We start from the raw sequence: 57,051 nt of genomic DNA, 5'->3' as shown, positions 1-57,051 counted from the left end.
GCTCTTAAATCAACATGGAATCGCAACAAAATTAATTGACTATAGTCCGAATCGGACGAGTTTAGTTGCAGAAATTGGCGACGGTCATGGTCCGGTGGTCGGTTTTGATGGTCACGAAGATACAGTTGCCTTGGGGGATGCCTCGAAGTGGGCCGGGAGTCCTTTGTCGGCGGTTGTTAAAGATAATAAATTGTTCGGCCGGGGCGTAACGGATATGAAAGCCGGTCTCATGGCAGGCGTCTTAACCATGATTAATTTAAAAGAAGCCAATGTGCCATTACATGGGACTTTGCGGCTAATGGCCACAGTGGGTGAAGAGAATGGTCATTTAGGCGCTGAACAATTAGTTGAACAAGGGTATGCGGATGACTTGCAGACGTTGATTGTGGGCGAACCGAGCGGTGCTGATAAACGGTTGTTAAGTCAAAAACCGATTCAAGCCATGCTTGGCGTTAATGCGGCGGCCGCAGCGAAAATGGCGGCGGCTAATCCGACCACGGAACAACATTTTATTGAATTAGCCCATAAAGGATCACTCACTTATACGGTGCATGCTAAAGGGGTAGCTGCCCATAGTTCAATGCCAACGATTGGTAAGAATGCGATTGAGATGTTAATGGCTTTCTATCAAGAACAACAGGCGTATTTTGATAGCTTCCAGACGGTGGTTAATCCGGTATTAGGGGCGACGATTCCAGTAGTGACCTTAATTAAAGGTGGCGAGCAGATCAATACGGTGCCCGCTAGTGCCGAGTTATCAATGAAAGTACGGACAATTCCAGAGTTGCGTAACGATAAGATTATTGCGAAGTTGGAACAAATTATTGCTGATTGTAATCAACACGGGGCGGCGTTAACCCTAGAGATTCAAAGTAGCTTCTATCCCGTGCACACGCCAGAAAATGCGACCTTAGTTCAGGTTGCTAAACAAATTGGTGAAGCGGTATTGACCCAAGCGTTACCTTACTTTGGTGCGCCCGGTGGTACGGATGCTTCATCATATATTGTTAAAAACCCGGCGATGGAAATCATCGTCTTTGGGCCTGGCAACATTACTGCGCATCAAGTGAATGAATACGTTGATTTAGATATGTATCAACGGTTCATTAAGTTATATGAACAATTAATCACGAAACTATTACAGTAATGAGAGGTAGAATCAGCGATGGCAGATAAAGAATTAAAACATGCACCCCATACCGAAGCCGAGTTTGAAGAAGAACTCGAAGCTGTTGAAGAAAAAGCCAACAATGAGCTACAGCTCTATGCATTATGGGGTGTCATAACGGTTGTCTTTAACGTGGTCTTGTTCTACGTGTTATATCATATATTTGGGATTGAATACCAAGTTGCAAACTTAATTGATTGGTTCTTGAGTGTGCTCTTTTCGTTTGTGGTTAACAAAATGTATGTGTTCCAGCATAAAACGGTTAGTTTAACTAAGGAAGTGGCGACCTTTTATGGGACTCGGGTGGCAACTTATTTCATTGAAGCCCTAATCTTGTGGATTGGGATTTCGTTGATGGGTGTCAACGGGACCATGACTAAAATCATCGGTCACGGGATTGCGTTAGTGGCAAATTATTTCTTGTCTAAATGGTTAGTCTTCAAGAAAGATTAATTCAAGCAGACGTAAAAGGCTAGGATCAGTGGCGATAAGCCATGGTCCTAGCTTTTTTTGTCGTGTAAGCGCATGAGCAAATCAATTGAAATAAAAAATGCTTATAGTTATCATAATATTATTCAGAAAGCATTAGCTTTCTAAAAAGAAAGGGTGATTAAGATGTTTGGTTGGTTATGGTCATTAATTGTTGGTGGTGTCATTGGGGCGTTAGCGGGTGCGATCACGAGTCGTGATGTTCCGGCAGGGATTATTGGGAATATTGTGGCTGGATTAGTCGGTGCTTGGATTGGCCAAGCATTGTTAGGGACCTGGGGGCCATCGTTAGCTGGGATGGCGTTAGTGCCATCAATCCTAGGGGCTGTTATCTTAGTCTTGATTGTTTCAGCGGTGTTCGGGATGCGTAAAAAGCGTTAGGGATGGTGACTGGCGATGAGTCGAATAACCAAAGCATTAGTGTTCTTAGTCGGATTGATTCTCTTACTCATGGCACTGTTTGAAATTAGTCACATCTATCCAATTCCAGTCATTACCGAGTGGTTTTCACTCATGACCCTCGATTATCCAGTGATATTTGGGCTAATTACGGTAATTGCTGCGGCAATTGTGGGGTTAGTCGGTGGTGGGATGGTGCTAGTTAGTATTTTTAGGGCAACCCGCCAAAATGGCATCACGTTTACCAATCAGGTGGGAAAATTACTCGTCCCACGGCGTGCCTTAGAACGAGATCTTCAGTATCAATTAGTTGAACAGTTAAATTTAATCGAACCCCAAGTCGTGATTAAGTTGCGCTCGCGTGGCAAGACCCGCGCACGGGTTATGGCAACGGTTAATGAAACAAAGCGGTTAGATCTAATAGCTCAGCAGGTTAGTGCGTTAACGGTGCGTTATTTAGAACAAGGCTTAGGATTAAAACAAGTTAAACCAATTGTTCAGTTGACCCCGACAACGCAACAAAAGAAATTGCGGGTTGTTTAGGAGGATAGGCGATGAATAATGGTAAATATGGCCTTTTAATTGGCTTAGTGCTAGGCATTGTATGGGTGTTTAGCAGTTTTATGGCCATGCTCTTAGTAGCTGTGCTAGGACTATTCGGCTGGAGCATTGGTCGGTTTATACACCTTGATTTGGCGGCGCTTGGTAAGAAAATCGAACTATTACTGTCAAGATAATGGGGAGGATGACCAGATGGATAATGTGGCTGAAATAAAAACTAAATTGACCTTTGATGACGCGGTGATTAAGAAAATAGCTGGTATGGCTTCACGTAATATCGATGGCGTTTTATCATTAGAAGGTGGTATGTTAAGCAATCTGACGAATCGTTTTCGTAACGAGGCTGACCCGACCCAAGGGGTTGACGCGCAGGTTGGAGAAAAGCAGGTCGCTTTAGATATGACGGTAACCATTGAATATGGTAAGGATATGCGACAGATTTTTGATCAGATTTGTAAACGGGTTCAACAAGATATTGAACATTACACTGGTCTAAAAGTCATCAAGATTGACGTGCACGTTAATGATGTCATGAGTAAATCAGATTGGCAAGCCCAGACTGCAGGTAAGCCCAATGCCAAGCCAGATGCGAATATGGACCATGTTGAATAGGCGATTGAACGAATTAATGAGGAGGAAGCCACATGGAAACTAAGCAACCAGTATCGATTAAGACTGATCAAAAGATTGTCTTTGAAAGCAATGTATTAGAAAAAATAGCTGGCAAGACTGCCGCTGAGGTTGATGGCGTTTTGAGTCTGAAAGGAAATGTTATTGAAGATTTATCGAATCGCTTAACTGATGGTGAACATCCGAAAACCGGAGTTTCGGTTGACTTGGATGATGATCAGCATACCGTTGATATTGAACTCTCAGCCTTGTTGGCTTATGGCAAGGATGCAACCGAAATATTAGCTAAAGTAGCGACTAAAATTGCGGCGGCCATTAAGATGATGACTGGTTATCAGGTAAAAAACATCAAATTAATCGTCAAAGATATGCTGACACCGGAAGAATGGCAGCAGCGGCATGAGAATGATGCGCCAGCTAAAACTAGTCAGTCCTAGGTGAAAAGGAAGTCTTAGCAATATGATGTGGTCCAACTTAAAAAAGTGCTGACTGAGCCTGATTTTTAGGTCTTAGTCAGCACTTTAATTTTTACTAATCAGTTATTCTTGATGACCGAACCGGTTGAGATAGGTTTCAAAAGTCTCGTGGTCAGTGGTTACCCCTGCTTCTTTTTCTTCATACCAATTAATCTTGTCATTTAGAATCTGTAGGTGATGTTGGACTTCATTAAACTGAACTAGAAAGTCATTTTTTACTTTTTGCAGTAATGCGCGTCGTTGCGGAATCGTCGCATCGCCCTGTGCCCGCCAAATCACGTATTGTTTTAGTTCACTAATGCTCATACCGGTTCCCTTTAGATGCAGTAAAAATTTGACCCAGTTAATATCCGCTGGCTCATAATAACGACGCCCGTTGGCTAAACGGTGGGGTTCAATGAGCCCCTCATTTTCATAATACCGTAAGGTCGGTGCCGTTAAGCCGACTTGCTTAGCAAAATCACCAATTGAATAGTGTTCTAGTAGTTCAGTTGCCATAATTTAGCCTACTTTCTTCAAGTTACTTTAAGAATGATATTACCACGAAAAATTAATTTAACAAGTTTAAGATTTGTTGTTGACTTAAAGTACACTTTAAGTTCTATACTAATGACATTGTTAAAGTTAAGCAACTATTTAGGAGGAAAATAAAAATGACAACAACAGATAAGAGCGGTGTATTTGGATTAGGTGAAAAGAACGACGCCTATCAACAATATTTTATTGGTCAAAGTTATTTACAAGGGTTAGCAGCCGCGGATGATAACGTGGATGTGATGGTTGCGAATGTGACTTTTGAACCAGGGTGTCGAAATGACTGGCATATTCATCATGATGGGTTCCAGATTTTGCTGGTGACTAGTGGCGAAGGCTGGTATCAAGAAGCTGGTAAGCCAGCTCAACTATTACATGCTGGTGATGCCGTTACCATTCATGAAGGTGTTAAGCATTGGCATGGTGCCACCAAAGACAGCTGGTTTGCCCATGTTGCAATCACAAAAGGGACTAGCGAATGGTTAGAAAAAGTTGACGATGCGACATATAACCAATTAGGTTAAGGAGGAAATAACGATGGCAAAAAAACAAACAGCTGGTCGCGATAACTTAGGGGATTTTGCACCTAAATTCGCTGCGTTAAATGATGATGTTTTATTTGGTGAAGTTTGGTCTCGGGAATCCGAATTAAGTTTACACGATCGGAGTATGATTACGATTGCGAGTCTAATGACTAGTGGGAGTTTTCCACAATTAAAAGCCCATTTACAGATGGGTAAGCAAAATGGTTTGACGAAGGATGAAGTCGTTGAAGAAATCACCCATTTGGCTTTTTATGCCGGTTGGGCTAAAGCTTGGTCAGCGATGGGATTAGCACAAGAAGTTTTTGGTGAAGAATAAGGAGGTCATCTAATGGCAATTAAGGATAAAGTAGTCGTAATTACAGGTGCGTCGTCTGGTATTGGTGAAGCAACTGCTAAGTTATTAGCGCAACATGGGGCTAAAGTTGTCTTGGGCGCGCGGCGTGAAGCGCGGTTGCAAGCCATTGTTCAAGCGATTGAAGCCGCGGGAGGTCAAGCTGCATATCAGGTAACGGATGTGACTGATAAAGCGGCAGTTCAAGCGCTAGTTGACTTAGCGCAAACTAAGTTCGGCGGTCTTGATGTGATTTTTAATAATGCTGGTATTATGCCTTCATCCCCAATCAGTGCGTTGCACACGGATGAATGGGATGCCATGATTGACATTAATATTAAAGGTGTGTTGAATGGGGTGGCAGCCGTAATGCCAATTTTCACGGCCCAAAAACATGGTCAAATTATTACGACTTCATCAGTTGCAGGGATTAAAAACTTTGCGGGCGCTGGGGTCTACGGGGCTACTAAGTATGCCGTACGCAACTTAATGGAAGTTATTCGCATGGAAAGTGCGCAAGAAGGCACCAATATTCGAACGGCAACCTTGTATCCAGCAGCGATTAATACGGAATTATTGGACACGATTACGGATGCCGAAACGAAGCAAGGGATGACGGCCTTTTACCAACAGGTTGGGATTAGTCCACAAGCCATTGCCAACGTGGTCAACTTTGCGGTTGATCAACCTGCTGAAGTGAATGTCAGTGAATTTACGATTTATCCAACGAAACAAGCCTAATTAATAGCTAAAACCGAGTCTGGAAATTTTCCAGGCTCGGTTTTTTGTCGATTTATTTTAAATGTAAGCCACGTTTTAGATTGCCCCAAAAACCAAGTTCATCTGTCTGGAGCATTAAGCCACCGTAGACCTTACCGATATACCACATACTGCCAACCACCGTTAACAGTAGCAGGATTAAGGACAGACTAGCGGCTGGTAACGTGGCCGTCGCATTAATGAGACGCAACGGCATGAGGTAGGATGAGAAAAAGGGGACGTATGAAAAGATGGTGACAAACGGATTGGTCGGATTATTTTGAAAGGCCATCGCTGTGAAAAAAGTGAGTAGATTTAGGTAAATCACTGGTTGCGAGGCTTTACCGGCATCTTCAACGCGGGTCACTAAAGCGCCACAAAAAGCTGAAACCACGGTATATAATAGGACGGCAGCAAGTGCAAAAATCAGGTTGATGGAAAGCAGATTATGCAGGACTTTCGTGATGATTGGTGCGTATTGGGCCCACCAAGTGGCAAGCAGGGGACTATGGGGAACGAGTTGTAGGATGACGACCCCGCCAAGGAGATAGACCAGTAGTTGGGTCAAAATCATCAATAAAACACCATAGACTTTGCCATTAAAATAGCGCCGCGGCGTGGTACTTGAAAAAATGACTTCCATAATTTTAGTGCCCTTTTCAGCAGCAATTTCTTGCGCCGTAATCGAGGAGTAGGTAGTCAAAATTAAGTAAACAAAGAAGACTAAAAGATAAAATGAAATTGTTTTGGCGGTCTTGTCTGCGGCCGTCTTTTTTTGTAGGCGCTGTTTCAATTGTGGTTGCAGTGCTAAAGCGCGAACTTGTTGGATCGTTAAGTGCGCCTGTTGTTGATTTAAATGGGCTTGTTGCCTGCTTAACCAGCGTTGCAGTTGTGCTTGATTGGTACTGGCTAAAGCACTTGGACCGTGAAAAGTGGCAACTAATTGGTGTTGTGCAGTCTGCTTTAATACGAGATAGCCGCTGATGTCATTTTTATAAGTCGCAGTTTTGGCGGCTTTAATGGTGGCGTAATTTGACGTCGTCGTGACTTGATTGGTTTTTAAAAGGGACTTGCGAAGTGTTGAATTTGAACTGATGACGGCGATTTCGTTACTACCACGGTTAGGCGCCGAAACGTAGGTAATCCCAAGGGTTAAGCCCATAAATAAGAAAGGCATCAAAATTAACATTAAAAAACTCCACGATTTGGTCTGGCGGAGAAAAGTTTCACTGGTGACAATCCAAGTTTTATTCATGAGCGACCTCGCCTGCTTCTGTTCGGAAAATTTCATCTAGGGTTGGCGGCTGCTGGCTGAATTCTGGGATATAATGGCCGGCAGTCAGTGTGTCAAAAATAGCCGGGCCAGCGTCAGCGGTTGCTAATTGTAGCCGGTAACGCCCGGGTGTTAAGGCGGTGACGGTATCAACTCCAGCTAGCGTTGCTAATCGGGGTGCGGACCAATCCGTTGTGACAAATAGCCGGGTCCGACCGAATTGATTGCGAATGGCATCAACCGTGCCTTTTAAAACGATGTGCCCGTTACGCAACATGACCAAGGTGTCGCAGATTTCTTCGACGTTGGTCATGTCATGGCTGGAGAAGATAATGGTGGCGCCGTTTTTTTTAGCTGCAATGATGGCTTGTTTTAATAAGTCAGCATTAACTGGATCTAAGCCACTAAAGGGTTCATCGAGAATAATTAACTGGGGCTCATGAATCAAGGTACTGATTAATTGGACTTTTTGTTGATTACCCTTGGACAGCCGACTAATTTTATCAGTCGGCTGTCCTTTAACGGCGAACCGGGTCATCCAGGGTGCAATGCGGGCTTGGGTCACTTTAGCAGGTTGACTTTTTAAGCGTGCTAAATAAACCAGTTGCTGAGTAATTGTTAGCTTGGGCATCAGGCTCCGTTCTTCTGGTAAATAACCAATATGATCATAGTCACTGGTATTTAATGGCCGACCGTTCCAAGTAATCTGACCGTCAAATTTGAGAAAGTTTAAGATACTATGAAAAGTAGTCGATTTACCAGCACCATTTTGTCCAATTAAGCCCATGATTTCCCCGTCATGGACCGTAAACGAAACGTCGGTTAAGGCCTTAACGGTACCGAACTGCTTACTAATATGTGCGACCGATAGCATTGCTGCTGCCCCCAATAAGTTAGAATACGTTAATCATGGCATAGTTTTTAATGGGTTGCAATTAGAATCAAGACTGTCTTTTTTCTAAAGCTAACAAGGCGTGTTTCATGGGTAAGCCACCACGGTAACCACCGAGTTGGCCATCTTGGCGAATGACCCGGTGACAAGGAATGAGAATCAGCAATGGGTTACGGCCAACCGCTGAGGCAATGGCACGGACGGCGGTTGGACGATTTAAGTCGTGTGCAAGTTGGGTGTAGCTCCAAGTTTGACCATAAGGAATAGTACGAAGGGTTTGCCAGACTTGCTGTTGAAAAGGGGTGCCGTGGCTAAAATCTAAGGGGCAATTAAAGGTGGTCAGTTTACCAGTTAAGTAAGCAGTTAGGACCCGAATCGCTGCTTGATTGGCGGTTGGCACGACTTGTGCTGTGGCAGCTGGCAAGAAATCCTGCCATTCATTGTCAGGCCCGTCGGCTCGACCAATGAAGGCGACGCCGATGGGGGTACTGCCGATTAAGTAATGGTGTGACATAATGGTTGCTACGGTTAAGGTCAATTGCATGGTAATACCTCCTGGATTTGATTTAGTAGCGTCAGTATAGCAGAAGTCACTCGAAAAAGGGTTCATTAGCTGGCTTTTTAATCGGTCTAACGTGATTATTTAGGCTGATAACCGGTATAATTAAGGCCTAAGGGCGCTGATAAAAATGTTATGGTTAAAAAAGTTTTTCAGCAAGCCCCCCGCCAATTTCGGTTGCAAGCAAAAACAGGTCCGCAACCGAAGTTGTGAACCTGTTACTTTAATGATTAAATTAAATTTTGGTTTAGTAGTAACCGTTAGATAACCAGAAAGTCTTAGCAGCACTCCATGAACCATAACGTGAGCTAACGTAAGCATTAGCAACAGATTCTTGGTTAGAAGCAGATAAGTCACCATTCAATAATGACTTGCTTAATTGATACTTACCATAGTAGTTACCGTTAGAAGCGGTGTATGAACCACCAGATTCTTTGTTGGCAATCCATGCTTTAGCAGCTGATTCAGAAGTTGATGCAGTTGACGTTGTGGTGCTAACGTTAGTCGTTGAAGCAGAAGTTGCTGTCGCCGTGGTGCTAGTTGTCGTGCTTTGACTAGCAGCTGAGCTAGCAGTAGTTCTTAAAGTCGTTGAAGCTTGGCTAGCACTGCTTTGAGCCGCACTTGAAGTTGACACTGAACTGGCGCTAGTGGCCGTTGAAGATGAGGCTGAGCTGGCACTAGTTGCGCTACTTTGACTAGCTTGGCTTGAACTAGCACTACTGCTAGTACTTGAAACAACCGTAGCTTGGCTTGAGCTAGTTGAAGTGCTTTGACTAGCCGCACTAGTGGCTGTTGAAGTTGATACTGAACTAGCACTAGTTGCGCTACTTTGGCTAGCTGAGCTAGCAGTGCTAGTACTTTGACTAGCAGCAGCACTGGTTGCGGGAACCGTGGCGTGCACTGTCGTTGCCGTGCCGTTGACTTCTAATTTATCACCAATAAAAATTAAATTAACATTCTTTAAATCGTTAGCTTTTTTAATCGCTGCGATGGTCGTTTTGTGTGAAGCAGCAATGGCGCTGACCGTGTCACCAGATTTAACTGTGACAGTATCGGCGTTAGCGATGGTCGTTCCAATGGCAAACAAACCAGTGGCAGCAACGGATGATAATAATAGACTTTTGATTTTCATTAAATTAATTCACTCCTGTATTTGGTTGATTGGATAACTAATCATTCTCGATAGATAACTGAGCTTTGTGAAGCGCTCGTTAATTAACAACAGTGCCTAGTATAGCCGGTGAGTGTTGCAGCATAATAAATGGCAAGTTACAGTTTGGCCGGTTTTTGTAATAAAGGCCGCTAATTGTAACGTATTGTAATATCTTAACAATTTCGTCAAACTTTGATAACATTTTCGTCTAGAATGATTATCAACTGCTGGTTAAAAGGCTTAACTTAGTTAATAACCAGTTATGAAAGCTAGAAAAAGGTTAAATCAGTTCGTTAGCGCCTTAAAAACGAGCGAAGTTTGCTATAATCGACAACGCTAACGATTATGTTTCAATGAGGGAGCGAGCATATGTATTATTTTGTGAATACCAGTATTAATCCTAAAAAATCCGGCATTGAACATGCTGAAATGAAGCGGCTAGCGCTATTTAATCAACACCAGGTTCCGGCTCAACTGGTCACGCGATTTTTTGCCTTAAATTTACATCAGACGTTAAAAAACGCTGGCATTGCGGAAAAAAACCAAGTCAATTTGTTTGATTTTATCCAAAAGTCAACGACGTTTAAACCAGTTAAATTAACGATTGATGACTTACATCTGGCCGCTACCTTGCGGGTCCAACCAGATGGACACCATTATCAAGTCTATCAACAGAACCAACTATTAATGCGCATCCATACTTTTGCTCCAGATTATCAACAAGTTAATAATGTGCAATTTTTTGATGTCAATGGAAAGTTAGTGAAAACTGATTGGTATGACACGCGGGGCTTTAAGGGGCTAGAACAGTTCTATACTTTTGATGGTCAAGTGGCGAGTGAACAAGTTTTTGATCCGGCTGGAAAGGTGGTTTACCAGACATTCCATTTACCCAACCGGCAAAATGAAACGCAGAATTCGTTGTATCGCTTCATTAACTATCATGGTCAAGATTGGTCTTTCACCGGTGAGCAAGCGATGACCCGTTTCTTTTTAGATGAACTTAATCGTCAAAACCCTAAGTCTGTTTTTATTATTGATCGAACGTATGAGCTGGCCTATTCGGCTTTGCGGATGCGGACTAAAGCATTTAAAGTCATGCACTTACACAGCAATCATTTGAATGATCCAGCCCATCCCAAGACAGCGACCTTGAATTATAACTATGCCTATGCCTTGAATAATTTGCCGGCTTGGAATGGCGTGATTGCAGCGACCCCACAGCAAACCCATGATTTTACGGTTCGATATGGCACTCAGCCGCCAGTCTATACGATTCCAGTTGGGATTGTGTCACCGACAACTTTAGCCGCACCCAAGCCAAAGTGGGCCAGTCGGATTCCTGGTAAAGTTATTTTTGTGGCGCGGTTATCCGAAGAAAAACAACAGCGCCATGTTATTGAAGCATTTAAAAAAGTGCATGCTGCGCTACCCGAAGCAACCCTTGATTTTTGGGGCTATGCCAACGGCGATACCGGGAAGCAACTCCGGCAATTGGTAGCGAAGTTAAAGCTGACAGCGGTCGTTAAGTTTAATGATTACACGACGAATTTAGCGGCGGTGTACGATCAAGCACAATTGGCGATGTTAACCTCACGGGCAGAGGGGTTCGCCTTAGCTTTATTGGAAGGGCAATCCCACGGTTTACCGCAGATTGCGTATGACGTGAAGTATGGTCCCCGCGATATTATTCGTGATGGGTATGATGGTCAGTTAGTGCCGGTTAATGATATCGAGGCTTTGGGGACGGCGATGATTAAGCTCTTGCAGGATCCCGCTAAAATGCAGGCATTTAGTCGGCAGGCGTATGTCGATGCTAAGCGTTATAGTCCGGATGTGGTTTGGCAACAATGGCAACCACTGATGCAAGCAGCGCAGGCTTTTTATCAACCGAATCAGGAGGCGTCAAAATGATCTTTTTTGTCAATCAATATTTGATGGCGTTAAATTCGGGGGTTGAACATGCCGAATTTAAACGATTGCAATTATTCAAACAACATCAGATGCCAGCTAAATTAGTGACCCGCCAATTTGATGGGTTATTACATCAAAATATGCGGCGCTTTAAGCTTGCTGATGACCAAATGGTTAACTTATTTGATTTCTTTCGACAAACGGTCACTTATCCAGCTCAAGTGCTTAAGCTGGAAGATTTAGATTTCCCGCGGGATTATAATGTCCAACCGAGTCCGAATGTTAGTCAGGTCGTTGATGGTGACCGCTTAGTTGCAAAAGTTCATTTTGTACCGGGCACGGTTGGTCATGTTTATTTTGTCGAGCTCTTTGATACTTTTGGTAATTTGGCGCAGCGGACCGATTATGATGAACGGGGATTTAAAGCGCGGGACACCTTCTTTGCGCCGAATCAAGAACCCGTGACGGATATTTTTTATCGGCCTGATCAAAGCCGCTTTGCGGAACAATATTATGCGCATAATGCGGCTGGCGTGAATGAGGTTTCGATGTGTAAGCTGATTGACTATCAAGGTCAAGATTATTATTTTAATGGTGAGCAGGCCTGGTATCGGTTCTTTTTGGATGAACTTAACCGACAAAATGGGACCAATAATAGTTTTATTGCCGATCGACCACTAGCAGCCCAATGGCCGGTGATTAATATGGAAACCCCGGCGCGTAAGTATTTATGGCTACCGACGCCCCATACTGTTGATCCTAAAGATCAAGTTTTTGCCAACTTAAATAACGCCTATGTTTACGGGATTCATGAGCATTTGACGGCGTTAGATGGCTTGATTACAAGTACTGCACAGCAACAGGCAGACTTAACGCGGTGGTTAGGCGGACAACCTAGTCGGCCGATTTATACGATTTCGGCAGCGGTGGTTCCCGAAGAACAGGCGACCCGTCCAGCCATTATGATGGCCGAACGCCAAGCCCATCAGCTGGTTTATACGGGACGATTAGACCCAGAACGTCAAGTTGATCAGTTAATAACGGCGTTTGCTCGGGTTCATCAAGTGCTGGCGGATGCGACCTTGGTTATTCATGGTTACGGCAGTGCCTTGGAAGACTTGAAAGCGCAAGTCAAACAACAACAGCTGGACCAGGCCGTGACTTTTGCGGGTTATCAGCCGGACCTAACGGCGGTGTATGATCAGGCGGGGGCTGCTGTGTACACGGGGGCTAGTGATGCGCAACCGTTATCAATAGTTGAGGCATTGAGCCATGGATTGCCGGTGGTTGCCTATGATATTAACTATGGTCCGCGAGATGTTATCAAAGCGGGTAAAAATGGTTATTTAGTTAAAGACGGCGATGTTGCGCAATTAGCGTCAGCACTTATAAAAACTTTGGAGAACCCCAAGCGTCAACAACGCTTGAGTAAGGGCGCTTACCATAGTAGCCGGCAGTATAGTGATGCAATGGTTTGGGGGCAGTGGCAAGCTTTACTCAAATAAGGCAATGTTTTAGTCAGCTCAAAAGTGAGTTTGTTTCGCAAAAATCGAAAACGGCAGTCATTCTAAATTTGAGAATGACTGCCGTTTTCAGGTTAAGACCACTGCTGCAAGCAAGTCGTAATGACTGACTGGGCGGGCTTTAATTGGGGCCGGATGGCAGCCGGGGTTAAGAGATAGAACTGTCGCTGATAGTTCTGGCTTAACGGGCGTAAAGGGACGTTAGCTGCGAGTACTCGTTGCGAAATAATGGATTGGCCGATACCTTGCGCAAGCAAATCAGCGATTAACTGGTTACTATGAATAATCATTGTTTGAGCTGGTTGGATATTCTGCGCTTTTAAAAAGGCGTTCGTGTAATGGCGGACACCAGAATTAGGCTCACGTAGTAGCCATAGCGGACTGCTAAAGTTACCCGCATGGACGAGTTTATCTTGACCAAAGGCCAGTCGATTGAGTTGATCGGTGACCAGTGGTTTTTCAACGAGGCCAAAATCCAATTGATGTTGGGACATTTGCGTTAGAATTTCAGCTGAGTTGGCTAAGGTGACTTCAAAATCAAATTGGGCACTTAGTGGTGCTAGCGCTTGGAGTAAGGTAGGGACAACTAAGCTGGCCGTGGTATGAGAAGCCCCAATCCGAGCCGTGATTTTGGTTAGTGTCCCGGTGGCTTGAATGGCAGTTTTAGTAGCTGACCAAGTCTCCAATAATTTTTGGGCTTGGCGATAAAGTAAGTTCCCACTAGCGGTTGGACTGATTTCTTGGCGACCGTTGCGCGTGAATAGAATGGTGTCTAGTTCAGTTTCCAACTGTTTGATTTGTATTGAGACGGTGGGTTGTGAAATAAACAATTGGGCAGCTGCTTGAGAAAAATTCCGGGTTTCAAAAACGGTTTTGAAGGTCTGCAGTTGTTTTAACATTGTCAGGCTCCTTATTATTGATAATCTTAATAGTAACTATCATAATAATTTATTTCTCAAATGTAAATCAATTCCGTATACTTAGACTTATTAAAAGAGACAGGGGTTGAAAGGATTGAGAATTAAAGCTATTTTGCCGGGACTGGTGACCAGTTTAGGAATTGCCATTATTAGTCAGTTATTGGCACAAGTCGTACCAGCATTAGGGGCAGCAACGATTGCGATTTTATTAGGCATTGTTGGTGGGAATACCTTTTTACGGCAGCCACAATTAGCGGCCGGGACTAAGTTTTCAGAAAGCAAGTTATTGGAATATTCAGTGATGCTGTTGGGCGCAACAATGACCGTGCAAACCATTGGGCAAGTTGGCGGTTGGGGTGTCGGCTTCATTGTGTTACAAATGACGATTACGATTATCGGGGCGTTATGGTTGGGCCAAAAATTAGGGTTTAATCAATCCATTCGGCTGTTGATGGCCGGTGGGAACGCCGTTTGTGGGTCATCAGCGATTGCGTCAATTGCCCCAGTCATTGAGGCGGATGATGAGGCAAAAGGGACTGTAATCACGTTAGTTAACTTGATGGGAACGGTCCTGATGTTGACGTTGCCATGGTTGGGACTGAGTGTTTTTGGTAGCCAAGTGATTCTAAAAGGGGCGCTTATCGGTGGGACTTTACAATCGGTAGGACAAGTCGTGGCTTCAGCTAGTATGATTAATCAAGCGACGGTCCAATTCGCAACGATTTTTAAAATTATGCGGATTATGATGCTGGTTGTGGTCGTCTTGATTTTTGGCCGGCTACATCAACGTTCGTTAGCCAAGACTGTTGCGACGGATGCAGTGGTGAGTGGGAATGGTAATGGACATTGGCTGCCATGGTATGTTGCTGGTTTCTTGATTCTGTGTGGCATTAACAGTTTGATAACGTTACCCACTGTTATTGCAGTAACGGCGCATACGATTAGTAGTTGGTTTGAAATCATTGCGCTAGCTGCGATTGGCTTACGCTTGAACTTGATGAATTTCTTGAAGGCGGGTAAGCGATTAGCACTTTATGGACTCGGGGTTGGCACACTACAGGTTGTAAGTGCCTTGATTTTAATTACTTTATTATTGCGACACTAGGGCTTATTCTTAGATGAAATCGACAAATACAACAAATAAAAAAAGCCGCCCTGTTCAACTTTGGAAGGTTGCAGGACGACAATAAGTTAGTTTTTGTAAATAGGCTACCGCCTTTGAAGCGGCTGGCATCGGACTAGTGTTATAGCACTAGTCTTTTTTATTTGGTGTTAGTCAGGGTAAATGAGTGCCAGTTGGTCGGCAAGTTAAACGTATACTGTTTGCTGGCTAATGGCTGTTTTGATTTACCAAGTTCAAATAAATGACGTGTCCAGGTATTACGATACTGCCAACGAGTCGTGGCAATTTGAACATGCGGCGTGGCCCCAGTTGTTAACGTGGTCGTCGCATTAGTGGTGGTTGTTTGAACTTGGCTAGGTTTCAACGTGGTCCGATAAACTAGGATGCGTTCGGACCCATGACCGAGTTGCCGAATACCAATTGCTTGGTGTCTTGAACGGAGTGGTTTTAAAGTAACCGTCTGAGTTGTTTTGACTTTAACCATGCCCCAGTGGTAATTATCATTTAAGATTAAGGCAATCAAACTACCAGCAATAATCAGAAAGCTCAGCGTAATCCCAATTGTACGACTTAAACTATTGGATTTAAAAATCATCAAGCCGGAAAAGATAAAGACAAACAAAATTAAGCCAATGATAATCATGCCGCTTGATCCTCCTTTTTAACTGATACGGAATGATGGCCGGACTTTAAGAAGAAGGTGAGGCCAAAGCCAAAGGCACAAAAAATTAATGAAACAACGAAAGCCATATGATAGCCGGATAAGGTGGCAGTAACGGCCGCTGATTTGTATTTTAAAGGTGCCGTTGAGAGTAGGTGTTGGCTTGGCATCTGCCACTTGGCTACACTTGAATAGACACTAATTAAAACGGCGGTCCCCATCGAAGCAGCGACTTGTCGTAACGTATTGTTGGCAGCTGTTCCATGGGCAATTAAGTTAAATGGTAAGGAGTTAATCCCAGTCGTAGTGACGGGCATCGTGACCATCGTCAAGCCAAACATCCGGATGGCGTAGACCACAATAATCCAGAGAATGGGCGTCGTTGCACTAATCGATAAGAAAAAGGCAGTCCCGATTGTTAACAGTAACATCCCGGTCATTGCAAGGCGACGAGCACCAATGTGATCAAAAATCCGACCAGTGATGGGACTCATAATACCCATCATAATGGCGCCTGGCAGCAAAATCAGTCCAGAATCCATTGGCGAACGGCCTAAAACGGTTTGAATATACAATGGTAAAATCATTTCAACCCCCATCATTGCCATGTAAGACAAGGCCGTTAAAACGGCAGAAAGGGTAAAGGCGGGAATCTTGAACACGCGCAGTTCCAATAATGGCTGATCCATATGTAATTGGCGCCAAACAAATAAAATGATAAAAATAATACCGATAACCAAGGTTGCTAAGACGACTGGGTCTCCCCAGCCACTTTCGCCAACTGAAGAAAAGCCATATAGCATACTCCCAAAACCGATGGTAGAAATCAAAACGGACCACCAATCAATGGGCTGCTTAGATGTCGGTAAAACTTTGCGTAAAGTAAACAACGAAATAATAATGACGGCTATGTTGATGGGCATGATAAACAAAAACAAGGCGCGCCAAGAATGGTTATCAATAATCCAGCCGGATAAGGTGGGGCCGATGGCGGGCGCTAGCCCAATAACAATTCCAGCAGTCCCCATGGCAGCCCCGCGTTTTTCGGGCGGGTAGACGGATGACATAATTGTTTGGAAAACGGGGGCTGAAATCCCGACGCCCATCGCTTGAATCATGCGGGCGACGAGTAACATCTGAAAGTTAACCGAAAAATAAGCGAGCAATGTACCTAAACCAAAGATAATCATGGCTGCTAAGTAGAGAATTTTCGAATTAATTCGAGTTAACATCCAGGCACTGACGGGAATCATGATTCCCATAATTAACATGAAACCAGTGGTTAACCATTGAACGGCGTTGGCTGAAATATGAAAATAATTCATTAAAGTTGGAAAGGCCGTTGTAAGTAAGGTTTGGGTAATAAAAGTACTAAAGGTGCCGACGAGCAAAGTTAATACGAGCCAAGTACGGTGATAGGGGCGACCGTTGGCATCTAACGGCAAGTCTGAATTGGCGGTTGACATGGGTTAAAAACAGTCCTTTCAAAATAATATATTTAATAACACACATAACTAACAAGTATAGCACTTTAAGTGAAGTGCTATACTTGTTGGGTTTGGTCGGCGGCTTGTAACAGATTTTGAGGATGTGAAGGCGCGTGGCACAAAAAACTCGCCGTAAGCAGTTAAACACTTACAGCGAGTTTTGGTCGACGCAGAAGTTAGAGTTGAACTAGACTGAATACCAGCGGAATGCTGACGACACTTAATAAAGTTGAGAGACTCATTAACGTGACGGCTGGACCTGGTTGACCATGGACTTTTAAGGTAAATAAGACCACGATCCCGGCAACTGGACAAGCGGCCATTAAGACGGTCGTATAGAGTGGAACGCCGGTAATACCCATGAGTTCCAAAACGACCATTGTGAGATAGGGAAAGATAAAGTTGCGTAACAATAAAACCCAACCTAAGCGTTTATCAAGTGTTTGCCGATTGAAACGGACAGCCGCAAGACTATTACCAATCACAATCATGGACAGCGGGGTATTAACCGAACTGACGGTGGTAATCGTCCGGTTAATCAAACTCGGTAAAGGAATCGCAGTCACGAATAAAATCAAGCCGAGCATAATGGCGATAATATTTGGATTCAAAATAATTTGTTTAAAGTTGTCGCGTCGGTTACCCTGTTTACCGGTGAATAAGGTTATCCCGTGAGTCCAACTAAAGATATTAAAAGCGGCTAATGAAGCGACGGCAAAAAAGACGCCAGTACTCCCAAAAAGGGCGCTGGTTAAGGGGATTCCCATAAAGCCAGCGTTTGAATAAACGGCGCCGTAACGCATGGTACGCTGTAAATTGAGGTCCTTAACAGGTTTAAAAACCAGTTGCGTAATCAGAATCATTAACCCGTAAATCAAGATAATTCCCACAATTACGCGACCTAACGTTTGTAGCCGGTTCACCGAAAAAGGCTGTTCAAAGGCCTTGATAATCAGACAAGGTGAAACGATGTACAGTAAGATGTTGGTTAAGTCGGTCGATGTTTGGCCGTGCATAAAGCCTAGCTTGTTAGCCATTAAGCCAATCAACATCAAAATAAACATTAATCCGATTTGACTCGTTAGTTGTGTAAGATTCATATAATTGCCATCCAATAAGTAAGAATAGATCCATTATCCCGGTTAACGCCTAATTTTGTCAATGTTAGGCGGGGTGATGGGGTGTTGCAGTGGGAACGTCCACATGGTGTTTGAGGCTTGGAAAGACGTGCGTATCAGACCAGCCCATGATAGCGCCTTGTGCGGTTAGCGCAAAGAGCGTCCCAATCCCGATTGCGCGTAATTGACCAGTGGCTAAAAAGGCCACCACCGTAATCGTCAACGGCGGCAAATAACTGGTCCATTGTGCAATAATTGCGGAGCCATGTAAGAAGCGAAAACGTAAAATATAAGAAAGATCATCATTGGGATGTTGGATGAGGTTGCAACGTTGATAGATGGAGACGGCCATGGCAACGCCTAATAAACCACAGAGATTAAGGACTAGTCGCAGCGGCCAAGCGAAACTTGGCACCCCTAACCAACGCCAAAAGTAACCGATGAATTCAACTAGATAACTAAACGGTAGAATATAAAGTAGATTAGAAATAAACCGGCGCTGATCAAAGTGACCGAGCATGATTTGGTTTAAAAGGGTGACGGCGAGCCCATATAAGAGCAAGGTAGTGCCTAACGAGATGTGAATCCAGTCAGATAAATTTACGCTTGATCCGGTCCAAACTGCACTGCCTAGGTTAGTCGCAATGGTTAGGGCATTAGCGGCAGAGTTTAATAAAATAGAAAAAACGAGAAAAATAAACCGTTGTCGAAAATCAACAATGTGTAACAAATAATCATCCCTTTTGCCGATGTATAGTCTGATAGCAATATTATAGCGTTTTTTTGAAATTAGGATAAAATGTTTAGTATCGTGGTTGCCGAAAGGGCGTTAACATGAAGTAGATTTGTTTGAAAGTTAAGTTGACCATCTAAATCAACTAATTAGGAAATGGTCGCAACGATGTTCATGAAAATATGCTATACTTAGTTTCATTGAATAGTTACATTCGGTTGAAGAACACTTCAAGAATTCGAACTGCTTTTGGGTTGGGCAGTTATTTCTTGGTGTGTTCTTTTTTTTAGGAGGCACTATGGGCTATATTGGAACGTTAAGTTTAATTTTAATTGTGACTGCGATTGCCGGTCATTTGAGTGTGCGGATGGGATTACCCGCCGTTATTGGACAACTATTAAGTGGTATCGTGTTAGGGCCAGCACTACTTGGCTGGGTCTCAGCAACGAGCTTTATTACGGACTTCGCCGAGCTTGGTGTCATTATTTTGATGTTTATGGCTGGACTAGAAAGTGATCTTAGCTTACTGAAAAAATACTGGAAACCCAGTTTGTTAGTAGCCCTGTTAGGTGTCATTCTACCAGTCGGGGTGATTGATTGGTGTAGTCAACTCTTCCATCTTGGAAATGTCGAAAGCTTATTCTTAGGGGTTACTTTTGCAGCGACTTCGGTATCAATTTCGGTTGCAGTCTTAAAGGAATTGAATGCCTTAGATGGCAAGGAGGGGACGACAATCCTAGGGGCGGCCGTGGTTGATGATGTTTTGGCCGTCTTAATTTTAAGTCTAATGGTGAGTCTATTCGGTAGTGAAGTCGGCTCTAGCAGTAGTAGTTCGACTAACCTAGGGCTGTCGTTAGGCATTCAAGCCGCCTTCTTTGTCGGGCTATATGTGGTGGTGAAGTGGATTGTACCACGGCTGATGAAGATTGGCGATGCATTATTAGTGCCGACTTCGGTTACTTTGATGTCATTAGTGATCTGTTTTGGGTTGGCTTATTTTGCCGATTTTATTGGTTTAAGTGCTGTTATCGGGGCTTTCTTTGCTGGTATTGCAGTAGGACAGACCGATTATCATGCAGTGATTGATGAACATATTCAGCCCATTGGGAATGCCGTATTTATTCCAGTATTCTTTGTTAGTATCGGGTTGAACATGTCCTTTAAGGGGTTCATGAATGATTTTTGGTTTATTGTCGTGATTACGGTCGCCGCAGTTGTTACGAAGTTACTTGGTGCTGGTATCGGCGCTAAGTTAGCGGGGTTCAGTTGGACCAGTGGCTATGAGATTGGTGCCGGGATGGTTTCGCGTGGTGAAATGGCGCTAATTATTGCCCAGATTGGTTACCAAGGTAAATTATTGTCGGCCGATCGTTATTCAGCGGTGATTACGGCTATTATTTTAACGACACTGATTGCACCGTTATTATTGCGACAATCAATTCATCACCAAGCTCAATTAGATAAAGTATAGGGTCAAAAAAAATTGCGACAAGAATTTATAAAATTCTTGTCGCAATTTTTTTGCGTCTTAAGGTAAGCGGCGATAATGCACCTCTGCTAATTGACCATATTGATTAGTCGCAACGAGCTCAAATCGTTGGTGATAGTCGCTAGTTGGTGTGAATAGTGCAATTCCCGTTCCTAGTAAAACGGGTGCAATTTGGATGAACAAATCATCAACTAAATTGGCGGTCAATAAAGGCATCAAGACGCCCGCACCACCAACAATCCAAATATTGGCGCCATCGACTTGTCGTAATTGTTCGACTAAAGTCGTGACATCGGTATTGGTGAACGTGGTCCGGTCATCGCCTGGATGTGGGTTTGACGTCATGACAATGTTTTGAGTTAGCGGATTGTAAGGATTAATGAGCTGATCGGTGGTCTGTTCCATCGTATAATCATAAGTATGCCGCCCCATGATAGCGGTATCGACTTGTTGCATGAACTCAGCGGTGGGCGCGTCCTCGGCGCCAGTAGTCTTGAACAACCAATCGAGCCGGTTGTCTTTGGTGGCCAGATAACCATCCATCGAAACGGCGCCATAAAATTGAACTTTGCGCATAAATTGGACACCTACTTTTAGTTTTGTAACCATATTGTAACATGTTTTATCTGCTAACTAAGCAACAAATCCGGAAAAACGTGAGGTGATGATGGTAGAACAGTTAGATGGCTGAGAAAAAGCGTTAATTAGTTAACCATGGATGCTGGAATGGCGACCTAATTAACGCTTTTTTACCAAAATAATCTCAAAAGCCCCAATTAAACTTAAAGATTGACTTGAATTGACGGTTCAGCGGTTCAAGTTAATTAGTTAAGTTTAAAATGGCTTAATTTTTGAAATTTCAGTAACTGGTGGCGAAATTAAGGCCAATGTCGGTGATAGTCGTGAAAAGTGATTCTTTTTTCGGTCCGTATCCCGTATACTTAGAAGTGCATTTATGCAATCAGTGGTACCTAGCATGGCGACTACTGGCCTGGTTCGTAAACTTCCCAGGATAAAAAACCAAGAACTTCACGTTAATCGGAGGTAGGAAAATGGATGCAATAAAATCAGTAATCATCGACTGTGATCCTGGCATTGATGATAGTTTGGCCTTATTATTGGCGTTAAAATCGCCGGAATTAAAGGTGGTTGGGATTACCACTGTTTGTGGGAATGTGCCCGCTGAGTTGGGTGCACAAAATGTATTAAAAGTCCTAGCGTTAGCGGGACGGTTGGATATTCCCGTCCATGTTGGCGCTAAAACCCCATTACGGGTGCCTTACACGAGTGCCCAGGATACGCATGGGGATGATGGATTAGGTAACAGTCAATTGCCAGCGATTACAACGGTGACAGTTGGTTCTGATGCGGTCGCGTTTATCATTGCAACGTTAACGGCGGCACCAACGACGGCAATCTTGGCATTAGGGCCGTTGACCAATATTGCGCAAGCTTTACAACAGCAACCAGCAGTTTTTAAGCAGGTTGCCCAGTTTACGTTAATGGGTGGTAGTTACCGCAGTCATGGGAATTGTTCACCGGTGGCCGAGTATAATTTTTGGTGTGATCCGGATGCAGCACAACTGGTTTTTGACCAGTTACCAGTCCCAATTCAGATGGTCGGTTTAGATGTGACCCGCCAGATTGTTTTGACGCCGAGCTTGCTAGAATATATGCAAGCGATTAATCCAGTTATGGGACGATTTATTAAAAAAATTACGCGTTTTTATTTTGATTTTCATTGGCAACAAGAACGGGTCATCGGGTGTGTCATTAATGATCCGCTAGCGGTGGCCGTAATGCTTGAACCGACAATCTTAACTGGCTTTTCAGCGTATACTGCGGTGGTTGCCACCGATGACGTGGCCCGAGGACAATCAATTGTCGATGACCACGAATTTTGGCAACGGCCACACAATAGCTTGGTTGAGACACGCGTCGATGTCGCAGCATTTTGGCGCTTGTTCTTAACACGAGTTGCTGGTGCGGCGGAACCTGAGTTATCAGCGACACTGCACCAATTAAAGGTGGTGGGCGCATGAAAAGGTTAAAGCCCAAGACTATAGCCTTATTGGCGTTACTAATTGCTTTAAATATTGTTGGCAGTAACCTGGCACTAATGCTGAAATTACCGATTTATTTAGATTCGATTGGAACCGTCTTAGCCGCAGCTGTTTTTGGCCCACTCGGTGGGATGCTAGTGGGGGGCGCAACTGGTGTGATTGTTGGTACCACGACGGATTTATACGCATTGTTCTTTCTACCAGTACAATTGTTAACGGGATTAGTTGCGGGTGTCCTTTATCGGCGGATTAAACCCAATCGTTTTCGGCATAATTGGTGGCTAGCGTTAGCAATTTCATTGCCAGGGACGTTACTCAGTACTGGTATCACGGTGTTCTTATTTCATGGGATTACATCATCTGGTTCGAGTTTATTGGTACAACTGTTGTTAGGGACCGGATTAAGTAAACCATTGGCGGTCTTTTTAATTCAAATTAGTACTGATTATTTAGATCGTTTTTTAACGGTTTACGTCGTCGCGCTCGTCTATCAAGCACTACATTATCGCTTGCCACAAGCAAATTAAGTTGTTCATTTCAGTCATTTGATAGCTGATACAAAAACGGTCACTGCAAGAATTAACACTTCTTGCGGTGACCGTTTTTAGTTATTGACGCGTCATCAAACCATCTTCAATTTTATAGACGACGTCGCAATCCTTAATCAGGCGTTGGTCGTGGGTCACCATCACAATGGCTTTTTGATGGTGGTGAGCTTCCTTTGCTAGTCGTTGGACCACATCAATTGACCGTGGTGTATCTAAGCTGGCCGTGGGTTCATCGGCTAAGATGACGCTGGGATCATTATAGAGGGCTCGGACAATGGCGACACGTTGCCGTTCACCACCGGATAAGTCACTAGGGTAGGCATTGGCGACTGCACTTAGCGCTAATTCTGCTAACAAGTCTGTGGCCCGTTTTTTTTGAAACGGTCGCTTAGCCATTTTGTCGACGAGTTTTAGTTGGTCAGTGACAGTTAAGAAAGGAATCAAATTGGAACTTTGCAAAATGAAACCAATCTCGTCAAAACGATAAGCTAACCGTTGTTTTTCAGATTGTGTCGCAAGCTCGGTGCCGTTTAAGATGACCTGGCCGTTAGTCGGGGTTTGGAGTCCGGCGGCAATGGTTAAAAAAGTGCTTTTGCCAGAACCAGATGGCCCAATAATAGCGACAAATTGACCGGCATTAACTTCAAAATTAGCGTCTTTGAGCGCTGTAATGGCCGTATGACCGTGACCAAATTGTTTAGTGATTTGCTTTAATTGTAAAATGGGTTGTGACATGGTTAGTTCCTCCTATCCAATCGCGACGGCGGGATCAATTTTAGCAACGGTTCGCCATGATAGTAGCGCACCGATGATGGCGGCAGCGAGTAAGGCTAAGCTATAACCACCGAATTGTAACCAGTTAATCACAAAGGGCAATCCGGCCGGCATAATTTGAGCCAGCCCAACGGTAATTCCCAGGCCAACGACAATGCCGATTAGTGCCATGACGATGCTTTGTGTTAATAAGGTCGCTAAAATATGTTTGGATCCGATGCCTTGAATCTTTAAAACCCCAAAGAGGGCTTGTTTTTGTAAGGTTAGGACAAACATAAAGATGCCGATAATCGCTAAGGCAATCACAAATAAGAAGTAAATCATGGTATTTAACGTCAACTGTTCGGCGCTATAACCAGGTAATTTATTAATAAAAGTAGCCATCGTTAGATGTTGGAGATTGCCATGCGTCGTCGTTTTAAAGGTGCCCTTTTTAGCAATGAAGCCATTCACAGTTTGTTGGTTACCGCTAGTGATAGGCGCTTTTTGTAAATAATTCAAGGTGGCAATATCCGTATATGCTGTGGGTGCAATCATATACGTGCTGGGGGCGTAAGTCCCAACGATGGTGACGGTCCGTTTAGTTGTTCCTAAACGAACCTTTTGTCCAAGTTTAAAACCGGCAGTTTTTAAGTCCGCTGAAATTAATAGTTGGTGTGTACCATTAATGCGATGACCACTGACTAATTTTGGCATTAAAAAGCTGTTTCGATCAGTGGCTAAGACACTAGTTGTCGTTTTTAGCTGATTATTGGTTGTTCGTAAGGTGCCCGATAACGTCGCCAAGGGGGCCACTGATTTTCCTTGAACGTGTTTTTGATCTGCCAGTGTGAGTTGTGAGGCAGAGAGCGTCTGATTGGCGTTCTTATTTAAGTAAACATCCGTGGCTTGCCAAGTATCAATGGCTTGGCGGTTCCCGTTAGAAAGGCCATTTGCTAAGCCGGCCAACATGAAAACGACGAGTGCAATTAATAAGAGTACACCACTGAGCAGTGCGTAACGTAACTTGTCATGCTGTATTTCTTTTAGCCCTAAATACATTCATAATGCCTCCTTTTTTGTTTATCACGTGATAAGTGAATAACCAAATACTAGCATTGATTGCGAGTTAGCGCAAGATTTTTGCTGATCGAAATTAGATAAATAAGTACGATTCTCGTTAAAAGGCTGGTATGATGAAACTATTGAATAGAGAGGTAGGTTCTTAATATGACTAAAAAAAGTTTTAATCACCAAGCAGCGATGGTTGCCGGAATTACTGGTGGCGTGATCTCTGGGTTAGTAAAGTTGGGTTGGGAAAATGTTTTACCACCCCGAACTGCGGCGCGTGATCAAACCAATCCACCGCAACGGTTATTACAACAAGTAGGGGTACCCGCCAGCATTACGCATGCGACCTATACGTACGCTGGTCACCAATTACCTGGTGTCAGTTATGTCATGCATTTTGGGTTTTCGACAACATTTGCAGTGGCATATAGTGTATGGGCGCGGCAACATCCCAAGGCCCAAGCTGGTAGTAGTGCCTTGTATGGCTTAGGGGTTTGGACTGCTTTTCATCATTTGATTTTACCGGCATTAGGAACGGTACCAGCCGCAAAAGATCAGCCAGTTGAAGAACACTTGTCAGAAGCGATTGGCCATGTTTTGTGGATGTGGACAGCCGATTGGGTAAGTGCGACAGTCTATGATCGCTTAACGAAGCGGTCGTAATTTTTTTAAAAAACAACCTTGAGGTGAATCGTCATGATTGGAACCATTTTTAATGTTAGTATGATTCTCATTGGTTGTTTGGTGGGAAGTTTTTTCAAACGTGGCATTAAGCCGGCGTATCATGATATTTTGATGCAAGCGCTGGGCTTAGCGGCCATGTTGATTGGGATTAATGCGGTTGTGCAACGGATGCCACAAAGTAAGTACCCGGTTTTATTCATTGTGAGTTTAGCCGTTGGGGGCTTAGTTGGTCAGGCACTCGATTTACAAGGGCACTTTAACCGGTTGGTGGGACGCTTTTCTGGTGGTAACTTAGCGGAGGGGCTCGCGACAGCCATTTTACTTTATTGTATTGGGTCCTTATCAATTCTTGGTCCGATTGAAGCCGCTTTGAAACATGATTATACGTTTTTATTTACGAACGGGATTTTAGATGGCATTACCTCAATTGTATTGGCTTCGACTTTTGGTTTTGGCATTGCTATTGCGGCGGGCGTGTTGTTTGCCTGGCAAGGCTCATTGTATGTACTGGCGCTGGTGTTAAAAGGTGCGTTGAGTACGGTCATGCTGAATGAAATTACAATTGTCGGGGGCATTTTAATTTTAGGGTCAGGATTAGGGTTGTTAAATATTAAAAAAATTAATACGCTGAATCTGCTACCAGCCCTGATTGTGCCACCAATTGTGATTGGCTTATTGAATTTGTTTTAAAAGGGTTCATTTCAGTTAGTCACTTATGATGGTTGCTAGCAGGCAGCCGATTGAATTTTAGGTTATTGTGAAACAACCGCATTCCGGTAATGTTGCTGGAATGCGGTCGTTTTGTGTTTTATTGTGGCGACTAGCTTATCTGACGTTTATAGCGCAAAACTAGAAGTTAATTGTTATTTATCGTAATAGGTTGCAAGGCATTGAAAATTTTTTCAAATGTTTTTGTGATGTATAACATTTCGGTATATCACGCAAGTTGTACCATTGTAGTAAAATGAGAACGATATCACAAGACTTTTCCTTTGATTATCAGTTGGTTGTAGTGTTTATGTGTAGCCAAGATGTACCTCTTCCAAAATCTTGGGGGGAATAATTCTCAGTTAAGCTATGTCGCTTAAGACTAGATAATGCAAATTAGTAGATTGTAATAACTAGATTTTTCATCGATTTGAAGAATCTAACTAGTTGTTGCGTTTTTTCTAATTTAAGATTAAATACTTTAGGCTTGCTAAAATATTGTATAGGAACATAATTAGGCCGTACTTTGGTTGATACTTCATTCAGGATTTTTATTGGAGGTAAGCATATATGGCTGATCAATTGGTATTGGAGACACAAGAATGGCTCAATTCCACCTATAGTAATGTGGATGGATTTGGTGTTGTTCCAGAAAATGGATTAACGGGCTGGGATACGGTTTATGGACTAACTCGAGCTTTGCAATATGAGTTAGGAATTACAGAACTGGTAGACAATTTTGGCCCAACTACTGCACGATTGTTTGATGCGATGGCGGATAAAATCGTGACAGGGTATTCGGGTAATATCGTTTACATCATTCAAGGTGGTTTTTGGTGTAAGGGGATTAACCCAGTGGCTTTTGATGGTTACTTTACTGCGGATACAGAATCTGCTGTTATAACGATGAAGGAGTACGCTGGTCTTAGGGATACTTCAGGAACTATGAATTCTCAATTCATGGCGGCATTACTCAATATGAGTGCTTTTACCCTTGTTACCGATGGCTATGCACAAGTACGAGCTATGCAACAACAATTAAATCATGATTATCTAGCCTATACGGGTATTTTGCCCTGTGATGGAATTTATCAACGTGACACTAATACAGCGTTGATCTTTGCCTTGCAGGCGGAAGAGGGTTTGGATACTAATATGGCCTCTGGTACGTATGGTCCGATGACACAAGAATTGACCCCAACTGTTACTGAAGGTGAAACGAATAATTTTGTTCGAATTCTTCAATGGGGGTTAACGGTCAATAATAAGGTTTATACTGGGGATTTTGATAGCGCCTATTCATTAGCGGTTGCTACATCGGTGTTGAAATTTGAGACGGATATGGCGTTGCCATCAACTAATGGTTCATCAGCTGGGTTAGATGTTTTCATGAGTCTATTAACTTCAGCTGGCAATCCAGATCGTGATGCCGTTGCTTGTGATACTTCGCATCAAATTAATGTGAGTGAAGCAAGTGAGTTAAAATCAGCGGGTTATAATTATATTGGTCGGTATTTGACGGGGACAGCGGGAACAGGAAGTAGTGAAACTGCTAAAAATTTGACTACTAGTGAAATTAAAATTTTGACTGGCGCTGGCTTGCATATTTTCCCGATTTATCAAGATGGTGCTTCTGATTCAGAAGATTACTTCACATCTAGTAAAGGTACTAGCGATGGTCGAAAAGCCGGTTTAGCAGCCATGGAATTAGGTTTTCCCAATAATACAATTATCTATTTTGCAGTAGATGTTGATATTCAAACTGGTGATATTTCTCGAACAGTGACTGAGTACTTTACCGGAGTGGCTAACGGTATTAGTAGCTTTGGATTTAATGTTGGTATTTATGCGACCCGTAATGTTGCTAGTACGATCATTTCAGCCGGTTTGGCTGAGAAGGCATTTGTATCGGATATGTCTACTGGGTTTTCTGGTAATTTAGGATTTCCAATGCCAACTGAGTGGGCTTTTGATCAATTTAGTGAAGTTTCTTTTGGCGATTTCTATATTGATAAAGTTGCTTCTAACGGAACTCGTTCGACGGCGGTTAATGACTTTACATCAGGTAGTGCGGTTGGTGGTGATAGTGATTTAGCGACCATTAATAAGATTATCCAAGACTTAGCTGATACTGATAGTATCTTCAAGTTGGTTAAAGATACGACTATTGAAGCTACTAGTAAAACCTATACAATTGAGACGCCGGCAGTTGATCTCTCATTGACAGTTGATCTTGAGGGCAGTATCAGTGATGAGGATGGAGATACAACAGTTACTTATGATGTGAATGATGGGTCATTAAACTTCACATTTGATGATGAAATAGCACAAATATTGGCGGAAAACACTGCTGGATTCACTGACGCATCTGTGTCAGCTGCGATGAATGGTATGGGATCCGTGATAAAAAACGGTGAAATCAAGAATGAAATGCAAGTGACTGCGACTAGCACAACAGTGACTTTTAAGCTAGATTCTACTTTTGAACATGAGTCTAGTAATGGTAAAACTTATGAAATTGAATATGAAATTACATTAGTAGCTAGTTTTCATGTTATCACGGCACCGTTTCCAGTATGGGTTACAGCGCCAGAAGTGGAAGCACATAATAATGCCATTAATGAAGGGCAAGAAGGTCATGTAGTTGTCACGGTAAACTTAGGCCGACTGCTATCTGCTGGATTAGTGGCAGCGGGTATAACTGGCCTGATAGCGACAGCTGTATTTGCCCCAGAGCTGATACCAATTTTATTGGCTGCTGGATAACAAAGGGCAATGTAAAAATAGTTGGTTGTAAATAGAATTAAAGTAGTGGTATCTTGTATAAAGGGTTGGTAGATCCAGTCCTTTATATTTGTACACAAAGGAATGAAACTATGTCATTTAATCAGGTGTTTTTATTGGTTTGGTGTTTATTGATTGCAAGTCTTATAGGTATTGTTGTGATTTTATTCTTTTTGAGGGGTGTTTTTCAACCTAGTAATGAGGTTCAAAATAGAAGTGAAAAAAAACAACGCAGACAAAAAATTTTACAAAAACCTAAAGCAGAATATCGAACAATTGCGATGGTTAGTGCGTTAACGGGATTAGGAATGTTAATTTTAATCTGGGTTGGAGTGGCACTAATGTATTTTCAACTATATCAGAGTGCTTTTATAACTTTTGCCGTTGCCTCGTTTCTCTTTATTGGTTTTGATGTGGTATATGTGGTCTACCAATATAAGTATTGGTTAAAACATCCTGATTCAGATATTGTGCCGGTATCGCAGCGTAAATTTAAGTGGATTATTTCTTTGCGCACGCTTCGGATTATTATACTTACTTTGGTTTTGTTACTGCCCGCTGTTTTCAGTGCAACTTTTTATGAAATCTTGATAGCAGTTTTGAAATAGCTATAGACGTAATAGATTTTAGAGGTGTACTGTTCAGATTAACATCAGTCTTAAGTCGATTAATTAACGATTCAACTCCATGAGAAAACATGTTTCATTGATACAAATAGCCCCTAATAGCGACGTGTCGCTGTTAGGGGCTATTTAGTTCCGATGACACCTTATTTTAAATGATGTTTTTGGCGCAAAATTTGACGATTGTGGGCTAAGTGTTGGTGGATGCGATTGAACAACACTTGTTTTGGTACGTTTGCTGCTGGGGCAGTGGCTAACGGGAACCGAACATCAATATCAATTGTTTCAGGATTAATGGCAGTTGGCGCCGCTAGCGCGATAGCCAGACTGTCTGGCGTATGTTGATAAAGTAAATCGTTGCGAATGGCGAACTTGACATTTGCTTGATTAACCAAGTGAATGTAGTGGTCTAAAATGTCTTGATCCAATAAGCCGTGCAGGAGCAATTGATAGTCTGGATGTGCTTGGAGCTCGGTTTGTAAGGCGGCAGTATAGTCGCGGGTTAAAGCCTGAGTAAAGGTGATTCCCAAGTCAAGACGCTCATGAAAAGTACCTAAGTTACGGTGCTGTTCATCCGGATGAAGGACCGGCGTGCCAAAAATGGCTGACTGAAGATGTTTATCAAGTTGTGTTTCCGATTGTGACATAGCGGTTAGGTCCTTTCTAAGGTGAACTGACAGGCTTTAGTATAGATTTAATTGCATTCAACTGACTAGGGTTAAGCCTTTAAGCTTTTCTTAAGGCCGTGGCCGGTTGAATGGTGAGTTGTGCTAAAAAACGGTCATCGTTAATTTGATAGGTAACGTTAACCCGTTTACCGGCAAGTTGCTCAATACTACTGAGGCCATAGCCAAGATGTCCAGGTTTGGTTGTAAACCGACTTTTCTTAATCCGATTCAAATTAATGGTATCGCCCGCTGGGATTTTGTTTTGAATATTAAATTGAACACCACCCTGATTAATTCGTTCAATGGTGATGTCGACTTGCCCGTCAGCTTGTGACGCTGCATCAATAGCGTTATCTAATAAGTTGCCCAGAATTCGAACAAGTCGAATTTGTTCAAGCTCGGGTATTTTAATGGGTTGTAAGACCGTAATTTTCAAGGCTACATGACGACTAGCCGCAATTTCGTACTTGGCATAGATCAAGCCGCTGAGTGCTGGAATATGCAGTTGCCGCAGTTGCTCAGGGCCGCCATCAACCGATAGGCTTTGGTCGCCATGTAAAACTTCGGCTTCAAAATAAGTTTTTAAACCGGGCATGTCATCACGCTGAATATATTGCGATAGGCTGAGAAGAATATTTTGATAATCGTGTTTAAATAAATGCAATTGCTGGTTACGGTGGCTTAATAATTGATTGTAGTTAGAAACTTCGCTCAGAAGTTGCGCATCAGTTAAGCGACTGTTTTTACTGCTGACGAGATAAAAACTAATGATTCCAAAAATAATGCTGGAAGCAACAGCTACGTATGTTTGCAAGACGACAGAAAGATTTAGGGCATAGTCATACGCTAGAATATAAAGGGCGTAGAATAACAAGACTAGTAGGTAATCATTATGATCAATTTTAGCATGCTGAAAAAAGTCAGTTGCAGCCATTTTTATGACCCAATGATGAGCAAGACAGCCGATTATAATGACGATGGGGAGGCCAATGAGCATGGCCCCAAAAACATTCAAATTAGCCGTTAAATTTAAGTCAATGATTTGGCGGAGTCGCATTTGTACATCGGAAGAGGTTAACCATTTTAAGAAGCTCCCAGATAGCCCACCAATCAAACGTTTGAAGGCATTTAGAAATAGGACAATTGGTAACATTAGAATCCATTTGGTATAGAGCAGTCGGGCACTCATAATCATGTTGGCCAGGGTGAGCGGTAGAATCCAGAAAAAGACCAGTGGAACTTGGGGCCACTGAGCAGTTGCTAGTTGACCGAAGATATTACAAAGCGTAATCAGTCCGGCCCAGGTTAGGCCCAGTTTCCAAGTGAAATATTCACGAAAGGTCAGTGATAGAATAATCATTTCGTAATAACCAGAAATGAGAGATAAGGAGTAAAGCAAAAACGCCATAGCGACACCTCGTTAATTAGTTTTAAAACTGCTTTGAATGTTAGTTGACATTATTATCATAAATCAAATTGCAACCGATGCCACCACAATTTGATAAAAAAATTGCACAACAGGCTTGCCTTCGACCTACTCGAAGCTAGTAAACTCATTATATTAACTTAACGAGAGGAAGTTGGCAGATGCAAACTATTTTAGCAGTGGGGGCTTTGGACGCCGATCAGGCCCAAGCCATATTGACGACGGTGCGCCAGTTACCAATGGCCCAGTTGACCGTCTATGCACCAGAAACAACGCGGTCGAATTGGCCTAGCGCAACGCACTTTATCGCAGGAGAGTTAACAGATGTGGCCAGCTTAAGCCAAGCGATGGTTGGTCAGCCCTTAATCTTAGCCCAATTAACGCCCGCCCAATTAGTGCCGCAAACGCAAGCTTTAATCACGGCGATGCACGCACAGTCGGTTGAACAAATTGCTTTAACTAGCCCACAAAGTGTCTTATCATTAGTGCAACAACCTATTAAATGGTATCAGACACATCAGCAACGCCAACAATTACGGGCCTTACACTTAGTCGAACAGCTGTTACAGCAAAGCCGGCTTGATTTTACGTTGGTCGAAGGCACGCAAGCGATGGATACGGCAATTTATACACAACAGATGAGTGCTAGCTGGGCAACGGCGATGCCAACCCGACGGTCATTACCATTAATGGATTATTTAACGGCAGGATCGACATGGCCCTTAACTGCTTAATTAAATTGCTGGTTAATTTAATTTTTTTCTCAATTGTTTAATGGTATCATGGCTATGGATATGCAAGTTAAATTATAGAAATGGACGAAAGTAAAATGCCAAGACATATGAATCGACGTCGAAGTTGGTCGGTTGGGGTCATTGTGGTGTTAGTAGTGGGGGTTGTTGGTTTTTCTGTAACCCAAGCTTCTGATTGGATCGATGCCTCTTTCACGACTAGTCAAACAACGAAGCCCAAAGCTAAGCCGGCTACTAAGACGCCCAAAACGGTTAATCAAGTAAAGCTCAATGTGCCCTTGATTAATCAAATGACGGCACCCCGGTTATATAATGGCTGTGAAGTGACGTCACTGACCATGATGTTGAATTATGAGCATATTAATATTACTAAGAATCAACTAGCAGCCAAATTACCAAGTGTGCCGTTGAATTATGATAATGGCGATCATGGTAATCCGAATGTGGGTTTTGTTGGCGATATTTCTGGCGCTAATCCTGGGTTAGGGGTTTACCATGGTCCTATCTATAAATTAGCGAAGACTCAGACGAGCCAAGTTAAAGATTTGACCGGCTCAAGTTTTGCGACAATTATTAAGCAGCTTGAAGCTGGACGCCCGGTTTGGACGATTACGACGGTGGCCTTTGCACCAGTGACCAGTATGCAAACGTGGCAAACACCGCAAGGTCCGGTAAAAATCACTTATGATATGCATAGTGTCGTCATTGTGGGCTTTAATCGCACAAAAAAATTGATTTATATTAATAATCCATATGGACAGAAGCAACAAGCTGTTAGTTGGACTGATTTTGCAGCGGCTTATAAGCAAATGGGTAAACAGGCCGTGGTGTTAACGTTAGATCATTAATTTAATAAGCGTCATTGCGCAAAAATCGCACGGAAAAAAGATTTCCGTGCGATTTTTTATTTATAACCACAAATAACTGTGACTTTCCACAGTTATATATTGATGAAAGCGATAAAATGGTGTAATATCCCTATATGGGGAAATAAAGGAGGAGTTCAAATGAAACCCGACAATGATGTCTTATTATTGGCTTACTTTAAGCAGAACCATATTACGCAACAAGATTTAGCCGACTCGATTGATCGTAGTGTCAATACAGTTTGGAATAAATTACATGGGCGCTCAAATTGGAGTATTGTGGAAGTTCAAAAACTGCACGATGATTTTAAAGTGCCCACGCAGTATTTCTTCCATGATTAAGTGCTAAACGTCGGCATGCGGCTGACTACCGCAATGCTAGTAATTGGACTGTGAAGTAAATCAGTACCATCAAAAGGAGAGTTCGCGACTGACTATCGTGGACTTTTTTAGTCTCATGAAATATCTGTAACTTAAATGAAAACTAAATGACGCCGTTTTAAAGAAAAATAGGCTTATGATAGGGAAAGTTAAAAAAATCGTTATTTTAGAATATAAAAATGGTAAAATAAACGTTAAGTGTTTCAGCCTATGGTGATTAAGTTGAAAGGTTGCTTAGACGGATACAGTTAGCAAGCGGGAACAAAACAAGGAGGAAGTTTCTTCATGGATTTTAAGCAAAAAGTTAAATTAGGTATTTTTACGGCCACTGGGGCGTTAGTCATTGGATTAGTTGCCGCACCATCCGTTGATCATGTGTTACATGCAGCTTCAGATAACGTGACGACGGTTAGTGATACGACGGCGCCAACGACCGTTAAGGCTACCGATCAAACCGTTAAAGCCACCGCAGCGAGCGGAACCAAATCTAACTATAGCGTCAGCTATGTTAAAGCGGGGACGAATTCTAAAACGGCTACATATAAGCAAACTGACTACAATAATAGTAGTGTTGCCCAAAATAAAGTAGATTATTTAGCAAATACGCAAGGTGATACGGTTAAGTTAAACTCTGGGACGACGGCAACGGTGCAAGGTACGATGGGCCGGTTATATGTGCACTGGAATACAGGTAATTGGTCCGTAACCACAGTTGCTAATACCCAAGATGTCGTGCAAAACCCAACTAAATTTGCGAATAAAGTTAATTCACAAATTCAACAACAAAGTCTAACGACTCAAGGGGCCACTTCTGGTTCTGTGACTGTTTATAACCAACCACAATCTGGTGAAGCTAATAGTGTTAAATGGCAAAACTCAGATCAGGTGTCACAAGTGCAAGGTCAACAAGCGAATACGGTTCTAAAAATTGCCGCAACAGCGCAAAAATAGTGTCATAAAAGAGATTTAGACAAAAGAAAATAATTGCGACAAGAAATCAAAAATTCTTGTCGCAATTATTTTTTTGTCATCAAAGCTGCTGCAATTAGTCAACTTTTGTGCCGTTCGCTTGTTTGTGACTTGTTTTTTTTGTTGGCGTGGTAGTAAAAGCTTGGCTAATCTTGGTTAAATCAGTATACGTCGTTGTCGTACTAGTAGCTAATAAGGTCTTAATGCGCCGTTCACTTTCAGCAAAAAAGGCGGCAATAACCGTAGCTAACTGACGGGCCTTGGGGGTTAAGAGTAATCGTTTGTACCGGGCATCATTGGTGGCTGGTACGCGGATCAATAATTCGTTAGCAACCATGGTGGTGACGAGACTAGAAGCGGTCGCTTTGCGGATGTTGAATTCGTGTTCTAAATCCCGTTGGAAAATATCTTGGGTGTTTTCGTGATCGGCAATATAATTGATGGTACTGATTTGCATACCGGTAAGGCCTAATTTCTTTGCAAAATGATCTGAATCACGGGCTAACGCATTATTGGCTTTTTTGATTGCAATTCCGATTGAACGTTGCATGCGGTCATCTCCATTGATAGTTCGGTTACGTACCACTTGGCATTATAGACAAGCTAAAGCTAGAAGTCAATTGTCAATTAAAGGTGGTGTTATCAACAAATTGTGCTAGAATGAATGAATAGTTCGTATTAGAACTAATTATTAAATGGAGTTGAGAAAATGACTAAAAAAGTTGATGCAAAATTAATTATGGCCGTAGTTGCGGCGGGATTATTGTCGTTTTGTGGGGTCGTGGTAGAAACAGCAATGAACATTACGTTTCCAGTGTTAATGCGCGAGTTTTCGATTAATACCGCAACGGTCCAATGGTTAACGACCGCTTATTTGTTAGTGGTCGCAATTATTGTCCCGATTTCATCGTTTTTAAAACGACGCTTTAAAACTAAGACGTTATTTGTGACTGCCAATCTACTATTTATGGCGGGGCTAGTGATTGATGCGAGTGCGCCGACCTTTGGTGTCTTGGTCATCGGTCGACTCGTGCAAGGGTTGGGGACTGGGATTGCATTACCACTGATGTTTAATATTATTTTGGATTGGGTGCCGGATGAACAACGTGGAACTTTGATGGGAATTGGGACGTTAATTACTGCCATTGCGCCTGCGTTAGGGCCGACTTTTGGTGGCTTGGTCATTAGTAGCTTGAATTGGCACTGGATCTTTATTTTATTGTTGCCATTGCTAGTGCTGTCACTCATCCTGGGCGTAGGGGCAATTCGCCAAGCTCAACCGACAACAAAAACCAGTTTTGATGGTTTAGCTTGGGGCTTGGTGATGATCATCTTTGTCGGTTTTACGTTAGCTTTCAGCAACTTACAGAATTTTAGTCAGCAACCACTGATGGTCGGTGGTCTCTTATTAGTCGGTATTTTAGGAGTGGTTGGATTTGTCAAGCGGACTAAGCAGTCAGCACAACCGTTAATTAAATTGCAGATTTTTAAAGTAACTGCCTTTAATTGGCACCTATTAGGGTTCTTTTTAGTTCAGATGAATGCACTCGGATTAGCTTTTATCTTGCCGAATTATATTCAGTTAGTTAATGGGAAGAGTGCCTTATTGGCCGGTTTGTTTGTATTGCCGGGCGCCGCTATTGGCGCTGTCTTTGCGCCTTTGGGTGGTCGGCTGTTGGATCAGTTTGGAGCGGCTAAACCTATTTTAACAGGGGCAACGATTTTAGTGATTGCCGTGGCTTTGTTTACTGGGTTAGGGTTACAACTTAATGGTCCTTTGATTGCGGTGTTGTATATTTTGTTAATGGTTGGGATGGGATTAACTATGGGCAATACGATGACGAGTGGGTTAGAACAATTAAGTTTAGACTTACAAGCCGATGGTAATGCGATGTTTAATACCTTACAACAATTTGCCGGGGCTACGGGGACGTCGGTCGTCTCAGCGATTATTACGTTAGTTCAAACCCAGGCCAGTGGATCGTTAGCGCGGCGCACAGCTTTAGGGTCCACCGCCGCCTTAGTTTTCTTATTTGTTTTGATTATTGTGAATCTGGTTGCACTGAGCCTTGCCATGCGGCAACGTCATCATGATTGACATTTGGTAGCGGAGTGCTTATGATATGAGTAATATAAAAAGCGGTAATCTCTAATAAGTAGTCATTGATCCAACAGTTAAGCGACTCGGTGGGTGGTGTGAACCGAGCTGTGGTCAATGACGAATTACATAGAGTGAGTTGCCAATCGGCCGGATTATTTCGTTATCAATAAATGAGCGATCACTTTTTAGTGATAACTTGGGTGGTAACGCGGAAAAACTCGTCCCTGTTTAATAGCAGGGACGAGTTTTTTTGTTTTTTCGGACCATACTTTAGGAGGAATACAGATGGATATTATTGATGATTTAAAATGGCGTGGTGCGATTAATCAGCAAACGGATGAAGCTGGATTAAAGGAACTGGCAACCAATGAAGCGGTTGCGTTGTATTGTGGGATTGATCCAACAGGTGACAGCATGCATATCGGCCATTTGATTCCGTTTATGATTTTGAAACGATTCCAGTTAGCTGGCCATCATCCTTACGTGTTAGTCGGTGGTGGGACCGGGGCCATTGGTGATCCGTCGGGTAAGAATTCCGAACGGGTCTTACAAACGATGGCGCAAGTTAACCACAATGAAGCGGCTTTGAGTGCGCAAATGCACAAGTTGTTTGGTGATGATGATAACTTTACGATTGTGAATAACTATGACTGGTTATCTAAAATCTCGTTACTCGACTTTTTGCGGGACTACGGTAAGTTGTTTAGTGTGAATACGATGCTGAACAAAGAAGTCGTTGCAAGTCGGTTAGAAGTCGGGATTTCTTATACTGAATTTACCTACCAAATCTTACAATCAGTTGATTTCTTACATTTATACCGGGCAGCTCATGTCCAATTACAAATTGGTGGGGCTGACCAGTGGGGGAATATCACGGCCGGAACGGATTTGATTCACCGGTTAGAAGGTAATGAAACCAAAGTCTACGGCTTGACAATTCCACTATTGCTTAAGGCAGATGGGACGAAGTTTGGTAAGACTGCGGGTGGCGCTGTTTGGTTAGATCCAGAACGGACCTCACCTTATGAATTTTACCAATTTTGGATTAATCAAGATGATCGGGATGTCGTTAAATATTTGAAGTATTTCACATTCTTAAGCCATGCTGAAATTGATGATTTAGCTGAAAAGGTTAAGTTGGCACCCGGTAAGCGGGAAGCACAACGGCGGTTAGCAGAATGTGTCACTGAATTTGTGCATGGGAAAGCAGCGGTCGCAGAAGCACAAAATATTACCAATGCCTTATTCACTGGTGATGTTCAAAACTTGAATGCCGGCGAGATTGAACAAGGGTTTAAAGGGGTGCCTTCAGCTGAAGTGACTGCTGAAAAGCAGAATATTGTGCTATGGCTAGTTGATGCAACCAAGTTTGAACCCTCACGGCGTCAAGCTCGAGAAGATCTTAAAAATGGGGCCATTCGGATTAATGGTGTGAAAATTACGGATGTTGATGCCGTGATTGATCCAACGACAGCTTTTGATGGTAAATTTGTGATTGTGCGTCGGGGGAAAAAGCGGTATTTCTTAGCACGCATTAAATAATAGTAGAACTGATGAAAATCTGGCGCCGCTTGTTGGTAGCCAGATTTTTGTTTGCCGGTCACACCCGGAGTAGTATTTTTAAATAATTGTAGTAAAATGAGAACTAGATTAGAAAATGCACATTGTTAGGTTAAGTACAGCTACTAGAGGGGATGGTTTAGAGATGTCAGAGAAGAAGCAAACTAAGTTTTCGACACGCTTGGTCGCAGTATTGGGGTTGCTGATTGCGGTAACGGTTGTCATTTCAATGTGGTTTATTATTCCAGTGCCAATGACACATGGTAATATCAACTTATGTGATGCTGGGATTTTCATTGCGGCATTATTGTTTGGCCGTCGAGGCGGTGCAATTGTTGGTGGGGCTAGTGGATTTCTATTAGATTTGTTGTCTGGCTATTCACAGTACATGTTGTTTTCGCTCATCGTGCATGGTTTAGAAGGGTTTTTAGTTGGTCAGTTTGGGGCTGATCAATCTAAAGGGCGTCAGTTCATGGCGATTACAATTGGTGGTGTCGTTATGGTAATTGGGTATTTTATTTCCGATACGATTCTATATGCGATGCCAACCGGCTTGGCCGGCGTACCGACCAACGCGATTCAAGCAGTGGTGGGTGGTGTAATTGCTTATCCGATTGTGTTACGGCTTAAGGACCGAGTTAAAACGCAATTTAATTAAAGTCATCGTGACAGGTGGCGATAAAGACAAAAGTGAATTAAAATTCATCTGTTCACCATTGTATACTCAAACAGCTTTCTATCATACCGGAGATATGGTTTATCAATCTCAGAACGGCGAAATCATGTATGTTGGTAGAAATGACAATCAAGTTAAAATTCGTGGATACAGAATTGAGACTGGTGAGGTTGAGGCTAATCTAAGAAAAGTAATGACTGGAGTTGGTGATGTTGTTGTAATCGGTATAAAGGATCAGACTGGTAGTGATAACCTGGCTGCCTACTATACGTATGACGAAATAAATTACGAAACGTTGCGTTCAAAATTAAGCGATTTAATACCAGCCTATATGATACCTTCGTAATGCTGGGTACTGGATTGTTCAAGGATTTAGACATGTTTGAATATGTTCCAAGGAAAAGTATGATCTTTGACAAAACAATTCACAGTCACTTTTTCAATATTCACTCATTTTTCTCAAAAAAGTATATTATTAGTGTCTCTGAAAAATATGCTTCAAAAGTGGATTCTCCAATCTGGTTAAATTTCTCGAAATTAATTGACAATTATACAGAGGTGAGATAATTGGAACGTTCAGTCCTAATATTTCCTGATTTTGATAATATTAATCAAGTACAAAAAATTAGGAAAAAGTATGATTCGTTATATGCACATGTCAGACCACACATTTCTTTAATTTTCCCGTTTGAGAGTGAATCGGAGAATGGGTTAATATTTGACTCCCTTTGTGAAGTGAGCCATGATGTGCCAGCTTTTTCAATAGATATTTCTAAAGTGTCTGGTGATTATGAAAATGGATATGTTTGGTTAGAAATCGGAAAAAGTAAGAATAAAGTTAGCAGCCTACATCGAAGTCTATATGATTGTTCTATATTTTCGGCTCACGAACTTAGATATAAAAAATATGTACCACATATCACAATTGCACAGGGATTAACTCCAGAAAAAGCAGTAGAATTGGCGAATGAATTGAATAAGCAGATAGGTAATGTTTCTGCAGATGTTAAGAGCATCTCGGTTGAAAAAATACTATCTAATGGAGATTCTATTGAGATTTTTACAAAGAAATTGCTTAGTAAATGACAGTCTTACAATCCTAGTAAATCAGAGTTTCGTATGCCTTAAATATCCCAAATTGTCAAATTAAGTTAGAAATTTGCTAGTTGTTCATCTGTGATTTGATTTAGGAACTCCTCCAGTGGGGGGGGAGTTAAGACTTTTTCGTGGAATGTGATTTCGTCGACTGGATACTGCCTGTATAAATTCATCTGATAGCTGATCCATGGTGAGATCATGGTGCAAGCCATCTTTTCGGAGCAGACTATTGGTGTTTTCGTTTAAACCGCGCTGATTGGGTGCGCCGACGGCTGCAAAGTAAATATTTAAATCAAATTGAATGGCTATAGTTCGCCAATCGGCGAACTATAGCCATTCTCAAATGTCATCGACTTGAATAAATGGCGTGGTAACTTTGACAGCCATGTTGCTAAACTACGATTAATATCTTTTGACGACTTGGCATGTGAATTTAGAATAATTGCAACCTTGGTTTGACGTTCAACTAGCGTGGTTACTGCGCCCTGGTGGTTTTTGCCTTGAACAGTGTCGCCTTCTAAAAGAGTCCGAGTTATGTCCCGGACTCTTTTTTTATACCATTATATAGAAGGTTTAGTGTTTAATTGATAAACGAGATCGGCGTGTAAACGCTGATTACACTAACCAGTATCGTGAAAATAGACGACTAATTTGAATGCCGTTTTCACTTTTTTGAAAAAAGAAGCAAAAAGTTGTTGACAGTTTCAGCTGTGGTTGGTATATTAGTACACGTTGCTGCTACGGTGGCAAGGAATACGAAAAACAATATTGAAATTAGTTGTTGACAACTGCTTCAGTAATTGATATGATTATTCCTGTTGTCGCAACGGCAACTGACAGCTTGAGATTGTTAATTCTTTTAAAAAAAGAAGTTGACAAAAAGAAATCAAGATGTTAAGATAATTAAGTTGCGTTGAGGTAATCAACCAACAAATTAGACCTTTGAAAACTGAACAAAGTTTCGACAAATCAAATGTGTAGGGTCTATCAATTCTTGAATTGGTAGCAAACATTTGCGAAGTCAATTCGTAAACAAACAATTTTTAAATCAAGTACTAAATGAGCTTTTTTAGAACTCATCATTAATTTGAGAGTTTGATCCTGGCTCAGGATGAACGCTGGCGGCGTGCCTAATACATGCAAGTCGAACGAACTCTGGTTGTTGAATGACGGTGCTTGCACCTGAGTGATATAACATTTGAGTGAGTGGCGAACTGGTGAGTAACACGTGGGAAACCTGCCCAGAAGTGGGGGATAACACCTGGAAACAGATGCTAATACCGCATAACAACTCGGACCGCATGGTCTGAGTTTGAAAGATGGCTTCGGCTATCACTTTTGGATGGTCCCGCGGCGTATTAGCTAGATGGTGGGGTAACGGCTCACCATGGCAATGATACGTAGCCGACCTGAGAGGGTAATCGGCCACATTGGGACTGAGACACGGCCCAAACTCCTACGGGAGGCAGCAGTAGGGAATCTTCCACAATGGACGAAAGTCTGATGGAGCAACGCCGCGTGAGTGAAGAAGGGTTTCGGCTCGTAAAACTCTGTTGTTAAAGAAGAACATATCTGAGAGTAACTGTTCAGGTATTGACGGTATTTAACCAGAAAGCCACGGCTAACTACGTGCCAGCAGCCGCGGTAATACGTAGGTGGCAAGCGTTATCCGGATTTATTGGGCGTAAAGCGAGCGCAGGCGGTTTTTTAAGTCTGATGTGAAAGCCTTCGGCTCAACCGAAGAAGTGCATCGGAAACTGGGAAACTTGAGTGCAGAAGAGGACAGTGGAACTCCATGTGTAGCGGTGAAATGCGTAGATATATGGAAGAACACCAGTGGCGAAGGCGGCTGTCTGGTCTGTAACTGACGCTGAGGCTCGAAAGTATGGGTAGCAAACAGGATTAGATACCCTGGTAGTCCATACCGTAAACGATGAATGCTAAGTGTTGGAGGGTTTCCGCCTTTCAGTGCTGCAGCTAACGCATTAAGCATTCCGCCTGGGGAGTACGGTCGCAAGACTGAAACTCAAAGGAATTGACGGGGGCCCGCACAAGCGGTGGAGCATGTGGTTTAATTCGAAGCTACGCGAAGAACCTTACCAGGTCTTGACATACTATGCAAATCTAAGAGATTAGACGTTCCCTTCGGGGACATGGATACAGGTGGTGCATGGTTGTCGTCAGCTCGTGTCGTGAGATGTTGGGTTAAGTCCCGCAACGAGCGCAACCCTTATTATCAGTTGCCAGCATTAAGTTGGGCACTCTGGTGAGACTGCCGGTGACAAACCGGAGGAAGGTGGGGATGACGTCAAATCATCATGCCCCTTATGACCTGGGCTACACACGTGCTACAATGGATGGTACAACGAGTTGCGAACTCGCGAGAGCAAGCTAATCTCTTAAAGCCATTCTCAGTTCGGATTGTAGGCTGCAACTCGCCTACATGAAGTCGGAATCGCTAGTAATCGCGGATCAGCATGCCGCGGTGAATACGTTCCCGGGCCTTGTACACACCGCCCGTCACACCATGAGAGTTTGTAACACCCAAAGTCGGTGGGGTAACCTTCGGGAGCCAACCGCCTAAGGTGGGACAGATGATTAGGGTGAAGTCGTAACAAGGTAGCCGTAGGAGAACCTGCGGCTGGATCACCTCCTTTCTAAGGAATATTACGGAAACCTTACACATGATTGTTGAAACTTTGTTTAGTTTTGAGAGGTCTAACTCTCAAACTTGTTCTTTGAAAACTAGATAATATCAAATATAATTTTTCATAATTAAACCGAGAACACCGCGTTTTTTGAGTTTTTTAAAGAAGTTTTAAATCGCTAAACTCATTAATCGCATTTTCCGTTAGGAAAATGAGGTTAAGTTAACAAGGGCGCATGGTGAATGCCTTGGCACTAGGAGCCGATGAAGGACGGGACTAACACCGATATGCTTCGGGGAGCTGTACGTAAGCTATGATCCGGAGATTTCCGAATGGGGCAACCCAGCAGTTTTAATCAACTGTTACCGCTAGATGAATACATAGTCTAGTCGGAGGTAAACGCTGTGAACTGAAACATCTCATTAGCAGCAGGAATATAAAGAAATTTCGATTCCCTAAGTAGCGGCGAGCGAACGGGGAACAGCCCAAACCAGAGAGCTTGCTCTTTGGGGTTGTAGGACTGAACATTTGAGTTACCAAAACGTTTGATAGTCGAAGGATTTGGGAAAATCCGCCATAGATGGTGATAGCCCAGTAGATTAAATTAAACGTTCTCAGTTCAGGATCCTGAGTACGGCGGAACACGTGAAATTCCGTCGGAATCCGGGAGGACCATCTCCCAAGGCTAAATACTCCCTAGTGACCGATAGTGAACCAGTACCGTGAGGGAAAGGTGAAAAGCACCCCGGAAGGGGAGTGAAATAGTTCCTGAAACCATGTGCCTACAATAAGTCAGAGCGCGTTAATGCGTGATGGCGTGCCTTTTGTAGAATGAACCGGCGAGTTACGATCCCGTGCAAGGTTAAGACTTAAAAGTCGGAGCCGTAGCGAAAGCGAGTCTGAAATGGGCGTTTTTAGTACGAGGTTGTAGACCCGAAACCAGGTGACCTATCCATGTCCAGGTTGAAGGTGCGGTAAAACGCACTGGAGGACCGAACCCGTGTAAGTTGAAAATTGCTGGGATGAGGTGTGGATAGCGGTGAAATTCCAATCGAACTTGGAGATAGCTGGTTCTCTCCGAAATAGCTTTAGGGCTAGCCTCGGATGAAGGATCATGGAGGTAGAGCACTATTTGGACTAGGGGCCCGTCTTGGGTTACTGAATTCAGATAAACTCCGAATGCCATTGATTCATATCCGGGAGTCAGACGATGAGTGATAAGATCCACCGTCGAAAGGGGAACAGCCCAGATCACCAGTTAAGGTCCCTAAATGTATACTAAGTGGAAAAGGATGTGGAGTTGCACAGACAACTAGGATGTTGGCTCAGAAGCAGCCACCATTTAAAGAGTGCGTAATAGCTCACTAGTCGAGTGATTCTGCGCCGAAAATGTACCGGGGCTAAGTATACTACCGAAACTGTGGATGTGACCATTAGGTCACGTGATAGGAGAGCGTTCTAAGGGCGGTGAAGCAAGATCGTGAGGACTTGTGGAGCGCTTAGAAGTGAGAATGCCGGTATGAGTAGCGAAAGATGGGTGAGAATCCCATCCACCGAATGACTAAGGTTTCCTGGGGAAGGCTCGTCCTCCCAGGGTTAGTCGGGACCTAAGTCGAGGCCGAGAGGCGTAGACGATGGATAACAGATTGATATTTCTGTACTAGTTAAATGCGTTTGAACGATGGAGGGACGCAGTAGGCTAAGATGTGCATCCTGTTGGATTAGGATGTCCAAGCAACAAGTCTTTTGATGAGTCAAATGCTTATCAATTTAAGGACAAGTTGTTATGGGGAGCGAAATTTAGTAGCGAAGCGTCTGATGTCACACTGCCGAGAAAAGCTTCTAGTGAGTATTTAACTACCCGTACCGCAAACCAACACAGGTAGTCGAGGAGAGAATCCTAAGGTGAGCGAGTGAACTCTCGTTAAGGAACTCGGCAAAATGACCCCGTAACTTCGGGAGAAGGGGTGCTGATCGCAAGATCAGCCGCAGTGAATAGGCCCAGGCGACTGTTTATCAAAAACACAGGTCTCTGCAAAATCGTAAGATGACGTATAGGGGCTGACGCCTGCCCGGTGCTGGAAGGTTAAAAGGATGGGTTAGCTTCGGCGAAGCTCAGAATTGAAGCCCCAGTAAACGGCGGCCGTAACTATAACGGTCCTAAGGTAGCGAAATTCCTTGTCGGGTAAGTTCCGACCCGCACGAAAGGCGTAACGATCTGGGCACTGTCTCAACGAGAGACTCGGTGAAATTATATTGTCCGTGAAGATGCGGACTACCCGCGACAGGACGGAAAGACCCCATGGAGCTTTACTGTAGCTTGATATTGAGTGTTTGTACAGCTTGTACAGGATAGGTAGGAGCCATAGAAACCGGAACGCTAGTTTCGGTGGAGGCGTTGGTGGGATACTACCCTCGCTGTATGACCACTCTAACCCACACCACTTAGCGTGGTGGGAGACAGTGTCAGGTGGGCAGTTTGACTGGGGCGGTCGCCTCCTAAAGAGTAACGGAGGCGCCCAAAGGTTCCCTCAGAATGGTTGGAAATCATTCGCAGAGTGTAAAGGCACAAGGGAGCTTGACTGCGAGACAGACAGGTCGAGCAGGGACGAAAGTCGGGCTTAGTGATCCGGTGGTACCGTATGGAAGGGCCATCGCTCAACGGATAAAAGCTACCCTGGGGATAACAGGCTTATCTCCCCCAAGAGTCCACATCGACGGGGAGGTTTGGCACCTCGATGTCGGCTCATCGCATCCTGGGGCTGTAGTCGGTCCCAAGGGTTGGGCTGTTCGCCCATTAAAGCGGTACGCGAGCTGGGTTCAGAACGTCGTGAGACAGTTCGGTCCCTATCCGTCGCGGGCGTAGGAAATTTGAGAGGATCTGTCCTTAGTACGAGAGGACCGGGATGGACATACCTCTGGTGTACCAGTTGTGCCGCCAGGCGCATCGCTGGGTAGCTACGTATGGATGTGATAAACGCTGAAAGCATCTAAGTGTGAAACACACCTCGAGATGAGATTTCCCATTCCTTTATGGAAGTAAGACCCCTGAAAGATGATCAGGTAGATAGGTTAGAAGTGGCAGCACGGTGACGTGTGAAGCGGACTAATACTAATCGGTCGAGGACTTAACCAAGTAATTGGTGTTCCGGTAAGATGAAAAATACAATTTGATATTAGCTAGTTTTGAGAGCACAAGTTTCTCAATAGTGTGGCGACGATGGCAAGAAGGATACACCTGTTCCCATGTCGAACACAGAAGTTAAGCTTCTTAGCGCCGAGAGTAGTTGGGGGATCGCTCCCTGCGAGGGTAGGACGTTGCCATGCAAACGAAGGAATCGATTAATTCGGTTCCTTTTTTTATGCTTAGGATTACAATTGAATCTAAGCTTTGGTATACTATTCAAGAAGAATTTTGCCGTTTTAGCTCAGCAGGTAGAGCACTTCCATGGTAAGGAAGAGGTCGGCAGTTCGAATCTGCTAAACGGCTGTTAATGGCGTTACGGCCACTGAGACAATAAAATAAGCGGGTCTTAATCGTGACTTGTGAAGTATCCTAACCAGCAAAGTAAGGTAGGGATTGCTCGCAGTATTCACGATTGGGACTCGCTTATTTTTTATCCGCAAATGGAGCGGTTGGTTAAGGTAGTATCTTAACGCTTAGGCTGTGGCTGAATAACCTCTTGATTGAAGTCATGTAGGAGGGCCAGCATTGAAACCACGCGCTCAGCGCCTAACCGATTGACCCAGACATCAAAGATACCTTGGAGGTCATCAATCAGCTGCTGATCGATGTTTTGTCCTTGATCAGTTAGTAACAGAATCTTTTTACGGCGGTCAGTTGGTTTTGCAACCTGATAAACATAATCATATTTCAATAGAATACTAATTTGACGTGAAATGGCACTACGGGAGACGTGGTGGCTTTCAGCAATGTCCATTAGTAATAGGGGCGTTGTGCTACGCCCTATTTCATGCATAATTAAAAAAGCGTCAAACGTGAGATGATAACGATTGATTGGTTCAGCGATGTAGTCATCCATGTAATTTAAGACGGTGGCATAATATTTTAGAAAATCATCTAACATCTTAGGCGATCCATTCATTCTGTATCCTCCTTATGGTCGAGATCCTTGGTCAAACAATTAATTGCATAAAATTAATTATAGCATTAGTCAATCTATATCTACATAAAGATAATAAACCTAAATCAAATTAAAGTATAAAAATTGAACTTTTAATCGTCTTTGACGGCTATTAGGAGGACTGAAGCGACTAAAAAGGCTGAGCCATTAACTGGCTCAGCCTTTTGGTTCTCACTGTTAGGCGGTTCGATGACGCCGGGCAATCATCGGGAGGATCATGCCTAAGGCGACGAAGATAATCGGAGTTGCGATGTTTAAGGATAATTGGAACCACCAGCTACTAGGATTGTCAGCTAGTGAGGTGGTCTTAGGTACCATCCCTAAGATACAGGCAAAGGCAGTGAATAGGAAGCACCAAGCCCCAACTAACTTACCAACCATCGGATTCTTTAAGAACATGTAATCACTCTTAAACTCTTTTAAATGTTGATTTAATAAGATATAAGCTAAGAAGACCCATAAGTAACGCATTGGCATAACGACAGAATTTAGGTTTAGTAACCAATTATATAATTCATTCATATTACCAATTCCTAATGCTGGAATGATAATTAAAATACTAACTAAAATTCCAGTCATGATGTAGCCATTTACCGGAACATCCTTCTTGTTCATCTTGCTTAATTTTTTTGGAATGAATTCAGGATCAGCATCACCTAATAAAATCTTTAAAGGTGCATCAATTGAGAAGGCCAAAGCTGAAACTTGAGCCAATACATTGGCAATGGCATACAGAATCATAAAGAGATTGCCAACATGGTAGAAGGAACCAAGCCGTTGGAAAGCGTAGTAAGCACCATTGGCCATTAAGTCTGAAGGAATGTCTTTAGCGTTGAAAAGAATCCCCATTGCAAATGACCCTAATAGCGCACAGATGGCAACCATTCCAGCTAAGACCAACATTCCAAGTGGAAATTCGCGGCCAGGATTTTTGGTTTTATTAACATATGGTGAAATTTTTTCAGAACCACCAACTGCAAAGACTAACATTGAAACAGTGGTAAAGTAAGCGAAATCAAATTTAGGGAGATAGGACTTGAAAGATAGCATATCCGGTGTTTGGACCGTTGATTTAGTCATCAATGGTGCTGAAACCGCCAGAATGATGAACAAGATTGACATGATGAACATTCCAGTCCCAGCGACACTCCCAATTCGTTTAAGGGTAGTTAATCCGAGGGACGCAATCCAAAGGAAGAATAAGAATAGCACTAAACAAATACTTTGGACAACAATCGCAGGGGTGTTGTTAACGAAATTACCGTTACCTCTAAATAACCAACTAAAGGCAATCAGAATCCCCTGTGGCTTTTGAGCTAAATAAGGAATGTGAACAATCCAATAGGTCCAAGCTGCGTAGTAAGCGAGGCGCTTCGTGCTAGTGGCTCGAATCCAAGAGGAGACCCCACCTTCGGCTTCTTTAAAAGTTGATCCTAATTGACCAACAATTAAGGTATAGGGGACGAAATAAATAATCATAATTAAAATCCAAGATGTGACGACCGATAAGCCTTGTAACGCAAAGTTATTAACCACGTTACCTAAGCCCCATACGGCCACGAATGCAATTAGTGCAATATTGGACCAGCGCAGTTGTTTCTCTGTTTTCATAATTGGGCTCCTTTTTTAGTCTGAATACGACTAATTATATGATGGAAATGGAAGCGTTGACAACTTTATTTTTATAATATTAAAAGTACTTGATAATTTGGTTTTAAAAATGAAGATTAGCTGTTAGCTTAGCGAAAATTTGCTATTATTAAGAGGAATCGTTAGACCTAAATGGAAAGTGTATAATAATTAGTGATAGAGCCATTTGAATTAGCAATGGCGAAGGTGGGGTAAAGAGATTGAAGAATGTAGTGATTGGTAGTGTCGTATTAGCATCGGGCATGCCCAAGATTGGTGTGACACTGACGGGTTCAAATCGGCAAGCGTTATTGGGTCAAGCAGCGCAGGTCTTAACTTCAGTGGCGCAAATCGTTGAATGGCGTTTGGATACTTATCAGGAATTAGATAATCGGGCCGAACTGATTAATACGGCCGTGCAGTTGCAGCAGCTATTGGGTACGATTCCGGTAATCGCCACGATCCGGGGCTCATTGTTGGCGCCAACTACTTATTATCAGATTTATCAGACTTTAGTTAATAATCGAGCGGTGGCGGCGATTGACGTTGAAAGTCGTTATTTGAAAGCACCTCAATTTGGACCATTAGTGACCCAAATGCGGACACATCAGATTCGGTTGATTTTAAGTCAATCCATTACCGGCACGTTACCATCGCCGGCTGAATTAGTGACTAGTTATCAGACCATGGCTGTAGCAGGAGCTGATGTGATTCGAATGTCGGTGCAACCAACGCAGGCCCTCGATGTTGTGACCTTAATGGCAGCTACGACTCAAGCCCATCAAGTCCTAGATGTGCCCTTGATTGCAACGGCTAGCGGTAGCTTAGGTCGTTATAGTGGCGTCTGCGGTCAATTGATGGGGTCAGCGATTACTTTCGGGCGCGTGGGACATGTAGGTGAGCATGGCCAATTATCGGTCAGTCAGTTAAAGCAAACTTTACAAACATTAGCGACCGTTTAGGGAGGGAACAAGATGAAATGGCAGTCGATCTGGCGACATACCAGCTATATTATTCAAACTTTAGCGATTTACTTCTTATTAATCCAAGGACCCTATGATGTCTGGGGGGCTAAGCTTGGCTACCGGCTTGGCGAGTATTTAATTAATATTGTCGGAATTACGGGGTTGTTCTTCTTAGTTGAAGTCGGTTATAACTATTTTCGACAACGGTTATTACAGCGGCATAAAAAAAACTAGGCCAATGGTCTAGTTTTTTTGTTGCGCTTGAACGAGTTGTTCAACAAAGGCATCTAAATGGGTTAAATCTTCTCCCTCAGGTGCTAGATTGACGAAAACGTCAGCAGCACCTTGAGTTGCGCCAGTTGACTTAAAGGCGTGACTAAAATCAGTGACGGCCCGGCAGTAGTCATCTTCATAAAATGTATCACCAGAACCAGCACACCCGTAAATTTTTCCAGTTAGATCTAAGGCTTGCAGGTCATCATAAAAATCAAGCCCTTCTTCGGGGAGCGCACCTTCATCATAGGTGTAAGGGACAATCACAGCGATATCAACAGTTTCAAATTCACTAGCATCGGCCTGTGAGATTTCTTCTTTTGTGACCGTGACGCCTAAGCGCTCAAACTTTTCAATAATGACATCGGCAACATCTTCATTGTTACCGGTAATCGTTGCAAAAATAACTTTAGCAGTTGCCATCGGAACGCCTCGCTTTCAAAATGTTAATAAGGCGATTATAACAGAATTTTAATCTAAAATTAAGTCACGGCTGGATTATTCTCAAAACCGTTGCGAGAGCGGTTTCTCGCAAGCTAATTCCATGCTATAATTTAACTATTAAACGTCGGCTGATTCCGACCAACGCGTGTTAATCAGAATTTTAATAATAAACTAAAAATGAAGTAAGCTAGGGGTAATTAAATGGCAAAGAAAGAAAATAAAGGTCGGCTTGGGAAACGACTATGGAACTCAATTACGGAGCCACTACCAGATGATGATAGTCAGGCTAATGAACAAATTCCGTTGGCTTATGATTTAAAAGATAGTGCGGCGGCGAAGTCAGCCACTGAAGAATCTGCAGCAACTATTGATGTCGATCAAGCACAAGCTGAGACATCAACAGCAGCGGCGCCTGTCTCAAAATCAGTTATTGATCCTGACTTGGATCGGCATCCCCAATCGGTTGCAGCATCGGCTGCCGCGATTGATGATACGAAGCCGAGTTCAGCAGCTACTACGGTGACAAGTGCCACAAATCAACAACCGAAATCAACGCCAACCAGCGCAACGACGCACCATGAACAACCGGTTATTTCAGTTCAAGCGATTGAAAAGGCCCGGACGAATAACGATGCACAGCCTGAATTACCACTGTCACGTGAAGAATTATATGGGGATCAACAGCCAAATGCCGGTAGCGCTGCACCACGAACAGATCGGACGACTGACGATTCTGAAACGATGTCACGAATGGCCCGACATGGTGAAACGCCTGTCAGTGCGGCGGCAACTAATGACGAAAATCCGCATTTGAAGAAGAAGGCTAAGGCTAATAATAATAAGCCTCATCAAAAACCACAACGGCGGCGACGTAATCGACGCTTGATGTTGTTAGGGGTTGTTATTTTAATTGTGGCCGCCGTGGGGTCTATGTATATGTGGACCAATGCTAAGACCACGCAGTCGCAAGCTAGAAGCAATGCTGAAGCTCAAGTCAAAAAGATTTATACGGCCGATAAAAGTGATTTACGAGCCAGCGCATCAACCACGAAGTTAGCACAACTCCAAACGGCGATTGATGATTTAAAGGCTTCAAGTGAAAAAACTAGTCTGCAGCAGCAACATGATACGGCAGTTAAGATGTTAAAAGTACGAACGACGTATCAGGGGTTGTATAATGAAGACAAGCTCATTAAAGTCGGTGTTACGACAGCCACAATTACGACAGCTAACAACCAACTGAAGGCGACTGATTTAGCGACCAGTAAAGCTGATTTTACGACTAAATATCAAGAAAAATTATCAGTGACAGGCAAAACGGTCAAGGCAGTTCAAGGCTACCATCGAGATTTTAAAGACCTGTATACCAAGAAAGATAAGTTGAAGTCTTCGGTTTCAACGAGTCGAGTTGATAAAGTTATGAAACACTTGAAAGCTTACCAGTCGAAATCCCAATTAGCACGCAATGATTATGCACGGTTGAAGGCTGATCGCAAGAAGTTAGCGAAGTCAGAAGCCGCTGCTGCGGCAGCCGAAAGCTCACGCCAAACATCGATTGCCAACGAAAGCAGTTCATCATCAAGTTATAGTGAACCATCGTTATCGAGTTCATCTAGTGAGGAATCTAGTTCAGAAGAGTCAAGCTCATCAGATACGAGTTCGAGTTATTCGGCTTATTCAACGACGACGGATAGCACCACGACGAACGATAATGATACGGCGACAAGTTCTGCAGACAGTAGCAGCTATTACAGTGCTGACAGCAGTAGCAGCAATGCATCCAGTGATAATTCAAGTAGTAGTGATACAACTAGTACCACCACAGATGGTTACAGTTTCTCAACCACTTATTAATTAAAGCTAATTCAATCGGCGCAACGTCATTATTGACGTTGTGCTTTTCTAAAACTTAGAGATGGGGGATTTTAGGATGCCAATTGCATTAATGGTACAAGCGACCAAAGCAGCACAACTGGAACAGTTACAACAGATGTATCCGGCTTGGCAATTCAAAACAGTCACGACATTAAAGCCAGCTGAATATGCGCAAGTAGAAGTAATGTATGGCAATCATCCGATTTTGAAAGAGCTATTGGCCCAAACACCGGTCCATTTGAAATTCTTACAGGTGATTTCAGCGGGGGTTGACTATTTACCACTCGCACAGCTAAAAGCGGCGGGGGTACTGGTTGCCAATACTAGTGGGATTCATGCGGATGCAATCAGTGAGTCAGCGCTAGCAGCGATGCTCACCGTTGTCCGCGGGTATCATGCTGCTTGGCAAAATCAGATTGGAATGCGCCAGTGGACCTTGCCAACAACGACGCGTACGTTAACGGGACAACAGCTATTGATTTATGGGACCGGTCAGATTGGTCAGGCTTTAGCGGTTAAAGCTGCAGTCTTAGGACTCCAAGTTGTTGGGGTCAATACAACCGGACATCCCGCACCACATTTCACACAGACCGTGGCATTGACGGATACGGCAGCGGCTTTAGCAACCGCCAACTTTATTGTCAATGCCCTACCATTAACGCCGACAACGGCCCACTTCTTTAATGCACAGTGGTTCCAACAACTAGGCCAGCACCCGATGTTCATTAACATTGGGCGAGGACCATCAGTGGTTACGGCGGATTTAATTACTGCGCTAGACCAGCATCAATTGAGTTGGGCGGCCTTGGACGTGACAGATCCAGAGCCATTACCGGCGACCCATCCATTATGGCAACGCGCCGATGTCTTGATTACGCCCCATATTTCAGGACAAATTGCGCATTTTAGGACAGTTGTTTTTCCAATCTTCAAAGCTAATTTTGACCAATTCAACGACCAAGGCACATTGTGTCGTAACCAAGTTGATTTATCGCGTGGCTATTAGCCTAAAGCGGGCACTTAATTTTCAAATTTGAAAATTAAGTGCCCGCTTTTTACCGGATTGATTAAAATTTAGATCAGCCGAGTTTGCACACAATGAATGGCTGCTTAAAGGTCATCCTCATGGCGAGCTTGGCGAAAGTTTACTGCTGCGGCGTCATTGTGGCGTTGACCAAGTGCCAAGACGAAGACCGTACTGATAATTAAAAGACTTCCCAAGATATCCAGCCATTGAAAGCTAACCCCTAACAAGACGACGGCAATAATTGTGGCGGATAATGGTTCGAAGGCGTCCAACAGACTAACGACAGTCGGCCGAATGTAATTGAGGCTTTGTAAAAAGAAGAGAAAGGCCAATAACGTCCCAAAAATAATGACAAAGCCCAACTTGCTGATATTGGCAAGGGTTAATGGGATTTGAATCTGCCATACAGGTTGAACTAGATTGAATAAGATACCACCTAGTAACATCGACCAGGTATTAACGGTCATTGGACTGTATTTGGTCAATAAGCGAGTCGGCAATAAGGTATTGGTTGCCGAAGTGACACCGGAAAGTAAGCCCCAACCAAGTGCGCCGACTGAAATGACCAATGTCGCAGGATTGCCATGCGTGACCAGTAAAAATGACCCAATCAGAGCGAGGGCAATAGCGAGACCTTCTGGCCGGGTGGGTAATTGATGATGGGCTAAGACGAGCCAGATTGCAATAAATACGGGTCCCATAAATTGCAAAATCGTGGCAGTAGCGGCGTTACTTGCCTCGACTGCGAGAAAATAAGTGAATTGAACGGGCATTAGGCCTAATAGTGTGTAGGCGGTAATTTGTAGTAAATCTTGTGGATGTCGCCAAATTGACCACAAGTCGACTTTAGTTATCAAGCTAATGAGGAGCAGGCCGATGCCAGCCCCTAGCATCCGAATTCCGGTTAACCATAGTGAGTTAATATTGGTCGTGTCAAATAAAGTTTGGGCAATCGCGCCCGAAACACCCCAAAAGGTGGCACTGATACTGGCTAAAAAGAGACCTTTGAGTTCATGATTGGTTTGCATGCGTGTGTCCTCCCGGTTAATAAACGTTACTATCTATTGTAACTTAGTTTGCTGGGTAGTGGCAGAATCGTTGTTTTGAAAGTCAGACCCGTTTTTGAAAGCGATTTCCATTATTGATGAGAATAGCGTACAATTGTAAGTGTTAAAATGTAGGAGGGGTAGCGCATGCCAAAATATCTAGTCTTTATGGACATTGATGGCACCTTGTTAACTGATCATCAGTATATCTCTGATCATACCAAGGCCACCATCGAACGATTACAAAAACAGGATGTCATGTTTTATATTGCCACCGGCCGGATGTATGAATTAGCCAAGATTGTCCGCAACAAGTTGAATCCAGATGTCCGTTTAGTCACATCAAATGGGGCCGTCTTTGATGGCGCCCAGGGACGTGAAATTACTAAGTTAGGTGGGGCTGCAGTTGAATTAGCGTATTTAATTGCGCGGCGTGATAATTTACCAATGATGTTATTTACACCCACCATGGCTTATTACACGGAACAGATTCCACGCTTTGTGGCACGGAATGCAGCTAACTTTGATGCGGATGAAACGTCAATTGGCTATGCTGAAGTTAAGAGTTTCTCACAGTTAGCTGCGATTGAGGATCAAATTACGAATGGCGTTATTTTAAGTCGTGAGGATATGTCACGCTTAGATTCAGCCCGTGAAAAGTTAACCAGTAGTAAATTATTACGCTTATCGTCATCTAATCCGAATAATATTGAAATGATTCCATTGCATACAGATAAAGGAACCGCCGTCAAACAGATCCAACAAGAACAAAATGTTGATGCGGCTCATACTTTTGTCTTTGGCGATGGCTTAAATGATGTTGGGATGATGGCGGCGGCTGACCTCTCAGTTGCGATGGGGAATGCGTTGCCACAAGTTAAGACTGCGGCTAATTATGAAACTGATACAAATTATAATGATGGTCTGGCGCTCTTTTTAGATCAGTATTTTGAAAAAGAATCACGATAATCCCTGAATTACCGGGCAAGTTATGTAGCTTATGTAGGGTTTGAGATAATTATCTCGAACTCTTTTTTTGATGGTCAACTTAACTTGGTTAACCTTAGTAACTAACTGGATTAACCCCCAAAGATTAACTTTGATTATTAAAATTTTGGTATTAGCTGCGATGAATAATTGACTTTTTCGTCAAATTTGGCACACTTAAAGAGGAAATGGGTTTTAGGAAGTGATTTGGTTGAAAATAGAAATTTTACCGGCCACGACGGCGGTGCCCCTAGCAATCCTATCAATGACGGGGTTAGATAATCGAGAATTGAATCCGGCAATCGAAAAACAATTGGCGACTCGCCAAATTCAGCCAGCGCAACCGCAAAATGCGTTAGCAGATTTATTGCAGTTGATTGGTCAGCGGCATCACGTGGCAATGCAGGCATGGGATATGGCAATGTTACCGGCATTAACGGGTCAATTGTTAACGTCGGGTTCAGCAGTTCAATTACAAGTTGCAGATGACCAGCCAGTTGCAGTTAATCTGACAACTAAGAGTAGTCAGGTCTTAATTGTTATCGGTGATTCAACGGCTAGCAGTGAAACGGTCCATGCCACCGGCCAAGAACTACAACGAAAATTGAAAGCATTTTTTGGGATTCAAGCCCGCTTACAATTTCGAACTAGCTCGGCAACGGTTCAACTTTTGGATACAGTTAAGAGTGCGTCCTCGGCGTAACGTTAATATCGATCAAGTCAAATTGACGATTGGTATAGTCAACCCGAGTGACACTGGTGTTTTTTAATAACCGGGTTGGCAATTTGTGGGGACTAAGTTGATAGAGGAAAGCGCTTAAAACTAAGCCGTGTGAGACAATCAGAATATTACGATCTTGGGTAGCTGTTTGGGATTCAAACAGACTAATTCGCCGCAAGGTTCGGTTAATCCGATCAGTAACCCCAACCAGTGTTTCAGCGGTGCGCGTTTGGTCTAGGGAGTTGAAAACCCATAAAAGGGTCGCAAAACGTTCTTTACTTAGCATCAATTTTAAGAAGGTCCCAATGCCTAACTGTTTGCGGACCTGTTGAACCACCCAAGTGTTTTTAGTGCCTTCGAGGCCACCAAAGTTGAATTCTCGTAAACCGACGTCAATCGTCGGTTTTTTTAGTTCAGGATGTAAGGCAGTGATAATCCGAGTGGTCTGTTGGGCTCGACCTAAGTCACTGGTATAAGCTGCATCAAAAGGGACACTGGCCAACATCCGCGCGAGTTGTTGGGCCGATCGCACGCCGTTAGCAGTTAACTTTGAGTCATAAATGCCCTGTAAACGGTTAGCGGCATTTAAGCTGGTCTGACCATGTCGAACCAGATAAAGATGAATTGTTGCCATTTAAAGGCCTCCTCAGATGAATTAACATACTTTAATTGTACGGCGTGGCCTAGGATAGAACAAGCTTTTTAACCAGGCCATAAAAAATAAAAGCTTAGCGACTGACCAGTCACACCTAACGTCAAATTTAGTTGACCATAAATTCAATAATACCGATATTAGTGATTGGCCTAGTTAAAATAATCATAA

Annotated in this window: 56 protein-coding genes, 1 tRNA gene, 3 rRNA genes, 1 pseudogene, 1 riboswitch and 1 other annotated feature (1 of these 63 cut by a window edge); of the genes and pseudogenes, 39 read left to right on the top strand and 22 right to left on the bottom strand. The window is 43.2% G+C overall.

Annotation, left to right across the window (positions count from 1 at the left end; translation table 11 throughout):
- From C5Z25_RS04630 to C5Z25_RS04600, 7 genes are all read left to right on the top strand, one after another.
- A protein-coding gene (locus C5Z25_RS04630; protein ID WP_105451557.1) for an ArgE/DapE family deacylase crosses the window boundary here: on the top strand, positions 1–1,147 show its 3' portion. It extends 89 nt beyond the left edge of the window; the window shows 1,147 of its 1,236 coding nt (coding positions 90–1,236); its start codon lies beyond the left edge, outside the window; the stop codon is at positions 1,145–1,147.
- Between the two features lie 18 nt (positions 1,148–1,165).
- The gene (locus C5Z25_RS04625) at positions 1,166–1,621 is read left to right on the top strand and encodes a GtrA family protein (protein ID WP_105451556.1); all 456 of its coding nucleotides are present in this window, start codon (positions 1,166–1,168) and stop codon (positions 1,619–1,621) included.
- Positions 1,622–1,783: 162 nt separating this feature from the next.
- Positions 1,784–2,038 (top strand): GlsB/YeaQ/YmgE family stress response membrane protein, encoded by a 255-nt coding sequence (locus tag C5Z25_RS04620; RefSeq protein WP_105451555.1) that lies wholly within the window; start codon positions 1,784–1,786, stop codon positions 2,036–2,038.
- A gap of 15 nt (positions 2,039–2,053) precedes the next feature.
- The gene (gene amaP / locus C5Z25_RS04615) at positions 2,054–2,599 is read left to right on the top strand and encodes an alkaline shock response membrane anchor protein AmaP (RefSeq protein WP_105451554.1); all 546 of its coding nucleotides are present in this window, start codon (positions 2,054–2,056) and stop codon (positions 2,597–2,599) included.
- Positions 2,600–2,610: 11 nt separating this feature from the next.
- Complete coding sequence (locus C5Z25_RS04610; RefSeq protein ID WP_105451553.1) at positions 2,611–2,793, top strand: hypothetical protein; 183 nt, start codon at positions 2,611–2,613, stop codon at positions 2,791–2,793.
- A 16-nt stretch (positions 2,794–2,809) separates the two neighbouring features.
- The gene (locus C5Z25_RS04605) at positions 2,810–3,229 is read left to right on the top strand and encodes an Asp23/Gls24 family envelope stress response protein (protein ID WP_105451552.1); all 420 of its coding nucleotides are present in this window, start codon (positions 2,810–2,812) and stop codon (positions 3,227–3,229) included.
- 32 nt (positions 3,230–3,261) lie between these two features.
- A complete protein-coding gene (locus C5Z25_RS04600; protein WP_105451551.1) occupies positions 3,262–3,684 on the top strand; it encodes an Asp23/Gls24 family envelope stress response protein in 423 nt (140 codons plus the stop codon).
- Between the two features lie 102 nt (positions 3,685–3,786).
- Here the strand turns inward: C5Z25_RS04600 and C5Z25_RS04595 are convergent, their stop codons facing one another.
- Complete coding sequence (locus C5Z25_RS04595) at positions 3,787–4,221, bottom strand: MerR family transcriptional regulator (protein ID WP_105451550.1); 435 nt, start codon at positions 4,219–4,221, stop codon at positions 3,787–3,789.
- A gap of 155 nt (positions 4,222–4,376) precedes the next feature.
- Between C5Z25_RS04595 and C5Z25_RS04590 the strand changes: the two genes are divergently transcribed.
- Genes C5Z25_RS04590 through C5Z25_RS04580 form a run of 3 tightly spaced genes read left to right on the top strand, consistent with a single transcriptional unit; the run spans position 4,377 to position 5,874 of the window.
- On the top strand, positions 4,377–4,781 hold the full coding sequence (locus tag C5Z25_RS04590; RefSeq protein ID WP_105451549.1) for a cupin domain-containing protein: 405 nt from the start codon (positions 4,377–4,379) through the stop codon (positions 4,779–4,781).
- A gap of 13 nt (positions 4,782–4,794) precedes the next feature.
- Entirely contained in the window at positions 4,795–5,118 is a 324-nt protein-coding gene (locus C5Z25_RS04585; RefSeq protein ID WP_105451548.1) for a carboxymuconolactone decarboxylase family protein, read from the top strand.
- A gap of 12 nt (positions 5,119–5,130) precedes the next feature.
- Positions 5,131–5,874: an SDR family oxidoreductase gene (locus tag C5Z25_RS04580; protein ID WP_105451547.1), complete on the top strand. Its 744-nt coding sequence runs from the start codon at positions 5,131–5,133 to the stop codon at positions 5,872–5,874.
- 52 nt (positions 5,875–5,926) lie between these two features.
- On the opposite strand, the gene C5Z25_RS04575 is transcribed toward C5Z25_RS04580, so the two are convergent.
- The 4 genes from C5Z25_RS04575 to apf all read right to left on the bottom strand — a co-directional run bounded on the left by C5Z25_RS04575 (position 5,927) and on the right by apf (position 9,748).
- Entirely contained in the window at positions 5,927–7,147 is a 1,221-nt protein-coding gene (locus tag C5Z25_RS04575; RefSeq protein WP_105451546.1) for an ABC transporter permease, read from the bottom strand.
- Positions 7,140–8,039, bottom strand: coding sequence for an ABC transporter ATP-binding protein (locus C5Z25_RS04570; protein WP_105451545.1), 900 nt, complete (start codon positions 8,037–8,039; stop codon positions 7,140–7,142). The genes C5Z25_RS04575 and C5Z25_RS04570 overlap by 8 nt, the downstream gene beginning before the upstream one ends.
- A gap of 67 nt (positions 8,040–8,106) precedes the next feature.
- Positions 8,107–8,601 (bottom strand): methylated-DNA--[protein]-cysteine S-methyltransferase, encoded by a 495-nt coding sequence (locus C5Z25_RS04565; RefSeq protein ID WP_105451544.1) that lies wholly within the window; start codon positions 8,599–8,601, stop codon positions 8,107–8,109.
- Between the two features lie 262 nt (positions 8,602–8,863).
- Complete coding sequence (gene apf, locus C5Z25_RS04560; protein ID WP_105451543.1) at positions 8,864–9,748, bottom strand: aggregation-promoting factor; 885 nt, start codon at positions 9,746–9,748, stop codon at positions 8,864–8,866.
- Between the two features lie 390 nt (positions 9,749–10,138).
- On the opposite strand from apf, the gene C5Z25_RS04555 reads away from it, so the two are divergent.
- A complete protein-coding gene (locus C5Z25_RS04555) occupies positions 10,139–11,683 on the top strand; it encodes a glycosyltransferase family 4 protein (protein ID WP_105451542.1) in 1,545 nt (514 codons plus the stop codon).
- Positions 11,680–13,188, top strand: a complete 1,509-nt coding sequence (asp1, locus tag C5Z25_RS04550; RefSeq protein WP_105451541.1) for an accessory Sec system glycosyltransferase Asp1 — start codon at positions 11,680–11,682, stop codon at positions 13,186–13,188. Before C5Z25_RS04555 ends, asp1 begins: the two co-directional genes overlap by 4 nt.
- A gap of 92 nt (positions 13,189–13,280) precedes the next feature.
- Here asp1 and C5Z25_RS04545 read toward each other — a convergent pair whose 3' ends face one another.
- The gene (locus C5Z25_RS04545) at positions 13,281–14,105 is read right to left on the bottom strand and encodes a LysR family transcriptional regulator (protein WP_105451540.1); all 825 of its coding nucleotides are present in this window, start codon (positions 14,103–14,105) and stop codon (positions 13,281–13,283) included.
- A gap of 115 nt (positions 14,106–14,220) precedes the next feature.
- Between C5Z25_RS04545 and C5Z25_RS04540 the strand changes: the two genes are divergently transcribed.
- Entirely contained in the window at positions 14,221–15,231 is a 1,011-nt protein-coding gene (locus C5Z25_RS04540) for a YeiH family protein (RefSeq protein WP_105451539.1), read from the top strand.
- 157 nt (positions 15,232–15,388) lie between these two features.
- On the opposite strand, the gene C5Z25_RS04535 is transcribed toward C5Z25_RS04540, so the two are convergent.
- The 4 genes from C5Z25_RS04535 to C5Z25_RS04520 form a co-directional block, all read right to left on the bottom strand.
- Positions 15,389–15,892: a DUF4811 domain-containing protein gene (locus C5Z25_RS04535; protein WP_105451538.1), complete on the bottom strand. Its 504-nt coding sequence runs from the start codon at positions 15,890–15,892 to the stop codon at positions 15,389–15,391.
- A complete protein-coding gene (locus C5Z25_RS04530; protein WP_105451537.1) occupies positions 15,889–17,376 on the bottom strand; it encodes an MDR family MFS transporter in 1,488 nt (495 codons plus the stop codon). The genes C5Z25_RS04535 and C5Z25_RS04530 overlap by 4 nt, the downstream gene beginning before the upstream one ends.
- 197 nt (positions 17,377–17,573) lie before the next feature.
- On the bottom strand, positions 17,574–18,497 hold the full coding sequence (locus C5Z25_RS04525) for an AEC family transporter (RefSeq protein ID WP_105451536.1): 924 nt from the start codon (positions 18,495–18,497) through the stop codon (positions 17,574–17,576).
- 64 nt (positions 18,498–18,561) lie between these two features.
- The gene (locus C5Z25_RS04520) at positions 18,562–19,245 is read right to left on the bottom strand and encodes a DUF6198 family protein (RefSeq protein ID WP_105451535.1); all 684 of its coding nucleotides are present in this window, start codon (positions 19,243–19,245) and stop codon (positions 18,562–18,564) included.
- 301 nt (positions 19,246–19,546) lie between these two features.
- Here C5Z25_RS04520 and C5Z25_RS04515 point away from each other — a divergent pair, with 301 nt between their 5' ends.
- On the top strand, positions 19,547–20,719 hold the full coding sequence (locus C5Z25_RS04515; RefSeq protein ID WP_105451534.1) for a cation:proton antiporter: 1,173 nt from the start codon (positions 19,547–19,549) through the stop codon (positions 20,717–20,719).
- 57 nt (positions 20,720–20,776) lie between these two features.
- Here C5Z25_RS04515 and C5Z25_RS04510 read toward each other — a convergent pair whose 3' ends face one another.
- A complete protein-coding gene (locus C5Z25_RS04510; RefSeq protein ID WP_105451533.1) occupies positions 20,777–21,313 on the bottom strand; it encodes a dihydrofolate reductase family protein in 537 nt (178 codons plus the stop codon).
- A gap of 409 nt (positions 21,314–21,722) precedes the next feature.
- A riboswitch (PreQ1 riboswitch) is annotated at positions 21,723–21,767 on the top strand.
- A gap of 22 nt (positions 21,768–21,789) precedes the next feature.
- Here C5Z25_RS04510 and C5Z25_RS04505 point away from each other — a divergent pair.
- A complete protein-coding gene (locus tag C5Z25_RS04505) occupies positions 21,790–22,779 on the top strand; it encodes a nucleoside hydrolase (RefSeq protein WP_105451532.1) in 990 nt (329 codons plus the stop codon).
- On the top strand, positions 22,776–23,327 hold the full coding sequence (locus C5Z25_RS04500) for an ECF transporter S component (RefSeq protein ID WP_105451531.1): 552 nt from the start codon (positions 22,776–22,778) through the stop codon (positions 23,325–23,327). Before C5Z25_RS04505 ends, C5Z25_RS04500 begins: the two co-directional genes overlap by 4 nt.
- A gap of 81 nt (positions 23,328–23,408) precedes the next feature.
- Here the strand turns inward: C5Z25_RS04500 and C5Z25_RS04495 are convergent, their stop codons facing one another.
- Both C5Z25_RS04495 and C5Z25_RS04490 read right to left on the bottom strand, forming a co-directional pair.
- Positions 23,409–24,083 carry an ABC transporter ATP-binding protein gene (locus tag C5Z25_RS04495; RefSeq protein WP_105451530.1) on the bottom strand — a complete coding sequence of 225 codons (675 nt, stop codon included), beginning with the start codon at positions 24,081–24,083 and terminating at the stop codon, positions 23,409–23,411.
- A 12-nt stretch (positions 24,084–24,095) separates the two neighbouring features.
- Positions 24,096–25,163 (bottom strand): ABC transporter permease, encoded by a 1,068-nt coding sequence (locus tag C5Z25_RS04490; RefSeq protein ID WP_105451529.1) that lies wholly within the window; start codon positions 25,161–25,163, stop codon positions 24,096–24,098.
- Positions 25,164–25,331: 168 nt separating this feature from the next.
- Between C5Z25_RS04490 and C5Z25_RS04485 the strand changes: the two genes are divergently transcribed.
- The 4 genes from C5Z25_RS04485 (at position 25,332) to C5Z25_RS04470 (ending at position 29,956) form a co-directional block, all read left to right on the top strand.
- Entirely contained in the window at positions 25,332–25,835 is a 504-nt protein-coding gene (locus C5Z25_RS04485; protein ID WP_105451528.1) for a YagU family protein, read from the top strand.
- Positions 25,836–25,868: 33 nt separating this feature from the next.
- Positions 25,869–26,546, top strand: a complete 678-nt coding sequence (locus tag C5Z25_RS04480) for a DUF554 domain-containing protein (protein WP_105451527.1) — start codon at positions 25,869–25,871, stop codon at positions 26,544–26,546.
- 588 nt (positions 26,547–27,134) lie between these two features.
- Complete coding sequence (locus C5Z25_RS04475) at positions 27,135–29,330, top strand: glycoside hydrolase domain-containing protein (RefSeq protein WP_105451526.1); 2,196 nt, start codon at positions 27,135–27,137, stop codon at positions 29,328–29,330.
- A 110-nt stretch (positions 29,331–29,440) separates the two neighbouring features.
- Positions 29,441–29,956 (top strand): hypothetical protein, encoded by a 516-nt coding sequence (locus tag C5Z25_RS04470; protein ID WP_105451525.1) that lies wholly within the window; start codon positions 29,441–29,443, stop codon positions 29,954–29,956.
- A gap of 161 nt (positions 29,957–30,117) precedes the next feature.
- Here the strand turns inward: C5Z25_RS04470 and C5Z25_RS04465 are convergent, their stop codons facing one another.
- Entirely contained in the window at positions 30,118–30,618 is a 501-nt protein-coding gene (locus C5Z25_RS04465) for a YueI family protein (protein ID WP_105451524.1), read from the bottom strand.
- Between the two features lie 79 nt (positions 30,619–30,697).
- A complete protein-coding gene (locus C5Z25_RS04460; RefSeq protein WP_105451523.1) occupies positions 30,698–32,047 on the bottom strand; it encodes a sensor histidine kinase in 1,350 nt (449 codons plus the stop codon).
- Between the two features lie 179 nt (positions 32,048–32,226).
- Here C5Z25_RS04460 and C5Z25_RS04455 point away from each other — a divergent pair, with 179 nt between their 5' ends.
- The 4 genes from C5Z25_RS04455 (at position 32,227) to C5Z25_RS04440 (ending at position 35,015) form a co-directional block, all read left to right on the top strand.
- The gene (locus tag C5Z25_RS04455; RefSeq protein ID WP_105451522.1) at positions 32,227–32,799 is read left to right on the top strand and encodes an NAD(P)H-binding protein; all 573 of its coding nucleotides are present in this window, start codon (positions 32,227–32,229) and stop codon (positions 32,797–32,799) included.
- 95 nt (positions 32,800–32,894) lie between these two features.
- A complete protein-coding gene (locus tag C5Z25_RS04450; protein ID WP_105451521.1) occupies positions 32,895–33,665 on the top strand; it encodes a C39 family peptidase in 771 nt (256 codons plus the stop codon).
- Between the two features lie 159 nt (positions 33,666–33,824).
- A complete protein-coding gene (locus C5Z25_RS04445) occupies positions 33,825–34,025 on the top strand; it encodes a helix-turn-helix domain-containing protein (RefSeq protein ID WP_105449032.1) in 201 nt (66 codons plus the stop codon).
- A gap of 324 nt (positions 34,026–34,349) precedes the next feature.
- Positions 34,350–35,015: a hypothetical protein gene (locus tag C5Z25_RS04440; RefSeq protein WP_105451520.1), complete on the top strand. Its 666-nt coding sequence runs from the start codon at positions 34,350–34,352 to the stop codon at positions 35,013–35,015.
- Positions 35,016–35,109: 94 nt separating this feature from the next.
- Here C5Z25_RS04440 and C5Z25_RS04435 read toward each other — a convergent pair whose 3' ends face one another.
- Positions 35,110–35,583, bottom strand: a complete 474-nt coding sequence (locus C5Z25_RS04435; protein WP_105451519.1) for a MarR family winged helix-turn-helix transcriptional regulator — start codon at positions 35,581–35,583, stop codon at positions 35,110–35,112.
- A 159-nt stretch (positions 35,584–35,742) separates the two neighbouring features.
- On the opposite strand from C5Z25_RS04435, the gene C5Z25_RS04430 reads away from it, so the two are divergent.
- From C5Z25_RS04430 to C5Z25_RS04405, 5 genes are all read left to right on the top strand, one after another.
- The gene (locus tag C5Z25_RS04430) at positions 35,743–37,131 is read left to right on the top strand and encodes an MFS transporter (RefSeq protein WP_105451518.1); all 1,389 of its coding nucleotides are present in this window, start codon (positions 35,743–35,745) and stop codon (positions 37,129–37,131) included.
- 35 nt (positions 37,132–37,166) lie between these two features.
- Positions 37,167–37,363 (top strand) — a binding site (T-box leader).
- Positions 37,364–37,419: 56 nt separating this feature from the next.
- Positions 37,420–38,676, top strand: a complete 1,257-nt coding sequence (gene tyrS, locus C5Z25_RS04425; protein WP_105451517.1) for a tyrosine--tRNA ligase — start codon at positions 37,420–37,422, stop codon at positions 38,674–38,676.
- Positions 38,677–38,839: 163 nt separating this feature from the next.
- The gene (locus C5Z25_RS04420; protein WP_105451516.1) at positions 38,840–39,352 is read left to right on the top strand and encodes an ECF transporter S component; all 513 of its coding nucleotides are present in this window, start codon (positions 38,840–38,842) and stop codon (positions 39,350–39,352) included.
- A complete protein-coding gene (locus C5Z25_RS12500) occupies positions 39,297–39,716 on the top strand; it encodes an acyl-CoA synthetase family protein (RefSeq protein WP_158682898.1) in 420 nt (139 codons plus the stop codon). The genes C5Z25_RS04420 and C5Z25_RS12500 overlap by 56 nt, the downstream gene beginning before the upstream one ends.
- 221 nt (positions 39,717–39,937) lie before the next feature.
- Positions 39,938–40,456, top strand: coding sequence for a 2'-5' RNA ligase family protein (locus C5Z25_RS04405; protein ID WP_105451513.1), 519 nt, complete (start codon positions 39,938–39,940; stop codon positions 40,454–40,456).
- 65 nt (positions 40,457–40,521) lie between these two features.
- On the opposite strand, the pseudogene C5Z25_RS12635 reads toward C5Z25_RS04405, so the two are convergent.
- Positions 40,522–40,989: pseudogene (locus C5Z25_RS12635) on the bottom strand (IS30 family transposase); the annotation flags it as partial.
- 562 nt (positions 40,990–41,551) lie between these two features.
- Between C5Z25_RS12635 and C5Z25_RS04395 the strand changes: the two are divergent.
- The 4 genes from C5Z25_RS04395 (at position 41,552) to C5Z25_RS04380 (ending at position 46,606) form a co-directional block, all read left to right on the top strand.
- Positions 41,552–43,125: ribosomal RNA gene (locus C5Z25_RS04395) — 16S ribosomal RNA — on the top strand.
- A gap of 206 nt (positions 43,126–43,331) precedes the next feature.
- Positions 43,332–46,252: ribosomal RNA gene (locus tag C5Z25_RS04390) — 23S ribosomal RNA — on the top strand.
- Between the two features lie 74 nt (positions 46,253–46,326).
- A 5S ribosomal RNA gene (gene rrf / locus C5Z25_RS04385) occupies positions 46,327–46,443 on the top strand.
- Together the 16S, 23S and 5S rRNA genes with 1 tRNA gene alongside form the textbook arrangement of a ribosomal RNA operon.
- Positions 46,444–46,533: 90 nt before the next feature.
- A tRNA-Thr gene (locus tag C5Z25_RS04380) sits at positions 46,534–46,606 on the top strand.
- A gap of 163 nt (positions 46,607–46,769) precedes the next feature.
- Here C5Z25_RS04380 and C5Z25_RS04375 read toward each other — a convergent pair.
- Together C5Z25_RS04375 and C5Z25_RS04370 are read right to left on the bottom strand one after the other, a co-directional pair.
- On the bottom strand, positions 46,770–47,222 hold the full coding sequence (locus C5Z25_RS04375) for a MarR family winged helix-turn-helix transcriptional regulator (RefSeq protein ID WP_234002778.1): 453 nt from the start codon (positions 47,220–47,222) through the stop codon (positions 46,770–46,772).
- Between the two features lie 216 nt (positions 47,223–47,438).
- On the bottom strand, positions 47,439–48,875 hold the full coding sequence (locus C5Z25_RS04370) for an amino acid permease (protein WP_199774945.1): 1,437 nt from the start codon (positions 48,873–48,875) through the stop codon (positions 47,439–47,441).
- Between the two features lie 236 nt (positions 48,876–49,111).
- Between C5Z25_RS04370 and C5Z25_RS04365 the strand changes: the two genes are divergently transcribed.
- Both C5Z25_RS04365 and C5Z25_RS04360 read left to right on the top strand, forming a co-directional pair.
- A complete protein-coding gene (locus tag C5Z25_RS04365) occupies positions 49,112–49,852 on the top strand; it encodes a type I 3-dehydroquinate dehydratase (protein ID WP_105451511.1) in 741 nt (246 codons plus the stop codon).
- A 12-nt stretch (positions 49,853–49,864) separates the two neighbouring features.
- Positions 49,865–50,089 carry a hypothetical protein gene (locus tag C5Z25_RS04360; protein WP_105451510.1) on the top strand — a complete coding sequence of 75 codons (225 nt, stop codon included), beginning with the start codon at positions 49,865–49,867 and terminating at the stop codon, positions 50,087–50,089.
- A 9-nt stretch (positions 50,090–50,098) separates the two neighbouring features.
- Here the strand turns inward: C5Z25_RS04360 and C5Z25_RS04355 are convergent, their stop codons facing one another.
- The gene (locus C5Z25_RS04355) at positions 50,099–50,551 is read right to left on the bottom strand and encodes a flavodoxin (RefSeq protein ID WP_105451509.1); all 453 of its coding nucleotides are present in this window, start codon (positions 50,549–50,551) and stop codon (positions 50,099–50,101) included.
- 222 nt (positions 50,552–50,773) lie between these two features.
- On the opposite strand from C5Z25_RS04355, the gene C5Z25_RS04350 reads away from it, so the two are divergent.
- Together C5Z25_RS04350 and C5Z25_RS04345 are read left to right on the top strand one after the other, a co-directional pair.
- On the top strand, positions 50,774–52,426 hold the full coding sequence (locus C5Z25_RS04350) for a hypothetical protein (RefSeq protein ID WP_105451508.1): 1,653 nt from the start codon (positions 50,774–50,776) through the stop codon (positions 52,424–52,426).
- Positions 52,427–52,502: 76 nt separating this feature from the next.
- Entirely contained in the window at positions 52,503–53,453 is a 951-nt protein-coding gene (locus C5Z25_RS04345) for an NAD(P)-dependent oxidoreductase (protein WP_105451507.1), read from the top strand.
- 104 nt (positions 53,454–53,557) lie between these two features.
- On the opposite strand, the gene C5Z25_RS04340 is transcribed toward C5Z25_RS04345, so the two are convergent.
- Entirely contained in the window at positions 53,558–54,502 is a 945-nt protein-coding gene (locus C5Z25_RS04340) for a DMT family transporter (protein WP_105451506.1), read from the bottom strand.
- Positions 54,503–54,667: 165 nt separating this feature from the next.
- Between C5Z25_RS04340 and C5Z25_RS04335 the strand changes: the two genes are divergently transcribed.
- Positions 54,668–55,489 carry an HAD family hydrolase gene (locus tag C5Z25_RS04335; RefSeq protein ID WP_105451505.1) on the top strand — a complete coding sequence of 274 codons (822 nt, stop codon included), beginning with the start codon at positions 54,668–54,670 and terminating at the stop codon, positions 55,487–55,489.
- 229 nt (positions 55,490–55,718) lie between these two features.
- Positions 55,719–56,210: a hypothetical protein gene (locus tag C5Z25_RS04330; RefSeq protein WP_105451504.1), complete on the top strand. Its 492-nt coding sequence runs from the start codon at positions 55,719–55,721 to the stop codon at positions 56,208–56,210.
- On the opposite strand, the gene C5Z25_RS04325 is transcribed toward C5Z25_RS04330, so the two are convergent.
- Positions 56,188–56,862 carry a histidine phosphatase family protein gene (locus C5Z25_RS04325; RefSeq protein ID WP_105451503.1) on the bottom strand — a complete coding sequence of 225 codons (675 nt, stop codon included), beginning with the start codon at positions 56,860–56,862 and terminating at the stop codon, positions 56,188–56,190. The two genes, C5Z25_RS04330 and C5Z25_RS04325, sit on opposite strands and share 23 nt — an antisense overlap.
- Positions 56,863–57,051 lie beyond the last annotated feature (189 nt).

It is taken from the genome of Lactobacillus sp. CBA3605 (genome assembly GCF_002970915.1).
Classification (GTDB): Bacteria; Bacillota; Bacilli; order Lactobacillales; family Lactobacillaceae; genus Lactiplantibacillus.
This window is presented reverse-complemented; position numbering and strand designations above follow the sequence as displayed.

Bases quoted from the DNA above. Each gene is read 5' to 3' on its own strand.
- C5Z25_RS04625 (WP_105451556.1), top strand. From the start codon at position 1,166: ATGGCAGATAAAGAATTAAAACATGCACCCCATACCGAAGCCGAGTTT.
- C5Z25_RS04620 (WP_105451555.1), top strand. From the start codon at position 1,784: ATGTTTGGTTGGTTATGGTCATTAATTGTTGGTGGTGTCATTGGGGCG.
- amaP (WP_105451554.1), top strand. From the start codon at position 2,054: ATGAGTCGAATAACCAAAGCATTAGTGTTCTTAGTCGGATTGATTCTC.
- C5Z25_RS04610 (WP_105451553.1), top strand. From the start codon at position 2,611: ATGAATAATGGTAAATATGGCCTTTTAATTGGCTTAGTGCTAGGCATT.
- C5Z25_RS04605 (WP_105451552.1), top strand. From the start codon at position 2,810: ATGGATAATGTGGCTGAAATAAAAACTAAATTGACCTTTGATGACGCG.
- C5Z25_RS04600 (WP_105451551.1), top strand. From the start codon at position 3,262: ATGGAAACTAAGCAACCAGTATCGATTAAGACTGATCAAAAGATTGTC.
- C5Z25_RS04595 (WP_105451550.1), bottom strand. From the start codon at position 4,221: ATGGCAACTGAACTACTAGAACACTATTCAATTGGTGATTTTGCTAAG.
- C5Z25_RS04590 (WP_105451549.1), top strand. From the start codon at position 4,377: ATGACAACAACAGATAAGAGCGGTGTATTTGGATTAGGTGAAAAGAAC.
- C5Z25_RS04585 (WP_105451548.1), top strand. From the start codon at position 4,795: ATGGCAAAAAAACAAACAGCTGGTCGCGATAACTTAGGGGATTTTGCA.
- C5Z25_RS04580 (WP_105451547.1), top strand. From the start codon at position 5,131: ATGGCAATTAAGGATAAAGTAGTCGTAATTACAGGTGCGTCGTCTGGT.
- C5Z25_RS04575 (WP_105451546.1), bottom strand. From the start codon at position 7,147: ATGAATAAAACTTGGATTGTCACCAGTGAAACTTTTCTCCGCCAGACC.
- C5Z25_RS04570 (WP_105451545.1), bottom strand. From the start codon at position 8,039: ATGCTATCGGTCGCACATATTAGTAAGCAGTTCGGTACCGTTAAGGCC.
- C5Z25_RS04565 (WP_105451544.1), bottom strand. From the start codon at position 8,601: ATGCAATTGACCTTAACCGTAGCAACCATTATGTCACACCATTACTTA.
- apf (WP_105451543.1), bottom strand. From the start codon at position 9,748: ATGAAAATCAAAAGTCTATTATTATCATCCGTTGCTGCCACTGGTTTG.
- C5Z25_RS04555 (WP_105451542.1), top strand. From the start codon at position 10,139: ATGTATTATTTTGTGAATACCAGTATTAATCCTAAAAAATCCGGCATT.
- asp1 (WP_105451541.1), top strand. From the start codon at position 11,680: ATGATCTTTTTTGTCAATCAATATTTGATGGCGTTAAATTCGGGGGTT.
- C5Z25_RS04545 (WP_105451540.1), bottom strand. From the start codon at position 14,105: ATGTTAAAACAACTGCAGACCTTCAAAACCGTTTTTGAAACCCGGAAT.
- C5Z25_RS04535 (WP_105451538.1), bottom strand. From the start codon at position 15,892: ATGATTATCATTGGCTTAATTTTGTTTGTCTTTATCTTTTCCGGCTTG.
- C5Z25_RS04530 (WP_105451537.1), bottom strand. From the start codon at position 17,376: ATGTCAACCGCCAATTCAGACTTGCCGTTAGATGCCAACGGTCGCCCC.
- C5Z25_RS04525 (WP_105451536.1), bottom strand. From the start codon at position 18,497: ATGAATCTTACACAACTAACGAGTCAAATCGGATTAATGTTTATTTTG.
- C5Z25_RS04515 (WP_105451534.1), top strand. From the start codon at position 19,547: ATGGGCTATATTGGAACGTTAAGTTTAATTTTAATTGTGACTGCGATT.
- C5Z25_RS04510 (WP_105451533.1), bottom strand. From the start codon at position 21,313: ATGCGCAAAGTTCAATTTTATGGCGCCGTTTCGATGGATGGTTATCTG.
- C5Z25_RS04505 (WP_105451532.1), top strand. From the start codon at position 21,790: ATGGATGCAATAAAATCAGTAATCATCGACTGTGATCCTGGCATTGAT.
- C5Z25_RS04500 (WP_105451531.1), top strand. From the start codon at position 22,776: ATGAAAAGGTTAAAGCCCAAGACTATAGCCTTATTGGCGTTACTAATT.
- C5Z25_RS04495 (WP_105451530.1), bottom strand. From the start codon at position 24,083: ATGTCACAACCCATTTTACAATTAAAGCAAATCACTAAACAATTTGGT.
- C5Z25_RS04490 (WP_105451529.1), bottom strand. From the start codon at position 25,163: ATGTATTTAGGGCTAAAAGAAATACAGCATGACAAGTTACGTTACGCA.
- C5Z25_RS04485 (WP_105451528.1), top strand. From the start codon at position 25,332: ATGACTAAAAAAAGTTTTAATCACCAAGCAGCGATGGTTGCCGGAATT.
- C5Z25_RS04480 (WP_105451527.1), top strand. From the start codon at position 25,869: ATGATTGGAACCATTTTTAATGTTAGTATGATTCTCATTGGTTGTTTG.
- C5Z25_RS04475 (WP_105451526.1), top strand. From the start codon at position 27,135: ATGGCTGATCAATTGGTATTGGAGACACAAGAATGGCTCAATTCCACC.
- C5Z25_RS04470 (WP_105451525.1), top strand. From the start codon at position 29,441: ATGTCATTTAATCAGGTGTTTTTATTGGTTTGGTGTTTATTGATTGCA.
- C5Z25_RS04465 (WP_105451524.1), bottom strand. From the start codon at position 30,618: ATGTCACAATCGGAAACACAACTTGATAAACATCTTCAGTCAGCCATT.
- C5Z25_RS04460 (WP_105451523.1), bottom strand. From the start codon at position 32,047: ATGGCGTTTTTGCTTTACTCCTTATCTCTCATTTCTGGTTATTACGAA.
- C5Z25_RS04455 (WP_105451522.1), top strand. From the start codon at position 32,227: ATGCAAACTATTTTAGCAGTGGGGGCTTTGGACGCCGATCAGGCCCAA.
- C5Z25_RS04450 (WP_105451521.1), top strand. From the start codon at position 32,895: ATGCCAAGACATATGAATCGACGTCGAAGTTGGTCGGTTGGGGTCATT.
- C5Z25_RS04445 (WP_105449032.1), top strand. From the start codon at position 33,825: ATGAAACCCGACAATGATGTCTTATTATTGGCTTACTTTAAGCAGAAC.
- C5Z25_RS04440 (WP_105451520.1), top strand. From the start codon at position 34,350: ATGGATTTTAAGCAAAAAGTTAAATTAGGTATTTTTACGGCCACTGGG.
- C5Z25_RS04435 (WP_105451519.1), bottom strand. From the start codon at position 35,583: ATGCAACGTTCAATCGGAATTGCAATCAAAAAAGCCAATAATGCGTTA.
- C5Z25_RS04430 (WP_105451518.1), top strand. From the start codon at position 35,743: ATGACTAAAAAAGTTGATGCAAAATTAATTATGGCCGTAGTTGCGGCG.
- tyrS (WP_105451517.1), top strand. From the start codon at position 37,420: ATGGATATTATTGATGATTTAAAATGGCGTGGTGCGATTAATCAGCAA.
- C5Z25_RS04420 (WP_105451516.1), top strand. From the start codon at position 38,840: ATGTCAGAGAAGAAGCAAACTAAGTTTTCGACACGCTTGGTCGCAGTA.
- C5Z25_RS04375 (WP_234002778.1), bottom strand. From the start codon at position 47,222: ATGAATGGATCGCCTAAGATGTTAGATGATTTTCTAAAATATTATGCC.
- C5Z25_RS04360 (WP_105451510.1), top strand. From the start codon at position 49,865: ATGAAATGGCAGTCGATCTGGCGACATACCAGCTATATTATTCAAACT.
- C5Z25_RS04355 (WP_105451509.1), bottom strand. From the start codon at position 50,551: ATGGCAACTGCTAAAGTTATTTTTGCAACGATTACCGGTAACAATGAA.
- C5Z25_RS04350 (WP_105451508.1), top strand. From the start codon at position 50,774: ATGGCAAAGAAAGAAAATAAAGGTCGGCTTGGGAAACGACTATGGAAC.
- C5Z25_RS04345 (WP_105451507.1), top strand. From the start codon at position 52,503: ATGCCAATTGCATTAATGGTACAAGCGACCAAAGCAGCACAACTGGAA.
- C5Z25_RS04340 (WP_105451506.1), bottom strand. From the start codon at position 54,502: ATGCAAACCAATCATGAACTCAAAGGTCTCTTTTTAGCCAGTATCAGT.
- C5Z25_RS04335 (WP_105451505.1), top strand. From the start codon at position 54,668: ATGCCAAAATATCTAGTCTTTATGGACATTGATGGCACCTTGTTAACT.
- C5Z25_RS04325 (WP_105451503.1), bottom strand. From the start codon at position 56,862: ATGGCAACAATTCATCTTTATCTGGTTCGACATGGTCAGACCAGCTTA.